Raw genomic sequence first — 55045 nt, forward strand, 5'->3', positions numbered from 1 at the left:
GTACATTTTACATGTCCACCTTTTCGTTGCTCGTTTCGCGACACAGCTTGCCGCTGGGCGACACTATCGCACCCGATTTAGGAACGGCAATACGAACCCCAGGTATGGCGCCGCCGGCGTTTGCCCTCCTCAGACACCAACGCCGCAAAAGGATGCAATCATGACATTTCGCAACGGCCTCGACTCGCTTCTTCGTCCTGAAGATTCGATCCTCGTGTTGATCGATCACCAGCCCTACCAACTGGCAAACCTGAACAGCCATGAGCCCCAGATGGTGGTCAACAACACGGTTGCCCTCGCCAAGACCGCGAAGGCCTTCAAGGTTCCCACGATCCTCACCTCGGTCATTGCCGATCGAGGCGGTTATCTGTTTCGCCAGCTCACCGAGGTGTTTCCGGGCCAGGAGGTGATCGACCGCACCTTGATCAACACCTGGCAGGACAAGAATGTGGTGGATGCGGTCAAGGCAACCGGCCGCAAGCAGCTGATCATTGCCGGCCTCTGGACCGAAGTTTGCGTGGCGATGCCGACAATTCAGGCCCTCGGCGAAGGCTGGGATGTCACGGTGGTCACCGATGCCTCGGGCGGCACCTCCACCGAAGCCCATGAGATCGCTGTCCAGCGCATGATATCGGCCGGAGCCAACATGATGACCTGGATGGCGGTTGCAGCCGAGTGGCAGCGCGACTGGGCCCGAACCGACACCGCCGGAGACATGGCGGAAATACTGATCCAGCACGCCGGCGGCAGCGGCGTGGCGTTTATGTGGGAACAGCAACTGCTCAATACGCCGGTCCCTAGCCTAGGTTGACCCGGCACGGATGGCGGGGAGACCTCCATCCCGCCATCCCTTCTCCCAATACAGGTGCGAGATGGAACTTTCGTCGTTTATTGCCTTCATCCTCGTCGCAGCCGTTCAGACCGGAACGCCTGGTCCATCGACGCTTTTTCTTGTCAACAACGCGCTGGTCGTCGGCCCAACCCGCGCGCTTGTTGCTCTAAGCGGGGACCTGGCGGCCATAGCCCTTCTTGCGACGCTTTCCGTGTTCGGAATGGGCGCCCTCCTGACTGCCTATCCCGTCGCGTTCCTCGTCCTGCGGATCCTGGGAGCTTCCTACGTCATCTGGCTCGGCTGGACCTATTTCCGGTCCCCGACACCGCAGTCCGATCGATCGGCCACGCCGCAGCAGAGTGGCAGAGCGCTGTGGATGCATTCGTTCGGCGTCGGCATCAGCAATCCGAAAGCCGTCCTCTTCTTTGCAGCGCTGTTTCCCCAATTCCTCCCAGCGGATAGCGGAGCTTCACTGATGGTGGCTCTGGTCGGCACTTTCGTGATCGTGAAATTCGTCATTCTGGGCGGCTACGCCCTGGGAGCCCGGCAGGCCGTCCGGCTGCTGCACAAGCCCGAGCACGCGCGACGCGGGCGCATGCTGACCGGCCTCATCTTTATCGTTTTCGGGACGCTGATGATCTGGGCCGCCCTGCCCACGGTGTGAGGCCCTCTCAGTCGATTTCCGAAACCTGCAACAGACGCAAGAGTGAACCAGAAAGGCAAGTTGATGGCTGAAGCAAGCCTTGGAGAAACAATCGGGCCCGCAATCGTGCTGATGGGGGCGGCCGTGGTTGCCGTTCCCCTGTTCAAGCGGCTCGGCCTCGGCTCGGTGCTCGGCTATTTCGCCGCCGGCATGTTCGTCGGCCCCTCGGTGCTCGGTTTCATCACCGATGCCGGGTCGATCCTGCATTTCTCAGAACTGGGCGTGGTGATGTTCCTGTTCGTGATCGGTCTCGAGTTGCGGCCGCAAAAGCTATGGACGATGCGCGGGCAGATTTTCGGGCTGGGCCTCGTACAGGTCGGGCTGGCGACCGGCGCACTCGCAGTGACCGGCGTGGTGCTTTTCGGCTTTTCCGTTTCAACCGCCTTCGTCGCCGGCGCGGGCTTTGTCCTGTCCTCGACGGCAGTCATCATGTCGCTGCTTCGGGATAGGGGCGAGATTGCCAGCAATGAAGGGCAAAAATCGGTTTCGATCCTGCTGTTCGAAGACCTGATGATCGTCCCGTTGCTGGCCGTCGTCGCATTTCTGTCGCCTCTCGCTCGTGGGGATGCGGGATGGGCGGATATGGTCATCGCTGTCGCTGCCCTGCTGGCGCTGCTGTCTGTGTCGCGCTTCGGGCTGAACCCGCTTTTCGCGCTGCTGGCGCGAAGCCGGGCGCGGGAGGTGTTGACGGCCGGCGCCCTCCTGGTGGTCCTGGGAGCCGCTTTGCTGATGGAAATCACCGGCCTGTCCATGGCGATGGGCGCGTTTCTGGCCGGCGTGATGTTGTCGGGATCGAGCTACAGGCATCAGATCGAAAGCGATATCGAGCCATTTCGGGGTCTGCTGATGGGCCTGTTTTTCCTGGCTGTTGGTATGTCGCTCGACCTGTCGGTGGTCGCTGCCGAATGGCCGCTCCTGCTCGCGCTACTGGCCGCTTTCACTGTCGCAAAGGGGATTGCGGTCTACGTGGTTGCGCGACTTTTCGGCGGAGATAACCATCAGGCGCTTCACCGGACGTCCATGTTTCTGCAGGGCGGTGAATTCGCCTTCGTGCTCTATGCGGCGGCAGTTTCCGCCGGCGTCATCGACGCGCGGGAAAATGCATTGTTTTCCACGATCGTGATCCTTTCCATGGCCCTTACGCCTTTCGTTCTGATCGTGGCCGGCCGCACGCTTCGCCGCAAGACATCGATGGATGGCGTCGACGCAGCGCACGATCTGAAGGGCCGGGTGCTCATCATCGGCTTTGGCCGCTTTGGCCAGATCGCCTCGCAACTGCTGCTTTCTCGAGGCATCGCCCTTTCCGTCATCGATAATGACCCGGACCGGATCCGCGATGCGGGGCGATGGGGGTTCAAGATCTTCTTCGGCGACGGCGCACGCCTCGATGTATTGCGCAATTCCGGCGCAGCGGAGGCAGATGCGATCATGATCTGCATTGACGATCGAACGGCGGCCCTCCAGATCGTAGACATGGCGCAGCATGAATTTCCGCAGGCCCGGCTTCTGGTGCGCAGTTATGATCGCGGCCATTCGATTCAGTTGATCCGCGCCGGCGTCGATTATCAGATCCGGGAGACGGCTGAGTCCGCTTATCTGATGGGCGCGCAAGGACTTCGGACCTTGGGTTTTGCCGAAGCCGAGGTCGACGGCGCGATCGAGGACATTCGAAGGCGCGACAACGAACGTTTGTCTGAGCAGGTGCAGGGGGAATGGATGTCCGGTCGCGACCATCTGCTCACGAAGCCCGTGCCGGAACCCCTTGGCGCAGGAGCCATATCGCATAGACAATCCGCGACGTGATCCTGGGAGCGGCACACCCGCTTGGCCGGGAAGTCCTGATCCAGGCCGTCGCGGCGGGTCGTCGAGACGATCGGGCAGCGCCTCGATCATCCGCATCAAAAATGTTCTGGCCACGCAGCAGCGTGCCATCGACGTCGAAGGCTGCTAACTTGAGATCGCTAATCGCCTATCTCCCGGCGCCAAGACCAACACCATCGTTGCATCCGTGCGATGACCGGTATTGGAGCAAAATCGTCTGAAGCGCGAGCCGATCCCGGGACAACCGTCAGATCATCTGGAAGGTACCCGTTGCCTCGAATCGCTGGAATGCTTCGATGCTCCGCCGCATATTCGGAAGCATGATTGGGAGGTTGTTGGGGTCTACCCAGGCAATCGCCTTTGACTCGTCATCGGCCACGACCGGAACACCTTCGTAGTCGGTCGTGTAAAACATCATGACAAAGAACTGGCAAATGTCGCCGTTCGGGAAAGTCATTGTTTCGAAACCAGGGTCATCGCCAAAGCCAAAAGGACGGAGGTTCCAGATGCGGACGCCTGTCTCCTCCATTGTTTCGCGTGTGGCTGCCGATTGCAGGTCCTCTCCCTCCTCAGCATTGCCGCCAGGAATACCCCAGACATCGAAGTCGCTTCGATGCTGCATCAGGACCCATCCGTCATGTCGCTTGATCACCACACGCGCACCTGGAACCAAAATGCGCGTTGATCCGATCCTGGCCCGCATCCGCCCCAGATAGCTTTCAGCAAAGCTCACTTTCCACTCCATCCGTTGAAGGCTGAGGTTCTGCCACGAACATCATAGTTACAGGAAAAAGTGGAGGGTTTCTACGACGTCCCACTATGCACCAGTGTGTACCGCAACCGACCTACGGCAGCTGTTGGGGGAAACGTCGAAAATCTCGAAAGCTGGCTCGACGCTTGCCCCGTCCGGTCTCCATGCGAGACGTTGGATGGACATATTGCCTGTCGCAACGCTGGTCGAGACCGTCCCGAAGGCCGCCACTCCAACCGGCGGCCCTCAAGATCGGTCAGTTCAGGAAACAGCTGACGATCACAGCGCCAGTTCATGGCGAAGTTTTTCCAGGCGTTCCATTGCGACGACGCCGTCGCGGATGGTCGGTGCAGATGTCTGGGCACCTGCAAGCGCAGGGACAACGTCAGCAAGCAACGAATGATAGCCTTTCGGATCCTCGTTGGCTGCAGCCGTAAAATTCGGCTTCCAGCTCAGCGTGTCTTCACCATCGGCGAGCGCCGCCGCCGGGTCGTCGATTTTGAACGGCGGGTTGCGGTTCCAGCGCACCTCGATGACGTTGTCGACCTCGAGACGCTGATGGTCACCCATGATCTCGATACGTTCGACCGGCGCACCGCGCGATTGTCCCGTGCCCATGGCAATCGTGCCGATCGCGCCGCACTCGAAGTCGAAGTGGACGTGGAACAGCAAAATACCCCGGCCCTTCTCGACCTTGCGCGCCGTCAGTTTCGTGACCGGTGACACCAGGAAGGACACAAGATCCATGTGATGCACGCAATGGTGCAGGAAAAATCCGGTGTAGTCGACGTTCCCGGCAAAATATCCCGGCGCCGTCATATAGTAGCCGGTGAGGCCGTGCACGTCGCCGAAGCGGCCGGACCGGAGAATGTTCGAAGCAATCTTGTTTCCTGCGGAATAGCGCTTCATGAAGCCGACGAGGAGCGGCTTTCCCGCTTTTTCCGAGGCAGCGAGCAGCTCGCGGGCACCTGCGGCGCTGCCGGATGGCGGCTTTTCCATGAACACCGGCAGGCCCCGCTCCAGCGCCATCTTTCCAAACATCAGATGCTGGTCCGGCCCGACCGCCATGCCAACTGCATCGATGTCGGTTCGACGGATCAGCTCCTGAGCATCGTTTGTGAGATGCGTCACGCCGAATTGCCGTCCGGCTGCTGCAAGACGGTTGCCATCGATATCGCAAAGTGCCGTGAGCTGAACGTCGTGGCGGACGAGTTGCGGAAGCAGCATCTGACTTGCGTGAATACCGCAGCCAATCCAACCGATCTTGAGTGTCATCGACGAAATTCCGTAAGCAGGATGTGGGACTTGATGAATTGTGCGCTGGCGGCAAGGCGGTCGCTCTCGTCCTCATGGGGCGGGCGCCACTGGGCAAAGGGAACGCCGAAGCGGTCGTCGTTGCGGCGAAACGGTTCGAGCGAAATCGGGCCCTTGTAGCCGATGTCGTGAAGGGCGCGAAATACCTCCACCCAATCGGTGGCACCGGTGCCTGGAAAGCCCCGATGGTTCTCATTGGCCTGGAAGTGTACCACGCGGCTGCCGCCCAGCCGGACCGCCTCGGCAATGGACGCTTCTTCCATGTGCATATGAAAAGTATCGAGCATCAGTTGAACTGCCGGATGATCCACGGCATCCAGCAGTTCAACTGCCTGCTGCGTGGTGCAAAGCACGTCGCTCTCGAAACGGTTCAGCGGCTCGACCGCAAGGACGATCCCGCGGCCTGCCGCGTGGTCGCCCGCTTCCTTCAGGCCGGCAACAGAGCGTGCCTTGCGGGCAAGGCGCTCCTCCTCCGTCACCGGTTGCGGCGCACGACCGGCAAAGACCAGCGGATTGCCGGTAAGCGGGCCGCCCACGATGGTTGCGCCGAGCGCGGTGGCGCAGTCGGCGGCATACTTCAGATAGTCGATTCCGGCGCGTTGGGCGTTCGGGTCGTCCGATGAGAGGTTGCGCTGCATGTTGACGCGCGCCGCAAGCACGACGGCAAGTTCTGCGGCCTCCAGCGCTTCGCGCGTCCTGGCCAGATCCAGCTCCCCCGGCTCAGGCACCAGAAGCTCGACGAAATCGTAGCCGAGACTTCGCATTTGGGAAAAGAGCGGAAAGTGCTCAGCCGTAAACGGCCGTGCAAATTGCATGGAGATCAATCCGACAGGGTTCATAGTCTGTCCTCGTTCATTTCGTTTCATCCCTTCACCGCACCCTGGGTCAGACCGCCAATCAGGCGACGTTGCACGAGAAGGAAAAGCAAGGTTGCCGGCATCGCGCCGACAACGGCACCGGCTGCCAGCAAGCCCCATTCGATCTGGTACTCGCCGATCAGCGTCTGGATTGCGACGGTCACGGGACGCACGTTCTTGCCGCCCAGCGTCAGCGCGTAGAGGAACTCGTTCCAGGCCGTGATGAAGATATAGATGCCGGTCGAGATGATGCCCGGCATGGTCAGCGGCAGAACGACCCGGCGCAGCGCCGCCAGCCGCGAGCAGCCGTCGATCATGGCTGCCTCGTCGAGACTTTTTGGAATTGCGCCGACATAGCTCGTCAGCATCCAGACGGCAAACGGAATAGCGACCGTCGCATTGGCCAGGATCAGGCCAAAATGCGTGTCAAGAATACCTGCTTTGCGCATCAGCACGAAGAGTGGCAAAATCAGCAGCACGATCGGGAACATGTTGATGAGCAGGAACTGCAGCATCAACAACTTGCGACCGACGAAGCGAAAGCGAGAGAACGCATAGGCAGCCGTCACGGCGACAGCCAGACCGATGACAACCGTGCCGCCAGCGATGATGAGACTGTCCAGCATATTGTCCAGGAATGAGGTCTGGCGGAAGAGGCGAAGATAGTTGTCCATGCTCCAGCCGGCAGGCGACACGGAAACGCCCGTGGCGTTCAGCGTTGCCGTGGGCGTCAGCGAGGTCAGCACCATCCAGGCGAAGGGCGCCATGGCGAAGAGCACAATCAGCAGGACCGGCAGGTCTGTGATGAGGATCCGTCTTACGGTGGAAGGCTTGTTCACGTCTCCACCTCCCGCATGGTTCGAGCGAGATAGACGGCAACGACTGCGCCCAGCAGGATCGTGAAGGTGACGGCGATCGTCGTGCCATAGCCAAAATCGAGGTTCTGGCGTGCGCGAACGAAGGCGTAGAGTGGCAGCGTATAGGTCGAGTAGCCCGGTCCGCCGCCGGTCATGATGAAGATCACGTCCATCGAGTTGGCAACCCAGATCACCCGAAGAAGCCCCGCTGTTGCCAGGACCGGCGCGATACCTGGCAGAGTAATGTGGACGAACTGCCGCCAGGACGATGCGCCGTCAATGGACGCGGCCTCGTAGTGGCTGCGCGGGATCCCCTGGAGACCGGCGAGGATCATCACGGCGAAGAAGGGAAAACCCTGCCAGGTGAGCGTCGCGATGATGGCATAAAGCGCAAGGTCCGGGTCGGCGAGCCACGGCACAGCTGACCGCACGACGGAGAGGTAGAGCAGGAGATCGTTGAGCACGCCGGTATTGGGATCATAGATCCAGCGCCACATCAATGCGATCACCACGCTGGGAAGGGCCCAGGGGATGATGATGAGCGCCCGCGCCAGACCACGCCATGGAAATTCCCGATTGAGCAGCAGCGCCGTGACGAGACCGAGCCCCATCTGCAGCGGCACCGTCAGGCCGATCCAGATGGCCGTATTGCCGAGTGCGGTCCAAAACAGCGGGTCTGCGAACAGCTTTGCATAGTTGCCGAAGCCGACAAATCGGCTGGCGTTCGGCTTCCACAGAACAAGGTCGTAGAGGCTGGTGATGAGCGCCTGCACCATCGGCACAAACACGATGAACAGTGTGACCAGCACCGCCGGCGCCAGCAGCATGTAGGGCATGAACCGCACGCTCAAGGGCGTCGGCACGGTGACAGCGGTCGGGTCTGGGACATTGGTTGGGGTCATTCCGTCGCTCCCCGACGTTGGCAAGAAGGGTCATGTTCGCCTGGTGCCTAATTTGGCGATGGAAGGCTGGAGCGGACCGCAAGATGGCCCGCTCCAGCAAGGATCACTGCTGCGCAAAGAGCGCTTCGAGCTCCTGCATCATCTCTTTCGAGCTGATCTGGCCGGTCAAGGCCCGCTGCATCGCCGTCTGCCAGGCCGTGTTGACGAACTCCGAGGTGGCCGTGCTCTGCGGCAGGACCTCAGCAAACGGCAGCGACTGAACCGTGGCGTCCACGAAGCGGCGCTCGTGCAGTGTCCAGTCTTGCGAGCCGCTCTTGGTCACCGTCATCTGACCCGTGGCCTTGTTGAACTCGACGTTGTTTTGCCCCTCTGCCAGGAAAGAAATCCATTTCCAGGCCGCGTCCTTGACATCCGATGAGGAGAAGATCGCAAGCGACTCGTCGCCGTAGGAGGTCCAGCGACCTCCGCCGCATTCGGGCACCGGCACCGCCGACACCTTGTCCCCCAGCGCCTCCACCATGTCATTGGACGAACCGATATGATGGATTGTCATTGCCGTCGTACCATTCTTGAAGGCACCGATGATCTCCTGAAAGCCGTCGTTCGGCGCCGACGGCGGTATCACCTTGTCCTTCTGGAAGAGGTCGACCAGCCACTGGTTGGCGGCAATCGCTTCCGGCGTCGTCAGGCCACCCGCCTCCAGCTTCGCACCCTGCGACAGCACGAACGCACCCCACTGGTCCCAGCCGCCCTTACCGCCGCGCAGGCCAAAGCCATAGGTCTCCGGCGCCTTCGTGAGCTTGATGGCTGCGTCCCTGAAGTCTTCGCAGGTCGTTGGCGGCTCCAGGCCTGCCTGTTGGAAGAGATCGGCGCGATAATAGAGATAGAGAACCACATACTGGATCGGCAGATAGTACTGCTGCCCGTCCGGCCCCTTGTTGATCTCCAGCAGATTGTCCAGCAGGTCGGCTTTGCCGGCCCAGGCATCGAGACGCGCTCCCAGGGGCTCCAGGACACCCATTTCCACCAACCGTGGCTGCGCAAACAGCTTGACCATGGCGGCATCCGGCGCATTGCCGCCGACGAGGGCGGTGTAGAGATTGTCGTAGTAGCTGTTCCAGGGGACATTCTCGGCTTCGACCTCGATCCCGGGATTGGCCGCCTCGAACTTGGCCACCAGATCGTCCATCGGGTTTTCCGGATTGTCGAAGTGATACCAGAAGCGCACCGTCTCCGCCGAAGCGGTACTTGCCAGAAGCGATGTCGCCAGTGCGGCACCCAATGCCATTGTTTTCCAGATTTTCATTGTCTTCTCCTCCTCCTTAAAGAATCGAATTCAGTCCGGGCTGGCCATCCTTCTGGCCTCGGCCCCTGCTTGCGCCAGCGCCTCCCGCGCGGCGGCCAGATCAAGCGTGTGCTGCAGAAAACCATGGATGACACCCGGCACGACCGTCAGCGTCTCCCTGCGCCCCAAACGCTGCAGGCGCTCGTGCAGCGTGATGCTGTCGGACAGCAGCGGATCAACGCCCGCTGCCATCAGGTAAAGCGGCGGAAGAGCCTTGAGGGCTTCATCCGATGCCAGAAGCGGACAAGCGAGCAGATCGCCCGACACAGCATGGTCGCCGGCATACCAGTGCCAGTAGCGCTGCATCTTCGATGTCGTCAGGCCAGGGCCGTCTCTAAAGATGCGGTAGGACACGGTCGCAAAATCGACGGCATAGGTACCGTAGAAGAGAAGAGCACCGGCGATGGCTGGATACTCACTTGCCTCCCCGTGCAGCAAGGCGGCAAGTGCGAGGTTTGCGCCCGCCGAGTCCCCCGAGAGAACAACAGGTCCGGGTCTAACCCCATGAGGCTGTGATACCGCAAGCGCCTGCTTGATGGATGCCATGACATCCCGAAGGCCAGCCGGATACGGATGTTCAGGGGCAAGACGATAGTCCGGCAAGATTACAGGCAGACCGGATTCCAGCGCCAGTACGCGGGCGCAGCGTTCATGACTTTCGGGGCTGCAAAACGCAAAGCCGCCGCCGTGCACGAACAGGATTGCGCCCTTGCCAGGGTCAGGCGGCACAAGAATCTTGAGGCGCACACGCTCAGAACCGAGCCTGACATCCGCTTCGACGAAGGCTTCGGCGACGGCCGCCATCGGTGGCAGGTCAGCGTTCCAGCGTCGGTTGCCCTCCTCTGTCTGGGCCCGCCCCTCGGCCGCAGGCATGGTCGTCGGGTCCGGTTGCGACCCCGTTTCGGCTGCCATCCGCGCCATCAGCGCCGCCATTTCCGGCGTCAGCCGCCCCATGCCGGGCCGCGCGCTCATTGGCTGGCTTCCGGAAAGACATCGGGGCCGAGATCGACGATCGTCGCGATATGGTGGCGGAGCGCTTCGCTTGCTCGCCCCACATCGCCGCCTTCGATCGCCTCGATGATGACGCTGTGACGCTGTGCCGTGGCGGTGAGGTCGCGCGGCGTCGTGCTTCGCGAAATCTTGAACCGATGGTTGTGAACCAGACAGCGATGCAGGATTGGATCCAGTGCAGGAAGCTGTGCGTCCAGGAAGATGCGACGATGAAAATCACGATCGAAAGAGGCCAGCTCCAGCTCATCTCCGGCGCTTGCTGCTTCAAGCATTTTGGCAAACAGGACCTTCAGGTCGCCGACAAGCATTCGGCTGGGGGTCTGAAGGGCCCGGATGATGCCGTTGCATTCAATTTGCTGGCGCACCCGAAACATCTCGACCGCTTCGGCTTCCGTGCAGACCGAAACCTGCGTCCCACGATGCCCTTGCCGGCGCACCAATCCCTCTTCCTGCAGCTGCAGCAGCGCCTCGCGTACCGTGCCTTGGCTGCAGGAGAATTGCGCCGCCAGATCCAGTTCCGTCAGAGCGGCGCCAGCCGGCAGAACGCCCAGCATGATGTCGCGCTTGAGAGCATCGAATGTGGCCGCGGACCGAGCGGGCCTGCCGACGATACGGGCGCTGGGTGGGGTAAGTGATTCCGTCATCACGCACTCTTGGAGTTGCCAATCATCATCTCTGCGATTATCAATATTGATATCGATAATGGAGGTCAAGGCCTCATCGCCTTGAGGAGGAAACGTTCGTGACGGCAATCGCCTTAAAGCAGATCCGCAAGACCTATGGCGCACTTCAGGTCATTCATGATCTCGACATCGACATCGAAAGTGGAGAGTTCCTGGTGCTTGTCGGGCCATCCGGCTGCGGCAAGTCCACCCTTCTACGCATGATCGCCGGGCTTGAAGACATCTCCGGCGGCATCCTGGAGATCGGTGGAACAGTGGTGAATGCCCTTCCTCCATCACAGCGCGATATCGCCATGGTTTTTCAGGACTACGCGCTGTATCCGCATATGAGTGTGCGCGAGAACATGGCCTTCGGCCTCAAGATGCGCGGCACTGACGAGGCTACGATCGACAGCCGCGTCGACCGGGTTGCCGGCACCCTCCAGATCCAGCCGTTCCTTGACCGCCGCCCCGCTCATCTCTCCGGGGGCCAGCGTCAGCGCGTCGCCATGGGCCGTGCGATCGTACGCGAGCCGTCTGCATTCCTCTTCGACGAACCGCTCTCCAATCTGGATGCGGCGCTGCGCGTTGAAATGCGTCTCGAAATCGCCAAGCTGCACGGACGTATGAAGGCGACGACGGTCTACGTCACACATGATCAGGTCGAGGCGATGACGCTGGCCGATCGGATCGTGGTGCTCAACGCCGGGCGGATCGAGCAGATCGGCGCCCCGCTCGACCTCTACCATCGTCCTGCAAGCCTTTTCGTGGCGCGCTTCATCGGCAGTCCAACGATGAACACCATGCCGGCAGAGGTGGTTTCCGGTCCGGGCGGCGCGGCGATACGCCTAGGCGAGAAACTCCTGCCACTGACCGGATTGTCCGGCGGCGCGGTAACCCAAGGGGCTGCCACCTTCGGCATCCGCCCGGAGGATCTCATCACCTGCTCGAAGGAAGAGGCCTGGTTCAGCGGCGAACTTGCCGTCGCCGAGCGCCTCGGAGGGCAGACCTATGGCTATGTCGAGATCGGCGAGCCGCGTATGCTGAGTGTAGAGTTTGCGCGATCGATGGCTATCCAGGTCGCTGACCCGATCCATGTCCGCCCGAACATGGACGCAATCCACCTCTTTGACACGACTTCCGGCAGGAGGATCAACTGACAGAACGGGCAAGGGCCAGGTGCATAGCTGCCAACCATGATCGTCTGCCGGGCCGGCGCCCTCACCTTTCCCCTTCGCTATCCAATGCGCGGGCCTGCGGGCCGCTCTTTTCGTGCGACACTGGTCCCTGAGGGTGGCGAGACCAAATACCCGGATCTGGCCTATGGAGGGGAGACGTTCCTGAACGCTATCCGACAGACCTCCGTGCGACGGTCGGCTCTGCCGATACCCTTGGTTCCAGGTGCTGTGCGTTTATCAAGCTGAATGACGGACATTCGGCTTCTGCGACAGATCCTCCCGCAGACGGAGGAGATCGCTGCATACAGTCTCCAGATCGCCCACCTCGAAGCCTGCAGCGTGAACAGACCCCTCTTCCTCCAGGAGCTCTCGCAAGCGGCCGTGGTAACGCGCGGCAGTGCCGTCGACTGTCAGTCCGTTGCGCGCCTCGAACGCCGCATTCCAGGCGATCGCATCCGTCAGGCTGCGCCCTTTTGGCAGATCGACCTGCAATTGGCCATCGACCAGTTTCACGGGGTAGCCGCCGGGCAGCCCGTTCGGGCCAGGCGCATGGCCCTCCCAAGCCCGCCCCGAGGCCAGAGCCAGTATCAGCGTCACACCCGATGCGCCGGAAATTTCGATGGCAGGTTCCGGCGTCAGCTGGCAGCCCTCAAAAACCTGGAACGGATCGGCGATCTCTTCGTCGCCGATGAACACCCGCGGCGCCAGCGTGCCGACCCGCTGTTGCGGGGGCAACCGCCAGGGAGCAAGGCACTGATAGTGCGCGAGAACCCGAAGCTTGCCGTCGCCAGCAGCCGGCCGCTCCCCGGCAAAGATATTCGACAGGATGGCCACGTTGCCGGTGCCGCACAGCACATTGTGCCCCATCGCCACCAACATCCCATTGACGACGTCGGGGAACGAGCAGTTGATCAGTTGGATGTCGGGCTGGAGCGCACTGATCGCCGCAGCCATGCGGGCCGAGATCAGCGCCTGGAAGACGGCGGTGGCACTCAGCCCCCCCTGCGCGACCAGGTCGGTCCAGCGAGAGCCACTGTCGGAGATCACCGCCGAGGTCTGGATCGAGGCTGCCTGGACCACCAGCCGCGGACGATGCTCGCCGATGAGCGCCTCACTGGCTCCCGCCTCGAGCAGGTCGATTGGATGAGTGGCAAAATGCGCAGGCGTGCCGAACATCGCGGCGCGCGCATTGCCCGCCGTTCGCAGCCAGTCCAGCCGCATTCGGTTTCGTCCTGCAATCAGGACCCTCACCGGATCCTTGGCGGTGGCGGCAATGTCGAGCGCGATCCGGCCGGCAAACATGCCCGTTCCGGTGATCAGGATATCGCAGGTCATTGTGCGGCCACTCCCCTTGCTGCATGCGTGCGGCTCGACGGCGCTTCCCACCGGCCATTGGCGTCCCGCGGCAGCAGATGTTTTTGGATCCTCTGGCTGGGCGTGCGCGGAAAATCGGCTAACAGGACGATATAGCGCGGGCGTTGATGGGGAGCCAGATGGTCCACCATCCAGCGCCAGATCTCGGCGGGATCCGGATCAGAACCCGGCCGCGGCTGAATAAAAAGCTGGATGTCCTGCTCACCGATCTCCGCCGGGACGCCGATCATGGCCACATCGAAGACGTCGGGATGTCGGCTCGCGACACTCTCGACCTCATAGGCCGAGACATTCTCGCCCTTGCAGCGCACCGAATCGGTCATGCGGCCGTGGAAAAACAGCATGCCATCGTCGTTCCAGGAGCCAAGGTCGCCGGTGTGGAAACCGTCGCTGCGCACGGCTTTCGCGGTCGCCTCCTGATTGCGGTAGTAGCCCTCGGTGATGGCTCCCGGCAGAGAGGTCCGCACGACGATCTCGCCACGCCCCTCGCCTGGTCCCAGAACCCGACCGTCCTCGTCGATGAGGTCGATCTCGAACCAGGGCATCGGCCGCCCAACCGAACCGAGGACGCCCTCGTCGTTCAAGCTGGTGATGCTGGAGCATTCCGTCATGCCGTAGCACTCGCGGATTTGTACCCCGAACCGCTCCTCGAAAGGCGCCCAGGCTTCCGGGGCACAGCCGCCGCCCCAGGCGATCCGGACGCCATGGCGTCGCTCCCACTCGCTCTCGGGTTGCTTGAGAAGGATCTGGATGATGCCGCCCAGGTGATGGATGTGGGTGCAGCCGCTTTCGGTCAGCTGCTGCCAGAAGCGAGAGGCGCTGAAGCGATCGGAGATCGTCAGCCGCACGTCGCGCACCAACGGCAGGAGCAGCACCTGCGCGCCGCCAATGTGGTAGAAGGGTTCCCACATGAACAGGTTGTCGCCAGGCACCAGGGCGGCGCACAGCGACACCGCTTCGGCGGCCAGCTCCAGCATCATATGGCTGACCATGACGCCCTTGGCAGGCCCCGTCGTGCCGGAGGTAAACATGATCGCGGCGAGATCACGGGGCTTGGGAAACGCGCCGTCAAAGGGGCCGCTGGAGGGTGGCAGTCCCCGATCAGAGATAACCTCGACGGGGATGTTCTTTGCCTCCTGGCAGGCGGCCAGAGAGGCCTCCAACCCGGCATCGCAGATCAGCAGGCCCGGCTCGGTCGTGCGGATCACATGCGAAAGCGCCTCACCGACCAGAGCCGGGTTGACAGGCACCCATACGATGCCGGCACACAACAGCCCGTGAATGAGTGCGAGCGAGGCCGGGCTGTTGGCCATCATCACCACGACTCGATCGCCGCGACGAAGTCCCCGGCGGTGTAGGCGATCGGCGACTGCGGATGCGGCGTTGGCAAGTGCACGGAATGTCAGGGGCTGTCCGTCGATCGTGGCGAAGAGACGCTCCGGATTCTCGCTGCCGAGGTCTTGCAGGCGATTTGCCAATCCTTGGATTTGCATGGGTAGAAGAACCTTGATTTTCGCAGACGACCCAGCAGGGGGTCTTTCGCGGTTACTTTTGAAATTTTTGGGCGACAAGCAGGATCAACGTCACGACCAGGAGAACGACGACCGATACCGCCGCCAGGGTCGGGTTGAGTTGCAGGAACATGTCGTCCCACATCTGCTTGGGCAACGTTGTCTTGAGCCCGCCGGAGATGAAGATGGCCAAGGTCAGTTCGTCGAAGGATGTGACGAAGGCAAACAGAGCCGCCGAAATCACGCCGCCGCGCAGGAGGGGCAAGGTGATGCGTCGCATGACCGTCAGACGTCCCGCCCCCAATGTCTCGGCAGCCTCATTGAGCCTCCAGTCGTAGCTCTTCAACACGGCGCCGATGGTGATGAAGCAGTACGGGATCGCAAGCAGTGTGTGACCGATGACCAGTCCCGCATCCGTCGCCACCAGGCCGATTTCGGCCATCAGGTAGAAGAGCCCGACGGCAATCACGATCCGAGGTACGATCATCGGTGCCAGCATCAGCGCAAAGATCGGGCCGTTCCACGCCGAGCGCGAGCGCGCCAGAGCCAAGGCCGCCAGACCGCCGATCACGGTGGCGAAAAACGCCGTTGCAAAACCCACGCCGAAGGACCGGATCGTCGCCGAGATCCAGACCGGCGAGCTCAGATACTGCTCGAACCAACGCAGCGAGTAGCCCGGCGGCGGGAATTGCAGGGAACTTGCAGACGTGAAGGCAATCGGGAAGACGACAAATATCGGCGCGACGAGGAAGGCCAGGGCCAAGATCGGGTAGAGGCTGAATGTCCTGTTGCCGGTTCCGCCAGGTGCGCGCAGCCGATCGAAGGGGCGCGATATCCAGACCATGGCACGCAGCAGCCGTTGACCGGTGGCGCGCAACCACCCACTGCGCCCTGGTCGGTCATCACTGACATCGCCGCCGGAGATCACCGAGAGGCCGAACAGCCTGTTGTAGATCCAGATCGAGATGAGCGCCGTCACCACCAGGAGGCTTGCCAGCACCGCCGCAAACGACCAGTTCACCAGTTCCTGGACCTGGGTGATGATGGCCTGCGCCAGCATCGTCTGCCCACGTCCGCCCAGAAAGGCGGGCACGATGAAAAAGCCAAGCGAGGTGATGAAGGTCAAAAGCCCTGCCGCTGCAGCTCCGGGAACCGACAGGGGAAAGTAGATCAGCCAGAAGTTCTGCGACCGGCTGGCGCCCATCGTGCTGGCCGCCAGCGTCAGGCGCTGGTCGATCCCGTTCATGACCGGGAGCATGGTCAAGACCGCCAGCGGCATCATCGCATGCACCATGCCGATGATGACCCCAAGCTCGTTGTACATCAGCCGGAACGGCTGATCGATCACCCCAGTGTTCATGAGCACGCTGTTGATGACGCCCCGGTGGCCCAGCAGGATCATCCACGCGAAGGTCTTGACAAGGTATGAGGTCCAGAACGGCAAGAGCACCAGAAGCACCAGCATCGCCTGCCGCCGGTTCTGCATCCGCGACAGCCATAGAGCCAGCGGATAGCCAAGCAGCACCGAGAACAGCGCCGTGACGATCGCGATCCGGAAGGTGATGGCCAGGATCTGCCAGTAAACCGGGGTGTCGATGACGCGAGAATAATGCTCTCCCGTCAACGAGCCCGTGGCCGGGTCCTGAATTCCCAAGAGGAACAGGCGCCCCATGGGAAACACGAAGAAGACAGCCAGCAGAGCAACAGCCGGCAAGACCAGCCACAGCGGCCCAAACTGGAACCCGCGCCGCGCGGAAACAGCCTCGCCCACGCTCATGCCACCACCCTCGCCAGCGCTTTTGGCCAATGGGTTGCGACCTCGTCGCCAATCGACGGCAAGCTGCCGGCCGACGGATCGTGGCGCAGCATGATCGTCTCGCCATCGCCAAGCGTGATCAGAAGGCGCCTTTCCGATCCGAGATAGACGAGGTCGGTCAACCGGCCGCGAACCCCCTCGAACTCGCTGGAGGGTGCCTGTCCCAGGCGCATCTGTTCCGGCCGGATCACCAGAGCCACCTCTGTGGTCGCCTGATCGCGTGCGGTATAACGGCCGGTGAAGGTGCCGTTGGCCGTGGTGATCACGGCACTTGCCCCCTCGACGGCCTGTCGCGTGCCTTTCAAGACGTTGGAATGGCCGATGAAGCCGGCAGCGAAAACGGTCTCGGGATCGGAATAGATCTGGTGGGGGGCGCCGAGCTGTTCGATGCGGGCGTGATTCATCACGCAGATCCGGTCGGACATCACCAGCGCTTCCTCCTGGTCGTGGGTCACATAGATGACGGTGGTTCCATATTCCTTGTGCAAGCGCCGGATCTCGAGCTGCATGTGCTCGCGAAGCGCCTTGTCGAGCGCGCCAAGCGGCTCGTCCATCAAGATCACCTTGGGGCGGAACACGAAGCAGCGCGCGAGGGCGACGCGCTGCTGCTGACCACCCGATAGCTCCCTGGGAAAGCGGTGGGCGAAGCTGTCGAGCTGGACCTTTCGCAGCGTCTCTTCGACCTGCGCAGACACGTCCCTGGCGGGCAGCTTGCGCATTTCGAGCGGGAAGGACACGTTTTCTGCGACCGTCATATGCGGAAACAGCGCATAGTGCTGGAACACCATTCCCATGCCGCGCTGATTGACGGGGCGGTGCGTCCAGTCCTCGCCATTGACCAGCAGGCGGCCCGCGGTTGGATCGACGAGCCCGGAGATCATCTGCAGCAAGGTTGTCTTGCCCGATCCCGACGGTCCCAGCAGCGTGAGGAATTCGCCCTCCTCTACTGTGAGACTGATGGGCTCCAGAGCCGTGAAGGTGCCGTAACGTTTGGACAGCCCTTCGAGCACGATCTTGCTCTCACCGGTTCCCGCTTTCATCGTCACTCCTGAAAAACCAAATTGCAGTGCGCCGGCCCATCGGCTGCTTCGGCATGCCATCCCTATGATCTTGCACGCCGCCGGAGGCACGAGGCCCCCGGCGAGCGCAATGGCTCAGCTCAGCAGCCAACCGTTGAAGCGTTCCGTCAACTGCGAACGGTTGGCTTTCCAGAATGGCTCGGACGCCAGCGACATCATGCTCAGGTTCTGGGGCGCGGTCGGCAGGATCGCTGCACGCTCGGGCGAGATATGGTCATAGGCCTTGAGATTGGTGGGACCATAGGCCAGATCGTCGGTGAACTTTGCCTGCATTTCGGGCTGGGCGCAGAAGGCGACAAACTCGCGCGCCAGGTCGGCTTTGGGATTGCCCTTTGGAATACCCCAGCCTTCGATCGAGTAGAGACCACCCGACCAGACAATGCTTGCCGGGGCGCCATTGTCGATTGCCGCCTGAAAACGCGCGTTCCAGCCGGCGATCAGGTCAACTTCACCGCTTTCGAGAAGCTGCGTCGACTGCGCGCCGCCGGTCCACCATACGTCGATGCGGTTCTTGATTTCATCCAGTTTGCGAAACGCCCGGTCGACGTCGAGCGGATACAGATCGGCTGGCGCGACACCATCTGCCATCAGGGCAATCTCCAGGGTGTCGATCGGGTTCTTGCGAAGCGACCGGCGGCCCGGGAAGCGATCGGAGTCCCAGAAGGCGTCCCAGCCGGTGGGAGCTTGCGCGATCGTGTCGGTGTTATAGGCAAGGACGGTCGAATAGACATCCGTGCCCAGCATGTTGGGATGCACGGCTTCCGGCATGACATTGGCGACCTTTGCCGGATCCAGGTTCAGGGGCTCCAGCAGATCCTCTTCCTCCAGGATCAAGCGCGCCGAGAGCGTCAGCGTGCAAACGTCCCAGATATATGAGCCCGTCTCGACGATAGACTTGAACTGAGCGGTGGGTTCGGCGTCGCGGGCGACGCCATTGATGCGGATGCCGGTCGCCGCCTCGAACGGCTCGTAGAAGGCTTTACGATACCCTTCGGTGAAAGGACCACCGGGATCGGCAACCACGAGCGAATCATTGGCCCATGCGCGCCGAGAGACCATCGGCATGGCCAAAGTGACGGCCCCGGCAGCCAGCAGGCTGCGGCGCGACATGGTCATGAATTTGGACTTGCTCATATTCATTCTCCTCTGTTGATTTTTTCATCCGGCGCCGTTGATCGGCGCTCGATAATTGGCGCTGTGGCGAAGCCGCCAAAGCGCAAGTTCTCAGCCTTTGCGTGCCGCGCGCACCGCCAGAAATTTCTCCATCATTGCTTGCGGCTCACCGGAAGCGTAGGCCTCGCGCTGGATCCTGACGCCTGCGGTCATGGCGTCCTCAAAGCCTGCCTGCGTCAGTTCGGCGAAGCGTTGGCGGTTGAGCCGCATGGCAACGGGAGGCTTTTCCGCCAGAAACTCGGCAAGCTTCAAAGCTTCCGACTGAACCTGATCCTGATCGACGAGGCGTGAAATCAGGCCAAAGGAGAAGGCTTCTTGCGCATCCAGCATCCGTCCGGTCAAGGTGAGATCAATGGTCCGGGCCAGGCCGAGAAACTCGCGCATGATCCAGCTGCCGGTCACCGTCGCAATGCCCGAGTTGATCTCCGGCTGCCCCATCTTGACGCCCGCATGGGCAACCCGAAGGTCGCAAAGCAGCGACACCTGGAAGGCAGAGCCCGCCGCCAGGCCGTTCAATGCCGCAACAATCGGCTTGGATCCCAATCGGAAGAGGTTGTAGAGGCGCTTCCACTCCGCCATCCAGCTTTCCGCCCGATCGGCGTCAAAGCCCTTGCTTTCCGACAAATCCTGCCCGGCTCCGAATGCACGGTCGCCGGCGCCCGTCAGCAGGATCGCCCGTACGGAGGCATCGGCTTCTGCAGCTTCCAGCGCAGTGATCAGCTGATCGCGCATGGGCGTGTTCCATGCGTTCAGCTTCTCCGGTCGGTTCAAGGTCAACTTCCGAACCGAGCCAATCGTCTCCACAAGCACAAACTCAGACATATCCACCCTCACACTATTGCATTGCGATAACTATTATTGAATGATGGTGCCCGATTGTGCTTCAGGTCAAGCTGAAATTTGTGTTGGCGATGATTTGCGCCAATCGCAGCGCAAACCTGACACCCCCTGTGCAATCTTGCAGAGGCGGCGGAACTGGTTACAGGTGGCCAAAGAGCCTCGGCCTGAAGGCGACGAAGCGCAGACAGGAACGTTAGTGGTTGAGAAGATGGAAAACGAAAAGCCCCCCGCCAAGCGTGCGGAGCCTTTGATGGTCAATTCTGTCGCGAAGGCCTTCAAGGTCTTGAATGTCTTCGACAAGGGTCGCGGCGCGCTGACGCTGTCACAGATCGCGCAATTGACCGGTATGGACGTGAGTACGGCGCAGCGCTTCACCCATACCCTGACGCAGTTGGGGTACCTGAACAAGGACCCGGTGACGCGCCAGTTCGAGCTTGCGATCAAGACACTGGATCTGGCCTATCACTATACCCGCGGCTCGCGACTGGTCGATCGTGCCATGCCGGTGCTGCAGCATCTGAGCAAGGAAACCGAAGAAGCGGTCAGCCTCACCGTACTCGACGGGACCGAAATCGTCTTCGTGTGCCGCTTTCTCAGCCGGCAGTCCCTCAACACCGACGTGATCACCGGCTCGCGGCTGCCCGCCTACTGCACGTCGCCAGGCCGAGCGATTCTGTCGCGGCTTCCCGAGGGGGACGCGCGCGAAATCCTCGCGCGCTCTGACCTGCGCAGTCACACACCCGCAACGCCCACCGATATCGACGATATCCTCAACCGGCTGAGCCAGGCGCGCGCCTCAGGCTATGCGGCTGCGTTCGAGGAAATCTACCATGGCGATGCGTCTGTGGCGGCCCCGATCCTGGGCCCTGACGGCAAAGTCGCAGCGGCTGTCAGCATTGCCGTGCCGCTGGCCCGGCAGACACGCGATGAGGTGCTGGAAACCTTCCCCAAGCTGATTATCGCCGCTGCGCGGGGAATTTCGTTCAGCTAGCGCCAAGGCGCGCTGGGAGCGCCAAGATTGACAATCCTCCGGATTGCCCTCCTAATATGCAATAGTGATTATTGCATAACGGTAACCCATTGATGCGATCTGATGCTCCGCTGTTTTATCCCGCCGCTGCCCGAAGGCCCGACACGACGATTCACCTCGACGGGATCGCCGTTCCCGCCTGCACTGGCGAGACAGTGATTGCAGCACTGCTTTTGGCGGGGCACATGACCGGACGCTCAGAGTTCGACGGATCCGACCGCTCGGGCTTTTGCCTCATGGGCGCCTGCCAGGACTGCACCCTCTGGACCACCTCGGGACAGAGACTGCGCGCCTGCATGGCGCAGGTTCGCCCGGGCCTCACCCTTTGTCGCCGCGCCCCGATCGAGGACGAAAGCACGTGACCTGCATCCTGCCCCCCGTGATCATCGGCACCGGACCTGCAGGCCTGGCTTGCGCGGCAGCGCTCCTGGAGGCCGGGCTCCGCCCGATCGTTCTCGACGAGAGCTTGCGGCCCGGCGGTCAGGGCACGCGCCGTCTGTCGGCGGCAATGGCGCCGCATGTCCGAACGTTCATGGGCAGGCGCGCAGCCCGTCACACCGTCGCCCGTGAAGCGGTTGAAGACGGCGTCCTTGCCGCCTGCGACTGGCGACCCGGCAGTCTCGTCTGGGGCGTCTTCGCAAACCAGCTGGAGATCCTGCGTGAGGGGGCTCACGAGAGCCTCCGCTATGACCAGTTGATGATCGCGACCGGCGCAACCGACAGCATCCTGGCGATCCCAGGCTGGGAGCTGCCCGGCGTCTTCTCCCTGGGTGGAGCACAGGTGGCGCTCAAGCAGCACTCGTCCTTCATCGGCAGACGTGTTGTCCTGGCAGGCGCGTCGCCGCTTCTTTATCTGGCGGCCGCGCAATATCTGCGCATGGGTGCCCGCGACGTGACGATCGTCGATACGGCACCCCCCGCAGCCAAATGGCGCGCCGCAATCGGAATGGCTCTCTCGTCACCTGCGACCTCGCTCGAGGGGTTGGGGCTCCTGCTGGAGCTTGCACGCCACAAGGTCCGCCGCATCAAGGGGGCAAGGCTCGTTCGCGCCGTCGGCCTCAACCGGCTGGAAGCGATCGAGATCCGTCACCGAGGCGGAAACCTGGAAACGATCGACTGCGACGCGCTGGCCTTCGGCTACGGCCTTCGGCCCGAAACTCAGCTTGCGGAACTGGCCGGCGCCCGCTTCCGGTTCGATGCCGCTTTGCGCAATTGGTTTCCGGTCATCGACAGGGATGGATGCGCCGGTGACGGTCTGTGGCTTGCAGGCGACGGTGCGCTCACGGGCGGACGGCTGGCCGCCGCCCTCAGCGGGCGACTGGCAGCGCTCTCGATGATCGAAAAGCGCCAGAACCACGTCGCCAGGCAACCGTCTTCAGGCCGCGAGGCCGCAAGGCTGCGCCGCAAGGTCGGACGCCTGCGCCAGTTTCAGGCGCACCTGGCGATTGCCTTTCCCATGCCGGAAGATGCCGCCTCGACCCTTCCCGACGATGCGATCGTGTGCCGCTGCGAGCGGATCACTGCAGGAGAGGTTCGCGCCGCCGTTGCAGCTGTTGCCGGTCCGGTCGAGATCAACCGGGTCAAGGCCGTCACGCGCTGCGGCATGGGCCGCTGCCAGGGACGTTTTTGCGGGCCAACGCTGCAGGAGTTGACGGCCGCAACCTGCGGCGCGTCGCTTGCCGATGTCGGCAGGCTGCGCGCCCAGGCGCCCGTGCGTCCCATTCCGGTTGCGAGCGCCGTTGTCGACGGGACCGAAGGATGAGCAGAGGTTTTGACGCGATCATCATCGGCGCCGGCTTATTCGGCAGCTTCACCGCACTCTTTCTGTCCCGCCTGGGCAAGCGTGTCGCCCTGGTGGAACGGGGGCTGGTCGGAGCGCAGTCGAGCGGCGCCAATTTCGGGGGCCTGCGCCTCCAGGGCCGCTCGCGCGAGCAGTATCCGCTTTCGCTGATGGCGCAGCATCATTGGGAGACCTTCGATACGCTGATCGGAGAAACATGCGAATATGATCGCAACGGCATGGTCTATTTCGCCCATAGCGAAGGCGGTCGCGAGCGGCTCCTGAAATATGCGGCCAGTTCGCGCGCCGGCGGCCTTGAGATCGAGGTCTGGCAGGGTGAGGAGATCGGCCTCCATCTGCCTTGGCTCTCGGGCGGGAGTTTGATCGCCTCTTATTCGCCGCGATGCGCCGTGGCCAATCCGAGGATTGCGACCCCAGCCGTGGTGCGCGCCATGATCCGAAGCGGCGGGGTGCTGTTTGAGCGCAGCGAAATCACGGACATCAACCGGAGCCAGACGCACTTCACCGTCAGCGGTCCCTCCCTGCCCCCCATCTCGGCCCCGGTTCTCGTCAACGCGGCAGGTGGCTGGGCAGGCGCCATCAGCGCCCAGTTCGGTGAACCGGTTCCCTTGATGTCCGCCGGGCCCCCGCAGTTTGTCACAGAACCCCTACCCTATGTTTTGCGTCCCTCGGTCTATGCGATCGAGGGTGACATGATCCTGCGCCAGGTCCCGCGGGGAAATTTCATCTTCGCAGGATACCCACGCACGCACGCAAACCAGGATGGGCGGCATACCTTCGTCCCGCCCCACAAGATCCTCAACGGCATGCGGGCCGTGGCAAAGCACGTTCCAGCCTTGCGCAACGCCGAGATCATCAGGGTCTGGTCCGGCGTTGAGGGCTATCTGCCCGACATGCTGCCGGCCGTTGGCGCAAGCCAGACGACAACCGGATTGTTTCATGCCTTCGGCGGCAGCGGCGGTGGCTTCCAGATTGCGCCGGCGGTCGGAGAATGCCTGGCGCTGCAGATCCACGGCCAGGAGGTGCCCGTCGATATGGCGCCTTTCTCGATCGCGCGTTTTACTTCATCCGTCGAAGACAGCGAGAAACTGGCCAGGGAGTTCGACCAGCCCTCAGCCACATCGACCTGATCTCACAGGCACCTGAACAGCCACCTCGGCCTTTTCCAAAGCGCAGCCGTGGCCCAAGGAGCCTGTGCCGCCAACGACAAGATAGCCGGGAGATCAGAAGGCGGAAGCTGGGAAGCGCCGACCGCAGGTCGGGAACGGGAATTGTCGACACGGGCCATCACAGAAAAGAGGACAGTGGCATCGCGGCGGCCATCGGTCGCAACCGGGACCGACCGTCGCTGTGACTGCCCGTCCGCCTCACCGGCTGCACGACTGGCCAGCGTAGCGGCCCTGCATGCTGATGGCACAGATCCATGGGGCCAGGAATGACGACGTTCGATGAAGGTGTGCGACGGCTTCTGCCTCAGAAATAGCACTGCGGGCTGCGTCCCCCTGGCCGGTCATAGGCGGAGCGACCGCCGCAGCGGCGTCCATTCCGCATCAAATCGTAGGGGCAGTCGCAGGTCCCGATATAGGGATCCCGCAGTGGCGACCCTGACGGTCGCGCCGGGACCTGCCGCACGAATGGTGCCGCAGGCGCGTATCGCACCGCAGGCTCTTCCTGGATGGCAGGTCGGCTCCTGCTCAAGAAATCTCCACGGATCCAGCCGTCGTGGGAAAGCGCGCTGACTTCGTGCCATTCTCCATCGCGCCCACGCGATAGCACCGCCTCGCCTTTCGGCACGGTCCAGACGATTGCTGCGCTCGTTGACGGGCCGGCTCTGAGGCGAACGTTGGCGGTGGCGTAGAGGCGTTCTGGCTGCTGCGACGGGAAAGCGGGAACCCGCGGTGTGGGGTCGTGGGCGGGAAGCCGAGCAGGTGGCGGCGCAGGTGGGAAAATTCCTGGCACAGGCTCGGCCGGGTGGCTCATCAATGAAGCTGGAGGAGGCTGAACCTCCGGCACATCGCGTTCCACTCGCGAGCCGAGCCATGCAACAGCCAAGACACCGGCAACAATCCAGCCCAGTCGACCCTGCTTTGACATCCCCCGCTCCCCAAATCATCATGCCACAGCCGATGATGGAGTCGAGATACAACCAGACGTATGGGCAGCCTTTGAATGAGTACCACCACAGACTTTATTACCGAACTGGTCCGCGCGGCAAATGAGGTGGATCGTCTGCATGACCGGGAAAAACGCGGGTTGCTGGAACGCGCAGTCGTCACCATCCGGGACATGCGGGAGGCCGTCGGCATCCCCAGCAGCAGGACGGCGGCCGACGGCCTGGTCGATCTGCAGGCGGTGCAGGGAAGCCTTTGTCGAGGCGAAGCGACAGCCATGCGAGCAAAGGCTGCGCTTCTTGACGCCGCCGACATGATCCGAACACTGCATATCGTGCTCGACAGCGAAACCGAGATCACCATCCGCAAGGAATTTTTTGGTCAACCTGCACCATACGGCCAAGGCTCCCCCATCCCAAAGTAGCCCCGTTTATCTGCCTCTCACAGGCCTTCCAGGAGCAAGGCGTTCCCGAGATGGAGCCGGAATGGACACCTTAGGTGCGGCGGCTTGGCCGCGGTGCCTTGACCAGAGATCCCTCACGCCGTCCGGTCAAAACCACGCGCGCATTGCGGCATCGCGGCAGGAGAAGGCGGCAGCTACGCCCCCCCTTGTCTCGCAATACGTCCAGGATTGGCCGATGGCCTTGCCCCTTCAGCCGTGGCCGCAGGGCTTTTCACGGCGGATCTGGCGCACTGGCCGGCTGTTGCGCCGCATGCGCATCTGCGACGCTTGACTCCGGAAAATAGCCATGGTTGATTGTCGACAATCGATCACCGGCAAAGAGTTTGACGTGGCCGCCCCTGTTTCGCAAAATGTTTTCCGGGTGCCGAAAGCGACCTTTCGGGCACATATTGTCGACGGCTTACGCGGCGCCATCCTCAGCGGTGATATCGCTCCCGGCGCGCAGGTGACCGAATCGAGTCTCGCGGAGCAGTTCGGCGTCAGCCGAGGGCCGCTGCGGGAGGCTATGCGCCAGCTGATCGATGAAGGATTGCTGGTCACCGTGCCCTATACCGGGACCCATGTGGTGGACCTGTCGGTAGATGATATTCGCGAAATCTATTCGATGCGCGTCAACCTCGAGATCTTTGCCTTCGAACTGATCTGGGACCGGCGTGACGCTGCTTTTCACGATGGTCTTCATGTCCGCCATGCCGAACTGACCCGCTGCATCGATCATCAGGATGATGTCGCCAGCATCGAAGCCGAGCTGCAATTGCATGGCTTCGTCTACGAGGCATCCGGTCACAAACTCCTCCTGAAGACCTGGGAAAGCATCCGCGGGCGCCTGCAGCTTTACTGGGCGGCCCACCACCGCGCGCACGGTATTCGCGGCCCCCGCAGAGAGGGGCACGACAGCTATGTGAAGAATGCCCTCGGCGCTGACTTCGAGGCAATGCGCAGCGAGATCCGCAACCACATGGCACGTGGCGGTCAGCAGACGGAAGATTTTCTGCTTGGCCAGGCTTTGACGTCGCGGCAGCCAATGGCCGCGGAGAAGGCACCCGCGCAATGACGCAGGCGGACAATTGCAAACTCTCCGTTCTGATGATCGGGTGCGGCAACATGGGCGCAGCCATTGCAGCCGGCGCCGTCGCACAGATGCCGGATGTCGACATCACGGCTGTCGATCCGAACCTCGATCGGGCACGGGAACTGCTTGGGCCGCAATCACGGGTGCGCGTGGTCGCCGATCTTGCGCAGCTGGGAGCGCGGTCGTTCGACGTCGGCATCCTTGCGGTCAAGCCACAGCACGTCACTGCCGCACTTCGTTCGGCCGAACGCCACCTCGCGGAAGCCCTCATCATCTCGATTGCCGCCGGCATCCCGATCGCCGCCTTGCGCGTCGCAGCGACGTCTGCCGCACGGCTCGTACGCGTCATGCCCAACCTGCCGGCGCTGGCCGCAGCGGCCATGAGTGTCGGCTATGGCGAGCCTGAAACGCTTGCGAGCGAGGACCGGCGGACAGTCCAGCGCATATTCGGCGCCGTCGGGCATTTCTGCTGGCTCGCCAACGAGGCAGAAATCGACATTGCCACCGGCGTGACCGGCAGCGGCCCCGGCTATGTTTTTGCTTTCGCGCAACACCTTCAACGCGCGGGCGAGGCGATGGGCTTTACCAGCGATACCGCAGCGCAATTTGCACGCCAGACCATAATCGGCGCCGCCCGTCTGCTCGAGACGGACCCACGCTCTGCCGAGGAACTGAAGAATGCCGTCACCAGCCCCGGAGGCACGACGGCTGCCGGACTTGCCGTGCTCGACGCCCCCGATGCCCTTCCCCATCTCCTGATCCAAACCACAGCGGCAGCAGCCAACCGCGCCGCGCAACTTGCAAAGTTCCAACAACAATAAGAGCCGCACAGGCCTTGCAATCGGTCCAAGAACCCAGAGGATTAAGACATGACAATCACACGCAGAACCCTTCTCGCCCTGACCGGCCTCGCCTTCGGCGCCGGCGCGATGCCGGTTTTCGCCCAGGATGCGTCCTCGCTCGAGCGCATCAAGCAGAGCAATGAACTTCGTATCGGGGTAACCTCGGCCGAACCCTGGTTCTTCAAGGACCCGATGACGGAAGTCTGGACGGGTGTCGGCGTTGCCATGGGCGAGAAGCTTGCAGAAAGGCTTGGTGTCACCCTGGTGCCCGTCGAGACCACCTGGGCCAATGCCGTGGCTGCGATCCAGGCGAACCAGATCGACCTCATGTTCGTCCTCGACCCGACCGAAGAGCGCAGGAAGGCGATCGATTTCCCCGAGGCGCCTTTGTTCTACTACGCCATGGGCGCACTCGTCTCCGAGGACTCCGACGTCAAGACCTGGGACGATCTCGACAAGAGCGGGACCCGCATCGGCGTAACGCTTGGCACGTCGCTGGACAAGAACATCACCGAGATGGCGAAGAATGCCGAAATCAGCCGCTTCTCCAACAATGACGAGGCGATCGCTGCCTTTGCGGCAAGGCGCGTTGATGCGGTCGTGCAGTTCCACCCTGCGCTGGTGGTCCAGTTTTCGCGCCTGAAGCTCGGCAAGGTCATTCTACCGACACCGGTCAATCCCGTTCCGACCAGCGCTGGCATGCGCAAGGAAGCGGACTCCTCGTTCCGGGACTTTGTCAGCGAACAGTTCGCCGCACTCTACAAGGACGGCGTTCCCAACCAGGTGTTCGAGGCCTATCTGAAGACGAAGACCATCGACCCGACCGGGATTCCGGGCCTCATCAAGGAAGCCTGGCAGTAGGTCTTGCCCTGCGGCCGGAGGCTCATCTGTTTCTCCGGTCGCATCCCTTCGCTGACGAAGTCGAAGGCCATCGGCCAAGGCGTTGCGATCACCCGGTACCGATCGAAGGTATTTCTTTACGATGAATTATCAGTGGGATTTTTCCGGCGTCTGGTCCCGGTGGGATATTCTAGCAGTCGGCCTCGTCAACACCATCAAGATCGCCTGTATCTCAATTGTCCTGGGCGTGGTGATCGGCTTGCTGCTCGCATTCCTGAAACTGTCGCCGCGACGCCTTCTGTCTGTGCCAGCCACCGTCTTCATCGAGTTCTACCGCAACACGCCGCCCATCATCCATTTCTTCTGGTTCTATTATGCCTTGCCTGTACTGGCGAATGTGAGCCTTGATCCTTTCGTCGCCGCAGTCCTTGCCTTGTCCACCCAATCAGGTGCGTTCTATGCGGAAGTGTTTCGCGGCGGCATCGTCTCGATCGAGAAGGGACAGTGGGAAGGTGCCCGCTCGCTTGGCATGCGGCACTCCAAAATGATGCGCCGGATCATCCTGCCCCAGGCGCTGACGCGCATGTTTGCACCTTTCGTGGAGCGTTCCTTCGAGTTGACGAAGACAACGGCGCTCGCCTCGACACTCGCCTATGCCGACCTGTTGTATCAGGCCATGCTGGTCAACAGCGAGACATTCCGCCCGCTCGAGGTCTATACGACAATCGCACTCATGTATGTCGTCCTGCTTGTCACCGCGAGCACGCTGGCGCGGATCGCCGAAGCGCGCCTGACCGCCTATCGCTGACCGTGGAGCTTTGGATCCCGAGCATCCTCATCGGCCTGGCGGCAGGCTTCCTTCTGGCGCTTGCCCGATTGGCGAAGAACCCAATACTGCGCATTGTAAGCCTCACCTACATTGAACTCTTTCGCGACACGCCGGTGCTAATCCAGCTGATCTGGTTTTTCTATGCCTTCCCGATCATCATCGGCCTGCAACTGTCGCCTTTCGCCGCCGCCCTTCTTGGCCTCACGCTCAACACCTCTGCATATTCGGCGGAAATTTTCCGTGGCGGCATTCAGTCGATCGCACCGGGTCAATGGGAAGGTGCGCGTGCTCTGGGCATGCGCCACTCGCGCATTCTGCGTCGCATCATTCTGCCCCAGGTGTTCAAGCGGATGCTGCCAGCCTTTACCAATCGCGCCATCGAGGTGGCAAAGATGTCGTCGCTTGCCTCCGTCCTGTCCGTGCATGAACTCATGTATCAGGGACGTCTGCTGAGCTCGACCTATTATCGCCCGCTCGAAATCCTGACGACAGTCGCCGTCATTTATTTCGTTCTCATCTACCCCGGTACCTGGTTTTCCGCGCGCCTGGAACGGCGCCTTGCGGCGAAAGCTTGAGCCGAACAAAGGAGCTCCCGCAATGAGTGATGCCATCCTTCGCGTCTCGAACCTGCATAAATGGTTCGGTGATCACCATGTCCTCAAGGGCATCGATTTTGCCGTCGAGCCGGGCGAGCGCATCGCCATCATCGGCGGCAGTGGCTCGGGAAAGAGCACATTCCTGCGCTGCATCAATTTCATGGAAATGCCGACTGCGGGCACGGTTTCACTCGACGGCAGGGAAATCGGCAAGCCACGCGCAAAAGAGGGTGAGCGCCGCTATCCCGAGGCCGAGCTCTGCACCGTGCGCGAACGTGTCGGCATGGTGTTCCAGCAGTTCAATCTGTTTCCGCACATGACTGTCCTGGAAAATGTCATGGAAGGGCTGGTCACCGTCAAGGGCATGAAACGCGACATTGCCCGGGTCAGGGCGCAGAAGGAACTCGAAAAGGTCGGCCTGTCGGACAAGCTCGGTGCTTACCCGGGCCATCTTTCCGGTGGACAGCAACAGCGTGTCGCGATCGCGCGTTCGCTTGCCATGGAGCCGGAAATCCTGCTCTTCGATGAGCCCACCTCATCGCTTGATCCGGAGCTCGTGGGCGAGGTTCTGCGGGTTATCGGGCAACTGGCCGAGGAAGGCCGCACCATGTTGCTGGTCACGCACGAACTGGGCTTTGCCTATCATTTTGCGACCAAGGTGATCTTTCTCGCCGATGGCGTGTTCCACGAGGTGGGCACGCCCGACGAAGTCCTGAAGAACCCCAAGCAGCAGCGCACCCGCGCCTTTCTCGACCGGTTCACCGAATTCGCCTTCTGACACGGCGTCCCCCAACAAGTCTTTGAATAAGGAAACCAGGAAAATGAACGCAGTTTCAGCCAGTGAGACGAGCTCTCAGGGATACGTGAAGGACGATCGCAATGACAACGTCCTGATCTATGTGAACGGCGAATTCTTCAAGCGCGACGAGGCCAAGGTTTCCGTCTTCGATGCCGGCTTCGTGCTTGGTGACGGCGTCTGGGAAGGCGTGCGGCTGGTCAACGGCAAGGTGATTGCGCTCGACGAACATCTCGATCGTCTTTTCGAAGGCGCAAATTCGATCCAGCTCGACATCGGAATGAGCCGGGAGGAATTGACGGCTGCCCTCAATCTGACGTTCGAGCGCAATGGCATGACTGATGGCGCCCACGCCCGTCTGATGGTTACCCGCGGCAAGAAGAAGACCCCCAACCAGGATCCACGCTTTGCCCTTGGCACGGCGACAATCGTCATCGTCGCGGAGTTCAAGATCCCGAAGCCGGAATCGAAGACCAGCGGCTTGTCCTTGCTGACCTCGACTATCCGCTGCAGCACACCGGATGTTTTCGATCTGCGGCTCAATTCCCACAGCCGCCTCAACTTCATCCATGCCCTCATCCAGGCGATCAATGCCGGATCGGACGAGGCCCTGATGCTGGATCCCCACGGATTTGTCGCCAGCTGCAACTCCACCAATTTCTTTATCGTTCGCGGGGAAGAACTGTGGACATCGACGGGTCGCTATAATTTCAACGGGATCACCCAAAGGAAGGTCATCAAACTGTATGCCGATGCCGGGCATGTCGTCCGTCAGCTGGATTTCACACTTGCTGAAGTCTATGGCGCGTCGGAGGCCTTCGTCACCGGAACGCTCGGCGGGATCACCCCGGTTACAAGGATCGACGGCCGCCGGATCGGCAATGGCCAGCCCGGCCCCGTTACCCAAAGGGTCGCCGATCTCTACAACGCCTATCTGCTGAGCTGACAACACGACCAGTGTCAATGCAGGTGCAGGGCGGTCCTCAAGGTGCTGATGATCAAGTGGGCGAACAGGTGATGTTCAAGATCCCGCGCCGCCTGCGCGCCCTTGCCCGTGCCGACGAGATCTGGCTGGTCTTTCTGGCCGCTGTCGTCGGCATTCTTGCCGGATGTTTCGTGGCCGCGATGGTCGCAAGCGTCCAGTGGCTGCACCACGTGCTGTTTGCCATCGACGGGCATGAAGTGAGTGGTGCAGCCTTTATCGACCCCTGGCGCGCGGCATTTGTTCCTGCTGTCGGCGGCATGCTGCTCGGCCTGATCGGTTATCTCGCCACGCGTCGACAACGCATTGCCATCATCGACCCGATCGAGGCGAATGCGCTTCACGGTGGCCGCATTCCGATGCAGGGCAGTCTCCTCCTGGTGCTGTACACCATGGTGTCCGATGGTTTTGGTGCCTCCATTGGCATGGAAGCCGGCTACACTCAGATCAGTTCGGCCTTCGCCTCCCGCCTGGGGAAGCTGTTCCACGTCCGGCGTAGCGATCTTCGAACGCTTGTTGGCTGCGGCGCTGCAGGCGCGATCGCCGCCGCTTTCGACGCCCCCCTGACCGGTGCGTTCTATGCCTTCGAACTGATCATCGCCACCTACACGATCGCCACCCTGGCGCCGGTCGTCGTGGCCTCCATCGCGGCCGTCGGCACCATGCGGCTGCTCTATCCGCAGCCATCGTTCCAGGTCGGATTTTCCGGCACCTTGTCTGCCTCCGACTATGTCCTGGTCTTCGTCATGGCCATCCTGAGCGCGCTTGTCGCCATCGCCATGATGAGGACGGTGACGGTTGTTGAGGTGCTGTTCGGCAAGAGCCGGCTGCCCGTATGGCTGAGGCTCACCATCGGCGGCCTGTGCGTGGGCGCCCTGGCTCTGATTACGCCGACGGTTCTGTCTTCCGGACATTCGGCGCTGCATGTGGGTTTCGGCGCCGATTACACCGCATCTGTGCTCTTCACCTTCATTTGTCTGAAGGTGCTGGCGTCGGCGGTCTCCATCGGCTCCGGTTTTCGGGGCGGTCTCTTCTTTGCATCGCTCTTTCTCGGCGCCATGCTGGGCAAGCTGGTAGCGCTTGGCTGGATGCTGGTGTTCGGGCTGCAGATCCCGGCTCTCGTGGTTGCCATCGTCGGCATGTGCGCCATGGCCACGGCCGTTTTGGGCGCTCCGCTGACCATGGCCCTGCTTGCGCTGGAGACAACCGGCAGCCTGGCCCTGACCATTGCCGTGGTTGCGGCAGCCGTCGTCTCGTCGATCGCCGTGCGCCGGCTCTTCGGCTACTCCTTCGCCACCTGGCGCTTCCACCTTCGCGGGGAGTCGATCCGCAGCGCAGCCGATGTCGGCTGGATCCGCGACCTGAGCGTCGGCAGGATGATGCGAAAGGACGTCCGGACGGCCGAGCAGGATACCCCGCTTGGCCGCTTGCGCCGCGACTTTCCTCTAGGCGCCACGCAAAGGGTGACGATCGTCGACCGGGATGGGCGCTATGTCGGCGTCGTCCTGGTCCCCGAGATCCACCGAGACCTGCCTGACGAAACCAAGGCCAGGGATCTCGTCCATTTTGCCGATACTGCTCTGTTGCCGGAGATGAACATTCGCGACGCCATGAAAGCCTTTTCGCGCGCTGAAGCCGACGCCCTTGCCGTGCTCGACAATGCCACTGACCGCAAAGTCATCGGTTTGCTGACAGAGCAGCACGCATTGCGCCGCTACAACGAGGAACTCGATCGACGGCAGAATGACCGTAGCGCATACGCCTAGGCAACTGCCGGTGGTAGCCGCGGGCAGATCAACTACCTTCCGCCTTGGGGGGTGAACGTCTCGGCGTGCGGATGCCGGCTGTTGACACTGACGTCCGGAGGTCACTCCCCGCTCTGCAATGTGGGTGCCGACAGGCTGCCGACCGCAATTTTTCATTTCAGCACGTTGGTTAGTGCAAGGACAGCGCGCTCCGGCGAAGCTCACTCCGTCGTGGCTTCAGTCTCGCCTGAAGCCCTTGTAAAGGCGCCGGAGCGACAGAAGGGAGAAGCGGATGTCCAGATTGATGGTCACCGGGGAGCCTTGGCATTCCATCCTCCTGGCGCTGAGGTCGTTTCGCTTATGCGTTCTCAAACCGCCATCGATCCTTGCCGGCCATCTTCGCCTGATACAGGAGTTGGTCAGCCTTTGCGGTCAGCGCCTCAAGATCGCCTTTTGCTGCCGTCCACACGCCGCCGACGGTCGCTCTTGTTTCAACAGCGGCCGCCCCAATATCGATGCTGCCACGCATGACCTCGACCACCCGCAACGCCACCCCCTCGCCCGTTTTCCGATCTCCCGGAACAACAATCAGGAATTCGTCGCCGCCCGTCCGGCACACCAGATCGGTGTCGCGGACCGTCTTCCTCAGGCGGCTCGACGCCTCGACGAGCACCTTGTCACCGGCGGGATGACCATAGGTGTCGTTCACGCCCTTGAACCCGTCGAGATCCACCAACAGGATCGACCAGCTTAAAGACGACGGCATCTGCTTGAAGCGGTTCATCAGCCCACGCCGGTTGAGCAGGCCCGTCAGGAGGTCTGTTTCGGAACTTCGCTCTGATGCCTCAAGCCGCTGGTGCTCCTCCGTGAAATCAATGGCCACTCCGACGATCCGCCGCGGCGTGCCGTCGGAATTCCGCAGCAGCCGACGGTCGCAGCGCATCCAGCGCTCTCCCGCCACGGTGTCGAGCCGGTACTCTGCCACCGACTGATCGACCGCGCCCTGCAGCAGCGATGTAAGGTCGGCGGCTTCGACATCCTTCGGGTTTACCCTTCCCAGGTAGTTCTGCAGATCGAGGCGCGCCGCTGCAGGGCCGACGATGAACTGCGCCAACCCATCGGAGGTCTCGAACCTGCCGGATCGGACGTCCATGTGCCAGAAGCCGCCGCGCAGAACCTCCATGGCAAGTTCCAGCTGGGCCGCCTTCTCCGCAAGCTGGCGCTCGTGTTGCTTGTGAACGGTAATGTCTTCGATCTGCGAAAGGAACCGTACGACCTTGCCCGACGGATCGCGCATCGCCGCCACGTGAATGACCACGTGTACGATCTGCCCGTCGGGGCGCAGGTAACGTTTCTCGATCGTGTAGCCGTCGCGAACGCCCGCAAGCACGTCCCTGAAGAGCAGGAGGTCGGCCTCCAGATCCTCGGGATGGGTAAAGTCCGCAAAGGGCGTTCATAGACGATCCCGAAGTCGACAGGCTCGCCGACGAGCTTGTCGGTCTCACCAAGACCTCCAAGGTTGATGCCGTCAAGACGGCATTGAAGCGGGAGATCGCCAGCCGCAAAAAGAGCCTGACGATCCGCGACCGGCTGGCAAAGTCGCTCGCCATGGCCCGCGCCGCGGGACCATACGCACCCGGCGACCACAAGCGCGAAACCGATGAAATGTGGGACGAGGACTGATGCTTGTTCATCGACGCATCCGTCATTGTCGCCATTCTCGCTGGCGAAGAGGACCGCGGTCAGCTGCTCGATCACCTCACGCAGAAAGAACGTCCGTTCTACGTCTCCTCGGTCGTTCGCATGGAGGCCTCACTTGCCCAGACGCGGCACCGTGCCAAGGTGATCGGCCGGGACACGCCGGCAATCCCAGACATGCTGCAGGAATCGCGCCGCGTGGTCGATCAGTTCCTTGTCGACCTTCAGGCGAAAGAGGCCATGCTTTCCGGCGACGTGGGATCCAACGGCGCTCGATGCCGCGCAGGGGTTCGACAAGATCGTCAACCACCCTGCGAAGCTCAATGCGGCGGATTGTTTTTCCCACGCCTGTCCTCGGGCCTACCGGACAACGGTTGCCTACAAGGGCAATGACTTTACCTTGACCGATATCGGCTGGTGAAGCCCGAGCGCGCGAGTGCCCTATCGGGCGGTCCTCTGCCAGTCGGCGGGAAATGATGGAGATCCGTTCTTCGTCCTGGCCGAGGTGCTTGCGGGCGGAGAACTAGCAACGAACCGCAAGCGACAGGGATCGCCTCGCCAGATCCCACGTCCTTCGCCACAGGCGACCGGTTTCTGGCCGAGGGCATGGTCTCGAGGTAGACGAAGTAGTGCCGCATCTTCGGTGCCGGCTTCCTCGTCGCGGCGGGATGGGGTTGGAACGAGGGCATGGCGGGTGGTGCGACGGTTGAAAGCCCCGCCCGCTATGCCTTCCACACCGGAAAGGCGGTCATCTCCAACCGCCTTTCGAACAAGGACAGGTTTAAGACTCCCTGCTGGCGGGATTCGGCATTACGCGCGCGCTAAACGTCATTATCCAAAGCGACACAAGCGCTATGGCGTGCCTGAGGTGGATGCGCCCGTAGAAAGCCGATTTTGACGAGGCTGATATCGCATTCATGGAAGGGCTCCCAGCCATCCTCGGAGGGCGGCTCGGGGACTATTCGTGCAAGGGGCGGCAGAGCGGAGGAAAGGCTTCGGCTCAGGGTTGAAGATGAGGACGCGGCTTGCCGCCGACTTTGACCCCGCTGCAACAGGCAGACTGGGCGCCAGGCTCATCCGTCCGTTGAGCCGGCAGCTTGGCGGCGAGCCGGAGTGGACAGGGTCCAAGGATGGGACCAGGTTCTCGCTGAAGTTCCTGAACGCAAGAGAAAAAGCCCAGACGAGCCCCTACAAAACAGCTCCTTCTCGATGTCTCGGCCTTTCGCCACGACGGCTAAAGTGATCGAGAGGCCTCTGTGAGAAGCTACTTAACATTGCTCTAACGTCTTTGCCGGAAGGTAACCTGAAATGGGGAGCAACTTACGTGCGTGACGGAATAGAGCTTGAAACAGACCTGCTTCCCCGTGCGGAGGAGCCGGCCCGGCTAAGTCTTTCTGTGCACCTGGAAGACGCGGCGCGACTGCTGCGCGAAAGCGGCCCGACCCTCGCGGATCGCTACGGCTGGCTTGAGGCCATGATCAACCACGTCCCCGATTACATCTACGCCAAGGACCTTGAGGGACGCTTCCTCTTCGCGAACGAAGCCGTCGTCTCAAACAACGGCCTATCAAACGTCGAAGAGCTGATTGGACTAACGGATTTCGACCTGCACGGACAGGAACTTGCATCATCGATCGCCGAGATCGAGCAGAGGGTAATCCAGTCCGGTGTTGCCGATCTCGGCTTCGAAGAACGTGCTCTGAAGGGCGGCCCCGACCGTTGGCTTATGATGTCACGCGTCCCCTTGAAGGACGCCGACGGCAGGACCGTCGGGGTCGTCGGTGCGTCGCGCGACATCACCGCCCGGAAGAACTCCGAACGCCTGATGTCGATACAGGCGCGGCTCCTCGAGATGATCATTGGTGCAGTACCGGCGGCCGAGTTCTTCGAAAACTTCGCCGTTCTCCTCGATGAATCCTCCGATGGCGTCCAGGCCGCGCTCTTCGTCCCCGACGGAGGCCAAGAACTGAGGCTGGCGGCATGTGCTGCCAACACGTGGCCGAAGAACACAAGAGTGTGTGTCGCCGGCCCGCAAACTGCCGCCCACGAGATTGAGGCTTACGTCCGCAGCATACGGAGCGCCAGCGACTATGTCCGGAGCGTCGAGATCCGGGCCTCAAACGGCAGTATGCACGCCGTTCTAGCCCTTACCATGTTTGGCCGTCGGCCCGATCCCTCATACTGTGAATTCGTGATCTCGGCGGCGCGGCTGGCCGGTATCGCGGTCGATCGCATCCTGGCGGAGGAACGTATCACGTTCTTGGCAGAGCACGACGCCCTTACCGGCTTGCTGAAGCGCGAACGCCTCGACCATGAGCTGACGGAGATGCTGTCGCAGGCTGTTTTGGAGGGCAAGCGGGTGGCGGTGGCCTTCATCGATCTCGACAACTTCAAGCTGATCAACGACACCCTCGGCCATGATGCGGGGGACGAACTCCTGAAGGAAGTCGCCTCGTCCATAAGGGCGGCGATGGCGCCTGATGGTACAGCGGCGCGGATCGGGGGCGACGAGTTCGTGGTCGTTCTTCCCGACTCCAGAGGCGACATCCTCGATCGGGTAGAGCAATTGAGAATAGCGATAGGACAACCGCACCTGGTGAGGGGACACGTGCTGCGGCCGACGGCCAGTATCGGTGTCGCGCTCTTTCCCGACCATGCTGGGCAACCGTCGCAGCTTCTGGCGCGCGCCGATCTTGCCATGTACCGGTCAAAGCGGAACGGCCGCGACGGGACTACGGTCTTTACCTTCGACATGGCTGAGGAGGCGTCAATGAAGCTCCGACGCCTGGAAGAACTGAGGCGAGCGGTGAAGAACGGAGAGCTCATCCTCCACTATCAGCTGCAAAAGGACCTGCGGACGGGCGCATTTACCGGCGTCGAAGCCCTTGTCAGATGGGACCATCCGGTTGAAGGCATGATCTCGCCGTGCAGCTTCATTCCGATTGCGGAGGAAAGCGGCCTGATCCTCGAAGTGGGGGCGGTTGTGCTGGAGATGGCGTGCCGGCAGGGGAGAGCCTGGCAGGACGCTGGACTGGCTCCGATGAAAATTGGGGTCAACATGTCGGCCCGACAGTTCCAGGACGCGCAACTGACCGCCATGGTCGCGGGCGTGCTCGCACGAACCGGGCTTGAGCCTCGGTGGCTCGAAATCGAGATTACCGAGAGCCTGATCATGAAGGACGTCGATGCCGCCGTGCGGCGAATGGACGAACTCACGAAACTGGGGGTGGGACTGGCCCTGGACGACTTTGGGACGGGCTACTCCAGCCTCAGCATGCTGAAGCGCTTTCCATTGTCGAGACTGAAGATCGACCGGTCCTTCATCGCCGAAGCTCCACATGACCCGGACGACGGTGCAATCGTATCTGCGATCATCTCGCTTGCGAACACACTTGGACTGGAAGTGGTGGCGGAAGGTGTGGAGACCGAGGCACAGGCGCGATACCTGCTTGCAGCGGGCTGCCACGAGATCCAGGGGCACCTGCTCGGCCGCCCCGAGGCGCCCGAGGTTGTCGAGGGGCTTCTTCGCTGTGCCCAAGGTTACGTCCCTGTTGAAGGCACCTTAGGGCAGCAGCCAGGCGACCGCGCCGGCTGCGCCGGCCGAGTGGCGGCGAAATCTCGGCGTGGCCAGCGCAATGCCAAGCATCATGGCCCGGACATCGATATTGGCCATGACGACATGGATCCAAGCGAGGCTGCGGCGTGCTAAGATCAGACCGCATAAGAGAACGCTGCGGATAGCCCCATCGACACCCAATCCACCAGTTCAGGTGGGTGGGGACAAGGCCAGCCTGTGATTGCCGGACGCGGCCATGGCAAGGGTGAGCGCCACGACGTAGGGCGTGGCTGAGAGCAAGAGACAATAAGACATGCCGGGCATAGTGGCGGTCCTTTGTGGTGGTGCCCCGCCACGAAGGCGGGGCCGTGGATCAGGCGGCGTGAGCGTCAGCACCCGAGCCGACAAAGCGGATGCCGTAGCGGGCCGAGACTGCTTCCAGACCGGCAGCCCCGGCCTCTTCGACCGCGCCGAAGAAGCCCTCGAAGCCGCCCGGCGTCACGATGATCATCAGCCGGCCGATGCTGGTTCCGATGTTTTGGGACCTGTGCGCAACGCCGCGGGGCAAGAGCACACAGCCGCCCTCCCCAACCTCGGTCCGTGTGTCTCCGCAGACAAACAGGAAGCGGCCCGACAGCACCCGGAAAAACTCTTCCTCGCGCTCGTGGATGTGCAGCGGCGGGCCTTCACCGGCCGGAATGTCGGTTTCGAAGAGGCCGAAGCGGCCCTCGGTCTCCTCGGCGGATATGCGGATCAGGTGCGGACCGAAGCCAAGTGCCATCCGGCCGGCGCCGGGTGGGGAGATGATGGGGTTCTTGAAGGTGTTCATGGGCGTTTCTCCATTTGGACTAATGGACGATCATTTACGATGGGAGAGGACAGGTGATAATCTCACGCATCTGCCCACACTGTTCGGATCCCTTGACGAATGAAGACCTCTGATCCTCTGAATGGTCTCGCCGCGTTCCTGGCGGTCGCCGAACATCTGAGCTTCACAAAGGCGGCAGAGATGCTCGCCATGTCTCGACCGACCGTCAGTGCGCAGGTGGATCAACTCGAGCGCCGATTGGGCGTGCGCCTGCTGCACAGGTCGACCAGGCATCTCTTCTTGACCGAAGCGGGTGCGGCCTTTCATGAACGGCTCAGGGACGTCACCACCATGGTGCATGATGCCGAACGCGCCGCGATCCATCATCAGGAGGCACCCGTCGGCAGGTTGAGGATATCCGCACCGCCGGACCTGGGGTCCAGCCATCTCACGCCGATGATCGCCGGTTTCCTCGCCGATCATCCGGAGATCGAAATTGAGCTCGAGCTGTCGAACACCGCCGTGAACCTCATCGAGCGGAAGTTCGATCTTGCGGTACGCGGGACGATCCGGATCGACGAGACGCTGATCACCCGAAAACTGGGCGAGTCAGCGGTGCTGATCTGTGCTTCACCCGACTATCTGTCGCGCCGTGGCGTTCCCGAGAAGCCCGAGGACCTGGCGGATCACCATTGCCTGCATTTCTCAGGCCTCAGATGGGGCCGGATCTGGAAATGCGGCAAGGCGAGGATGTTCGCCGTATCCCGATCACCCCGAGTTTTGAGGTGAATGACGGGGGCAACCTCTGCACGGCGGCGCTCTGCGGCTTGGGCATCACCCTCTTGCCCACCTTCGTTGTCGGCCCTTCCATCAGGGAAGGACGTCTCGTCCGGATTCTTGCCGACTGGCACATACCGGAAGTGCCAGTTCACGCCGTCTATCCCGACAACCGTCTCATCGCGGCCAAGGTGAAGTCATTCGTCGCCTATCTCGCGGCGGAGTTCCGGCGCGATCCAGATCTCTCGGGAGAGCCCGGCCTCGCGCCCGACCGCCATTCCACTCGCGTCGCTCTCACTTGAGACTTATATCTCGGAGAGAACCGACGGATCGCCCGTCCGCCAGACGTTGTCCACCGTATTGCGTGTGATGACCCAGACATCGTCTGACCGGATCAACTCGACATCGTAACGGTTCTTCATCAGATAACAACGCGAAGGATCGCTGCGGGGAACGTGCTGGGCCTCCACGAGCACATCCATGCGTGCCGTGTCGCCGTTGATGGTTACCCGCGGATTGCTGACGGAATGGCTCGTATCCAGCGCCCGGAGCGACGTCGACAGGGCGGCGACGATGACATCGCGGCCTTCAATAACCGGATATTCGAACCCGGCTTTTGCGGCAGCTGGCCGGAAGTCCGAGACTGCGTTTTCGGCGAGCGACGACGAGAGAAGCTCCTCGTCGCGGAGGTCGATACCAGCCGCGAAGCGGTAAAGCGCTTCGACGACGGCGAGCTTATCAACGACCTCATGGGTGAGAGACCTGGTGGTTGTCATGAACCTACTCCTTCTTGTGCCGGAAGCTTGCGGACGCACGCCTTCCCGGGATCCGCGCCTCAGGCGCAGATGTTCGTTTTGGTGAAGTTGTTTGTGGATTTGCTATGCGAGGTCGGCGTCGATACGCCCGATCAAGCCATCCGAACGGGCTGCAATCTTCAGGATGCCGATCTCGTGGCCGAAATCGCCCCTGAAATCGAGGCGGACGTCTAGGTTGAAGTCGTCCAGCGTCTCAATGGACAGCAGCCTGCTTGCGGTGTTGTAACCAACGAAGAACCGCTGGAGATAGATGCGGATGCCGGCCCTGCCGACGAAGACGTCGCCGACCGAAACATCGTCGATGACCGCATCGGGAGAAAACAGAGACAGCGCGCCCTCGACGTCGAAGGTATTTGCGGTCGCGATGAAGGATTCGACGAGCTTCTGCATGGTGCGTTCCTCACACGTCGACGATCGTGGTATCGGCGATGGTCTGAGCGAAGCCGCTTCCGAACAGACCAGCGGGCGTCTGAAAGCCGGGGCGGACTTCGCCTGCGAGCACACGGCGGCCAGCCTCGGCCGCAGCCATCGCGGTGAAGGTGTAACCATTGACCGTATCGAGCAGCGAGCGGGTCACCTGGCCTTCCGCGTCGGTGACTTCGACGGCCGCCTGATATCGGTTCGCGAGACGATCCTCTTCCCCCGGCCCATCCGCAAGCAGGCAGAGATCACCCTGCGGAAACCCGTCGCCCGGCACATGCACAAAGGTTTCGACATCAGGGACGCCCGTCGACCGCCAGATCGTGATGAGATCGGGAAGCGTCACCGGGAAGCAGTCGACCGTACCCTGGCCGAAGTCGAATTTCCAAATGCCGTCGGCAGCGACGCCCACGAGTCTGCCGCCGATACGAGCCAGAACCTCGGTGGTGACGTTTTCCATCGCACTGATCGCCGACCCCCGCGAGAAAGCACCTGCGACATGCAGCGCAATCCTGATTTTGCGGGGCGCGCGGACCTTTGCGACAGCGTGTCCGGCAAGGCTGCCGAGCATGGCAACGCTGCCACCACCGCCCGGCATCAGCATGATCCCTGCTGCCTTGGCCTGGTCATCCAGGCTTTCGGCGAGACGGTAGCTCACGAGTTCGGCTGCGGTGTCGAGATAGTGTACGCCGCTGCGGATCGACGCTTTCATCAGTGCTTCGGCGGTCCTCGTGAACGGTCCGGCACAGTTGATGAGGACCAAAACTCCGGCAAGGCTGTCGTGGATTGCCGCAGGGTCGTCGAGGCTGAACACCCGGTACTCGACGCCGAGCTCGGCGGCCAACCTGGAGAGGGATTCCCGGCTGCGGCCGGCGAGCACCAGCGGCGTGCCGGCCGCCTTCGCATGCTCTGCCGCCATGCGGCCGGTGTAGCCGGTTGCGCCATAGATCATCAGTTTTGTCATGTCAGTGCTGCCATTCCTTATAGACGAATTCGAGGCTGTAGCCGTCGGGATCGCGAACCTGCGCGGCGTAATAGCGTGGGTCGTAGTGAAGCTGTGGGCCGGGCGGATGGATCTCGGTTGCACCCGCGGTGATCGCAGCGTTGTAGGCGACATCGACCCGGGCGACACCTCCGGCGACGAAACCGATATGGGCCGAGCGCCCCTCGACAACCCCTTCGCGAAGCCAGAAGAACACCCTGCCTTTCGCCCCGAAGCCTTTCAGGTCCGGATGGCCGGGTGGACCGTCCTTTCCGTCGTAGTCATGGGCACGGACGATTTCGAGCGGTGCCAGCGCCGCGGCGTAAAAGGCGATTGAGCGGGTGATGTCGCTGACTGAGATGAAGACATGATCGAGCACGCTGCTTTCCTTTGGCCAGATGGTTTTACGCCCGCGAGTTCACTGTTTGGACGTTGCGTCTTGGTCTGACCTGAAGCTAAACCTGCACGGTCGGTCGTGCTCGCCCATATCTCTCCGAAACTTGCCTATTTCTGCTCCACACTTGCTGTGCCTTGCGCCGTCTGTCACGGTCGCCTTATGGCAAACCAACTTCACGAACTGCGCAGGCTAACCACGTCAGCCGAGAACCGGCGCACGGAAACCGGCATTCCCCGTGTCGCCATGGTCCAGGGGGAGATACCGGAACACCGGCTGTCGGCTGTCTACGAGCCGATGATCAACCTGATCCTGACCGGCTCCAAAACGATGACGGTCGGAGAACGGACCTTCGCCTATGATCCAGCCACCTATTTCGTAATGTCGGTTGATCTTCCTGCCGTCGGCTCGGTCCATCCGTCGGCCGCCGGGGAACCCTATCTCGCGGTCAGCCTGACGCTTCATCCTCCGACGGTCGCGTCGCTGATTGCGGACCTTCCCGTTCAGGTCTGCAGCAAGCTGTTTGGCTCGGGCTTCTCGGTGGCACCCGTCAGCGACGAGTTTCTCGACGCCTGGGTGCGGATGCTCAGGCTGATGGACCGACCGGACGAGGTCGCCGTACTTGCCCCTGCTTACGAACGGGAAATCCTTTTCCGGGTGCTGCAGGGCCCCCTGGGCTGGATGCTTCGCGATATCGCGGCGCCCGACGCGGCGCTCTCACGAATTGGCGTTGCAATTCAATGGATCCGGGAAAACTTCGCCAAGCCCCTGCGGGTGGAGACTCTTGCCGAAATGGCAGCCCTGAGCGTTTCGGCCTTCCATCGCCATTTCAAGGCCGTCACGGCACTCAGCCCGATCCAGTATCAGAAGCAGGTTCGGCTGCTTCATGCCCGGAGGCTTCTGCTGGCAGGAGAAGGGAACGCAACAGCGGTCGCGTATGGAGTCGGGTACGAAAGCCCGAACCAATTCAGCAGGGAATATGCCCGTCACTTCGGGTTGCCGCCGTCCAAGGATGTCGTGCGGCTTCGGGGGCAGGCAGCCAGCCGCCGCTTCGAGATCTAGACGTCGCCGTCGGCGCTCATACAGCGCTGGATCGCAAGCGATTTCGCAAGATTTCTTTGGCCGGACCAATATGCCTTGACCGATTGCGCATCAGAATTCAGTGGCCGAGGCGGCTGCTTAAGGAGATATGCGCCAGCTTGTCCGGATTTCGGGTCTTGTAGATCGCCAGTATTCGGCCGTCCTCGATCTCGAACGATGTCGTCTGCAGGGTGCCGTTGTACAGGCTGATGTATCCCGGAAGACCGTCGATCCAGACTGTGCGCACAAGGATTTCGGCGTCGCCGTACTTCCGGAACAGGCCCCGGTAGAGCCGCAGGGCCTTGTCGATGCCGGCAATGGCGTTCGGGAAGGCCAAAACCTTGCCGCCTCCGTCAGACACGATCCGGACGCCCTCGGCAAGGAGTGTCTGAAGACCTCCGATATTGCCGGTTCGCGTCGCGTCGAGGAAGGCCGTGGCGATCCGCTCGCCTTCGTCGCGCGCCACGGGATAGCGAGGGGTGTCGGCCTGCACGTTGCGCCGGGCACGGGAGGCCAGCTGCCGGACCGCCGCGACGTCACGTTCGAGGATCGAGGCGATCTCGTCCATCGGTGTATCGAAGACATCGTGCAGCAGGAACGCTGCCCGCTCAAGGGGCGAAAGGCGCTCGAGCGCGAGCATCAGTGTCAGCGTGAGGTTGTCGGCCCGCAGGTCGTCGTCAGGTTCTGGAAGGGGATCTGGCAGCCAGCTCCCGATATAGGTCTCGCGACGGACCCGCGCCGATTTCATCGCGTCAAGGCAAAGACGGGTGACGATCCGGCTGAGAAAAGAGGGTGCGTTCTGCACGTCCGACAGGTCGACGCGCCGCCAGCGCAGCCAGGCATCCTGCACGACGTCCTGGGCCTCGGAAACCGAACTCAGCATCCGGTAGGCGAGACGCAGCAACCGTGGCCGCTGCGCCTCGAATATGCGGGTCGCCTCAGGTAGCGTGTCCATTGCTTTCCTCTTGCGGATGGACGGCCCGAAGGCCGATCTGGAGCCTGTTCCACAGGTTGATCGCACCGATCGCGAGCGTCAGGTTCACGCGCTCTGACGCGTCATAGGCAGCCTCCACCAGGGCGTAATCCTCGTCCGGTGCGCCGGTGCGGGCGACGTTGGTGAGGGCCTCGGTCCACGCAAGGGCTGCGCGTTCGCGGGCAGAATAGAGCGAGGATTCACGCCATCCGTCGAGCAGATAGATGCGCATCTCCGTTTCGCCGTCGGCACGGGCGGCCTTGGCGTGCATGTGGAGGCAAAAGGCGCAGCCATTGATCTGCGAGGCGCGCAGCTTCACGAGGTGCAATGTGGTTTTGTCGAGGCTCGCCGCGATGGCGGCTTCGACGGCATACATGGCCTTGATGCCGGCGGCGGCCAATGAGAAGGGTTCGGCGATGCGGGGTATCATGACGGATCTCCTTTGGCAGGTGTATCAGACTTCGGTTCGAACTGGAGCTTCGGCTTGCAGCGCTGCGCGCACGGCGGGGCGTTCAAGCATCTGCCGTTTCAGCTCGACCATCTGTTGCGGGACCTCGACGTTGAAGCGTTCTGCCCAGACCAGCATGACGAACAGGTAGAAGTCGGCACCCGTCGGTTCCTTTCCAAATAGGAACGGGCCCTTCATGGCGTCGCACATCAGCCGAAGGTGCCCTGTTACTGTTTCAGCCGCGTGTGCGCGCTCGCGCTCCGAGCCGCCATGCCACATCGGCTTGAATGCGCGGTGCAACTCGGTCGATATGAAGGCAAGCGCCTCGATCAGCCGGCTGCGACCGAGCGGTCCCGCCGGCGCCAACTGCGGGTAGAGCGACGCCAGATGATCGAGCACCGCGATATTCTCGGTGAGAAGCTGGCCGTCGGGCAGAACGAGAGCGGGGACATAACCCTTGGCGCTCACGGTTCTGAAGTCTATGCCGTGCTCCGTCATGTGCGTGCGGATGTCGACGCGCTCGATGTCGAACGCTTGTCCCGCCTCATGCAGCGCGGTGTGGTCGGCCAGGCTGCAGGCGCCCGGCGCGTAGTAGAGCTTCATCCGGTTCATGTCCTCAGCTCGCCGCGATGGAGGAATGTCTCGAAGGAGGTGGCAGCGATCCTGGCTGGCCCGGATGGCACCAGGGACGTTTCATCGAGCAGGACACCGAAATAGGTCGATGCCGGATCCGTCACGACGACGCGCGGATCATGGGCTGCGGAGAGGAAGCGCGCGACCATGCGGTCGAGCGGCTGACGATCCGGGCCGGCGATTTCGACCAGACCGTTCACGGGCGCCGCCAGGGCGATGTCGGCCACTGCCTCGGCCACATCGTCGGAGATAATCGGCTGGATCAGAGACGACGAGAGCCGCACCTCGTTTCCCTGTGTTGCCCCGCGGGCGATGGCGCCCATGAACTCGAAGAATTGCGTCGAGTGGATGATCGTGTAGGGAATGCCGGAGGCCGCAATCAGATCTTCCTGCGCCTGCTTGGCACGGAAATAGCCGCTGGCCTGCAGTTTCGCCGTCCCGACCACGGACAATGCAACGTGGTGCCCGACGCCGGCCTCCTTCTCGGCAGCCAGCAGGTTGCGGCCCGAGGTCTGGAAGAACTCCATCGCAGCAATGTCCTCGAAGGAGGGCGAGTTGGTGAGATCGATGACGATCGACGCCCCCGCAAGTGCAGCCTCGAGCCCGGCGCCCGTGATTGTGTCGACCCCGGTTGATGGTGCGGCGGCAATGGCCTCATGGCCGCGTTCCCTGAGTTTTGCAACGGTCTTGGATCCGATCAGGCCGGTTCCGCCGATGATGACGATTTTCATGTTCGTGGCTCCTTTGGGATGCTTCACGAACAGGACGAAGCGGAGCGTGCCAATGTGACATCGACCGGAGATTTTCCCGCGATCGAATATTGATCTGCTTTGTTGGGCAGTCCGCGACCATTCCTGCCAGTGTCTGCAACTTGCACGGTGCCACTGCCAAGCCTTACGTTTCGTACCCACCCCACGCGGACGATATCGTTCTGCGATTTTATCTGCTGGCCCCTTGATGCCGATCTCGCGGAAAACAACCGTTAAGAGCCTTTGCCGCCCCTCCTGAGAAGTTGCTGTGACCCCGCTCCTGCTGGCTTCATCACCTTCCCTGCCTTGTTGATTTCCGCGCTCCCGGCAGAGAGGAGGTCCATAAGCATCTGCAACAGCGCGCTGCGAAATCAAAAATGGGCATTCAGAAACGCGCCTTGGATCGTTTTTGTCGCGTTTCATACCACCGATCCGGCGCGAGACCAGATTCTGGCTCTCATCACTGGCCCAATGAGACCGAAAGATGTGCTATCATGGCAGAACTCAACAGGGCGAGGCACAAGATGGTTTCCAGGCGAGACGTCTCCTACACAGAGTGGAACAACCTCGTGGCGCTCTACAGACACGAGAGCGCCAGCTTGTCGCGGGACATCGAAGGAAGGTGTCGGGGGCTTGGCCTCACTGACGGGAACGGCATTACCGACGCTGGGAAGCAGCTTGTCGAGCACGAGCTTCTCATGGAACGAAGGACGAGGCTTCAGGACTGATGATACCCATCCGCCCGGCATGGCGGCTATCAGTGGGCGCGGGGGGATGTTGCTGCTCAAGAACAACCGCCGCCTAGCCGCCTTGATGACCCGAAAAAATCTGACGTCGAACAGCCTCAGACGTTTTCTACACGGCCGCGAATTCGGGGGGCGTAGGGAAGGTCAACTCCGTATTGCGAGAGGGTTTGCTTTTCAATCCTAGGTGCTGCAAATCCACCTGTCGGGAGGCGAGCCGACATTGCGGCCGGACTTGGAGGTTCTCGTCAAGCGCTTGGCCGATCGCGGGATCTATACCAATCTGATCACAGCCGGCGTGGGTGTTGCCGAGGGACGCATGGAAGCCTTGGCGAGAGCCGGGCTCGACCACGTCCAGATCAGCTTCCAGGGTGCCTTTGCGTCGACCACCGAGAAGATAGGCAACCAGCGCGGTGCGCACGAGAAGAAGATCGAGACGGCGAGGCGCGCGCGCTCCGCTGGACTGCCGCTGACGATCAATGCACCCATCCACCGACACAACATCGAAGAAGTGCCGCACTTCATTGAACTGGCGCTTGCTCTCGATGCCGAGCGCCTGGAGATTGCCAACGTCCAGTATGCCGGTTGGGCACTCGTCAACCGCAACGCCCTGATGCCGGATCGCGCCGCCGTGGAACGGCAGGTCGACATCGTCCACCAGGCGCAGGAGGATCTGCTTGGTGTGCTCGCCATCGATTTCGTCACGCCTGATTATTTCGCCATGTATCCAAAGCCTTGCATGGGCGGATGGGCGCGCGACGCCTTCATGGCCGCTCCCGACGGCAGCATTCTTCCCTGCCACGCGGCCGGAACCATCCCAGGCTTCCTCTTCGACCGCTTCGGCGACAAGAGCCTTGCTGAAATCTGGCATCAGTCCACGGCGTTCAACGCCTTTCGCGGGACCGACTGGATGAGCGAGCCCTGCCGCAATTGCGACAGGAAGGAGATCGACTGGGGCGGATGCCGCTGCCAGGCAATGGCCATTGCCGGTAGTGCAGCAGCGACGGACCCAGCCTGCAGCAAATCGCCGTTTCATGCCCGGATGGCGACGCTGATCGATGAGGCAATGGCAGCGAACCATGACGAGTTCCAGTACCGGCGTATCGGTGCTCGGAAGTTCGAGCGCCAGGAATCCCCGTGACCGTGCAGTCATACTTCGAAGTTTCATGCGAAACAGCTTCGCCCGGGGCCAGGAAACCGGCAGCAGGCCGGGTCTGAAACTCCTTGCACATTGCGGATCGCGACACGCCAATTCCCGCCAATCTCACAGACCGGGCCAGCAACCGCAGCCCATCGTCAAATGAGGCGTCGTCAATGATGGTTCTCACACCGAGATCGATTTTAGCCCCTGTTCGCGTGGAGTACTCACCACGAAGCCACCTCAAGGCGTTGTCCTGAAGCGTGGTGTCCCATCCTCATAGCCACGGGCGTCTCCATCCTGCTTTGCGTGGCGCGATTGAAGCGCCTTACCCCAGCATCACGCTAATTAAGATGATGAGCGGCAGGATGGCTCCGATAGCCCGGCATGACGTTATCAAGTTTCAGACAAATGTCGCTCACCGCTTTCTCGGGGATTGACAGCGGCTGTTGCCGTAATGTTATTACGTCTTCAACCGCTGAGGTTACGGTATAACATATTGCGTGCGTGCGCCGATGCGCCGTTTGGGAGACGTCCATGTCACAGCAGAAGAATGCACCGACCCCGGTCACCGTTCTGACCGGGTACCTCGGGGCCGGAAAAACGACGCTTCTCAACCGTATTCTGATGGAGCCGCATGGGAAGAAGTTCGCCGTGATCGTCAATGAGTTCGGCGAGGTCGGCATCGACAACGACCTCATCGTCGAGTCCGACGAGGACGTATTCGAGATGAACAACGGCTGCATCTGCTGCACGGTGCGCGGCGACCTGATCCGCATCATCGACGGCCTGATGCGTCGCCGCGACCGCTTCGACGGCATACTCATCGAGACGACGGGGCTGGCCGATCCGGCGCCGGTGGCACAAACCTTCTTCGTCGACGAGGACCTCCGCGCGAAGACCCGGCTGGACTCCATTATCACGGTCGTCGATGCCAAGCATCTTCTCGGCGAGATCGATCAAGCTCATGAGGCACAGGAACAACTGGCCTTCGCCGACACCATTCTCCTCAACAAGACCGATCTGGTGGACGATGTCGCGCTTGCGGCCGTCACGGACAGAATCCGGCGCATCAACCCGGCCGCCAGCATCATCAGGTCCGAGCGCTGCAACGTCGATATTGCCAGCCTGCTCGACCGCAAGGCCTTCGATCTCGATCGCATTCTGGACGTGGAGCCGGACTTCCTGGATGAAGCCCACGATCACGAACATGACGATCACGTCACGAGCTTTTCGCTCGTCGAGCGTCAGCCCATGGATCCCGAGCGGTTCCTGAACTGGCTGCAGGACACGGTTCGGGTCTTCGGCCTGGATATGTTGCGGATGAAGGGGATCGTCTCCTTCTCCGGAGACGACGAACAGTTCGTCGTCCAGGCCGTCCACATGCTTCTGGAAGGCGACCACCAACGCGCCTGGAAGAAGAGCGAGGAACGCGTCACGCGGCTCGTCTTCATCGGACGCAACCTGCCCAAGGACATCATCAGCGACGGATTCCGCAAATGCCGCGCTGCTCGACAGGCCGCAGAGTAAAGCCACCCGCCGTTCTCAAGTTCCAACATGAAGGAAAGTACCCCATGAGATTGTTTCTCATCCGAAACCGCCTGCTCGCCGCAGTCACCGTTGCCATGGTTTTCGCCGCACCCGGCGCTTTTGCCGATGACGATCTCGAGAGCAACGAAGCATGGCGCCTGTTTGTCGCCGATCATACCAATCCGGTTGTCCACGCCATCGATTTCGAAACCGGCGAAGAACTCGGCCGCTACGACGTCAAGGGCGCCGCGGCCTTGACCGCCAGCGCCTCAGGCCAGACCGTGTTCGCCACCCAGTCGGACGACGACATCGTCCACATCCTCAAGACCGGCATCAACTTCTCCGACCACGGGGAACATCGCGATCTCGATGTTTCAGACGTCGAACTGTTGCCAGTGACCTTCGAAGGCAAGCGCCCGTTCCACGTCGTCCCGCACGACGACCATGCCATCCTCTTCTACGATCGTGGCGGCAAGGCAGACATCATCGATGAGGCGGCATTACTCGAAGGCAAGGCCGAAGTGAAGACGATCGGCACGACCAAGCCGCACCACGGCGTCGCGGTCACGATGGGCCGCCATGTGCTGGTCTCGGTTCCAAACACGGAAATCGTGACGAAGCCGGACGAACTGCCGCCCCGTATCGGACTGCGTGTCATCGACGAGACCGGCGAGCAGGTCGGGGATATGGCGACCTGCACCGACCTGCACGGTGAGGCCACCTCGGCGCGTCTCGTCGCCTTCGGCTGCAAGGAAGGCGTTCTGATCGCTCGCCCCGGCGGGACCGAGGGACCAAAGCTGGAGATGCTTACCTACCCCTCCGACCTGCCGAAAGGATACACGGGGACGCTGCTCGGCGGCAAGGCCATGCAGTTCTTCCTCGGCAACTACGGCGAGGACAAGGTCGTCCTGATCGATCCGGACAGCGACGAACATTTCAAGCTCGTCGCGCTTCCGACCCGCCGCGTCGATTTTGTGCTCGACCCGGCGACACCGCGCAACGCCTATATCCTGACCGAGGACGGCGACCTGCACGTGCTCGACATCATCAAGGGCGAGATTGGTCGCAAGGCGACCGTGACAGAGCCTTACAGCAAGGACGGTCACTGGCGTGATCCTCGCCCGCGTCTGGCCGTAGCTGACGGTCATATCGCCATCACCGATCCCCGGCACTCGCTGGTCCGGATCTTCGATGCCGACAGCCTTGCAGAAGTCCGCACCATCGCCGTCGAAGGCCAGCCCTTCTCGATCGTGGCTGTTGGCGGCTCCGGCGCCTCGCATTGATATGACCGCGGGTCCGGAACCGTTGCGGCGGCTCCGGACCCGCGATCGGCCTGCCGGGAGACGATGATGCAGCATTTCGCCCGTGCGGATAGCCTGAAGCTGCCGACGGACCAGAGCCTGGTGCTGTCCGTGCTGCGGTCGTCTGGCCAGTCGCTCAGTGCCTGTACCATCCTCGACCGATCGCGCGACGAGGATCTCAAGGCACGCTCTAGGTCTACCGGGCGCTGGAAAAGCTGCTGGAGGCAGGGCGGGTGTTTCTCGAACCAAAGCCGATGCGACGGCCCGACGGCGCGCTACCTCACCGGCACCTGATGGCGGATATTGCGCACCTCCATCAGTGCCGAGACGAACGCCCTCACAAGCCTTGCCTTCTGCATGTCCGGCCGAAACAGCAGATAGCTCTTGAAGTAGACGGCCGGCTCGAACGGCCGCAGGATGAGGCCCCGTTCGCCAAAACCGTCCACCGCGAGCGGATTGACGATCCCGACGCCCACCCCCTCCAGCGCCAGCGCACAAGCGGTGATGGCAAACGGCGTCTCGATGACCAGGTTCGGCCTGGCGCCCGCATCCAGACACAGTCGATCCAGTTGCAATCTCGCCCGGTCTTCCGGCGAGAGGGCGACGTAATCAACGCCGTGGAGATCCTCTGGCCGGATCACCTTCTTTGCCGCGAGCGGATGTCCGGGCGGAATGGCGCACAGCGCCGGAAAGCTTCCGAACACCTGGTGCTCGACGCCGGAGAGATCGACCTCGTCCGCGGCAAGGCCGAGATCGAATTCCCCGTCGACGACGTGGTTTCGGACCGAAGCTGAACTCATGATGCTCAGCGTCACAATGGCGGACGGGAACGTTTCCCTGAACCTGCGCACGGCGCGCGGAACGATGGTCGAGCCTGTCGCGGCGAGACTCGCGACCCGAATATGACCGGAGCCAAAGTCGCGGATACGCGCAGCCGACGAACGCAGCCTGTCGAGACCGCGAAAGCTCGTTTCCACGTCGCGGTAAAAGATGTCAGCCTCGGGCGTTGGCACCAGCCTGCCCTTGATTCGGTCGAACAGCGGGAAGCCCACCGTGGCTTCCAGCTCCCCGATCAGCCGACTGACGGCGGGCTGCGTGACGCCCATGAGCTCTGCTGCTCTCGACGCCGTCCCCGTGATGATGACGGCCCGGAAGGCCTCGATCTGCCGGAAGTTCATCTCCCCCTCCCATAAGGTTTACGCATAGATCTAGACGTTCTCGTCAATTGTCCTTCTACCACCCCTATGGCACGTTTTCCGTCGAAATCGAACGAGGACATACGATGCACGACCGGACGCTCTGCGTTAAACGCCCCGAAGTCTCCCATGAAGGCTTCGCCAGCCTCGCCACCCCCACCTACCGGGCTTCCACCATCGTCTTCGACAGTGCCGAAGCCTATGCCAACCGGTCCAAGCGCGGTCCCGACGGCTACACCTATGGCCTCCACGGCACGCCGACGTCGCGGACGCTCGAGGCGTCGATCACCGCTCTGGAACAGGGCCTTCGAACGGTCCTGGTGCCGTCGGGCCAGGCCGCCATCACCGTCGTCTTTCTGTCGGTGCTGATGCCGGGCGATACCGTCCTCGTTCCCGACAGCGCCTACCCGCCGGTGGCGGGCTTTTGCGAGAACTACCTTAAACCCCGCGGCATCTCCTACCGCATCTATGACCCCATGATCGGCTTGGGCATCGCGACCCTCATCGACGAGACCGTCAAGTTGATCTGGACGGAGTCGCCCGGTTCAACGACGATGGAGATCCAGGACATTCCCGCCATCGTCGCGGCCGCGAAATCCCACGGCGTCCTGACCGGCTGCGACAACACCTGGGCGACACCCCTCTATTTCAAGCCGCTTGCCCACGCCATGGACTTCTCGTCGATGGCGCTGACGAAATATGTCGGCGGTCATTCCGATCTCTTGATGGGATCGATCGCCGTCAAGGACATCGCGCTGCACAAGCAGCTGAAGGACACCATGCGGATGATCGGCATGGGGGTTTCGCCGGACGACTGCGCGCTGGCACTGCGCGGGTTGGAAACCATGGGCGTGCGCCTGGCCCATTCCGGGCGGGTTGCCTTGGACTTTGCCAGGAAAATCGCACACCGCGTTGCGCCGGAACTGGTACTGCATCCCGCCCTCCCCGGAGCCGCCGGACATGCATTCTTCCAGCGCGATTTCACCGGTGCGAGCGGCGTGTTCAGTCTCGTCATTCCCCCTCACGCCGAGGCAGCCCTTCCCGACCTTTTGACGGCGGCGCAGACCTTTGCGATCGGTGCCTCCTGGGGCGGAACCCATAGCCTGCTTGCGCCGATGACCATCACCCGCGCGACCGGCGCCGACGCCCATTCAGGCACGATTCTGAGGATCAACATCGGCCTTGAGGACGAAAACGACCTCTGGGCGGACCTCGAGCCGATCGTGGCGGCCATCGCGACAACGCCTGCTGTGGCAAAGACGGCCTGAACGACACCACCAACCAATCAATAACAAAGGGAACAACGGACATGATGAACTGGAAACTCGGTATCGCGGCGCTCGCCACCGCACTCTCCGCTACGGCTGCCACCGCGGGCCCGACGCTCGACAAGGTGAAGGAGAGAGGCCGTATCGTCTGCGGCGCCAGTCAGGGCACCGTCGGCTTTGGCTCGCCGGACGACAAGGGCTATTGGACCGGCCTCGATGTCGAGACCTGCCGTGCCGTTGCCGTCGCCATCTTCGGTGACAAGGACAAGGTCGAGTTTGTCCCCTTGAGCGGTCAGCAGCGCATTCCCGCGCTGCAGACCGGCGAGATCGACATCCTGCCGCGGACCCTCACATGGACGCTGCAGCGTGACGCGAACGGCATCAATTTCACCACCCCGACCTACTACGAGTTCACGGGCTTCATGGTCGCCAAGGCATCCGGCGTGACCAAGGTGGAGGACATGACGGGGGCGTCCGTCTGCGTACAGACAGGGTCCACCACAGAGGTCGTCGTCAACGACGTTTCCACCAAGCTCAACCTCCAGCTGAACCCGGTCGTGTTCGACAACGTCGCGGCCACCCGGCAGGCGTTCTTCTCCGGCCGATGCGACGCCCTCATCACCGATGCGGCCGCCCTTGCGTCCGTTCGCGCCACGCAGTCCGACAACCCCGACGACTACGTGATCTTCCCGGCGACGAAATACATGGATGCCCTGACGCCGGCGGTACGCCACGGCGACGACAACTGGATGGACATCGTCAACTGGTCGATCCAGGCGCTGCTCAATGCCGAACTCTACGGCATCACCCAGGCCAACATCGACGAGATGATGACCTCGGACGACCCGCGGGTGAAGCGCTTCCTCGGCGTCGAACCCGGCAACGGCAAGGCGCTCGGACTTGGTGACAAGTTCGCCTACAATATCGTCAAGCAGCTCGGCAACTACGGCGAAATGTTCGACCGCAACCTGGGTGCCGGCAGTGCGCTCAAGATCGAACGCGGCCCCAACAGACTGTTTTCCGATGGCGGACTGATGTTCCCGATGGCCTTCCAGTAGCCCCTGGAGCCCATCATGTTTTCCGCTGTTCTCGATAACAGACGGTTCAGGAGCTGGAGCGGGCAGATCCTTCTGCTGGGCGGTTTTGCCGCCCTCCTCCTCTGGCTTGTGAACAACACCGTCACGAACCTCGATGCCCGCGGGATCAGGGTGGGTTTCGACTTCCTGTGGCGCCCGGCCAATTTCCCGATCTCCGAAAGCGTCCTGCCCTACAATCCTTCTGACAATTTTCTCTGGGCCTATGTCACGGGCGTCGGCAACACGCTGGCGATATCGGTGCTCGCGATATTTCTGTCGACGGCGCTCGGACTGCTCGTCGGACTGGCGCGGCGGTCGAAGCACCCT

General features: G+C 62.0%; 57 protein-coding genes and 2 pseudogenes (1 of these 59 running past the window's edge). 31 read left to right on the forward strand and 28 right to left on the reverse strand.

All coding sequences use genetic code 11. From position 1 onward, the window contains the following. The first annotated feature begins 160 nt into the window (after positions 1-160). The 3 genes from EO99_RS0116065 to EO99_RS0116075 all read left to right on the forward strand — a co-directional run bounded on the left by EO99_RS0116065 (position 161) and on the right by EO99_RS0116075 (position 3338). Positions 161-811, forward strand: a complete 651-nt coding sequence (locus EO99_RS0116065) for a hydrolase (protein ID WP_029619643.1) — start codon at positions 161-163, stop codon at positions 809-811. 61 nt (positions 812-872) lie between these two features. After that, the gene (locus EO99_RS0116070; protein ID WP_029619644.1) at positions 873-1496 is read left to right on the forward strand and encodes a LysE family translocator; all 624 of its coding nucleotides are present in this window, start codon (positions 873-875) and stop codon (positions 1494-1496) included. Between the two features lie 63 nt (positions 1497-1559). Then, positions 1560-3338, forward strand: coding sequence for a monovalent cation:proton antiporter-2 (CPA2) family protein (locus EO99_RS0116075; RefSeq protein ID WP_029619645.1), 1779 nt, complete (start codon positions 1560-1562; stop codon positions 3336-3338). Between the two features lie 265 nt (positions 3339-3603). Here EO99_RS0116075 and EO99_RS26350 read toward each other — a convergent pair whose 3' ends face one another. The 8 genes from EO99_RS26350 to EO99_RS0116115 form a co-directional block, all read right to left on the reverse strand. Next, positions 3604-4089, reverse strand: coding sequence for an NUDIX domain-containing protein (locus EO99_RS26350; RefSeq protein ID WP_162179315.1), 486 nt, complete (start codon positions 4087-4089; stop codon positions 3604-3606). A 297-nt stretch (positions 4090-4386) separates the two neighbouring features. Next, positions 4387-5382 carry a Gfo/Idh/MocA family protein gene (locus tag EO99_RS0116085; protein WP_029619647.1) on the reverse strand — a complete coding sequence of 332 codons (996 nt, stop codon included), beginning with the start codon at positions 5380-5382 and terminating at the stop codon, positions 4387-4389. Further along, on the reverse strand, positions 5379-6260 hold the full coding sequence (locus EO99_RS0116090; protein WP_029619648.1) for a sugar phosphate isomerase/epimerase family protein: 882 nt from the start codon (positions 6258-6260) through the stop codon (positions 5379-5381). Before EO99_RS0116090 ends, EO99_RS0116085 begins: the two co-directional genes overlap by 4 nt. A 23-nt stretch (positions 6261-6283) precedes the next feature. Then, positions 6284-7117 (reverse strand): carbohydrate ABC transporter permease, encoded by an 834-nt coding sequence (locus EO99_RS0116095; RefSeq protein WP_029619649.1) that lies wholly within the window; start codon positions 7115-7117, stop codon positions 6284-6286. Continuing rightward, the gene (locus tag EO99_RS0116100) at positions 7114-8037 is read right to left on the reverse strand and encodes a carbohydrate ABC transporter permease (protein WP_029619650.1); all 924 of its coding nucleotides are present in this window, start codon (positions 8035-8037) and stop codon (positions 7114-7116) included. The genes EO99_RS0116095 and EO99_RS0116100 overlap by 4 nt, the downstream gene beginning before the upstream one ends. A gap of 103 nt (positions 8038-8140) precedes the next feature. After that, positions 8141-9343 (reverse strand): ABC transporter substrate-binding protein, encoded by a 1203-nt coding sequence (locus EO99_RS0116105; RefSeq protein ID WP_029619651.1) that lies wholly within the window; start codon positions 9341-9343, stop codon positions 8141-8143. 30 nt (positions 9344-9373) lie between these two features. Beyond that, complete coding sequence (locus EO99_RS0116110) at positions 9374-10354, reverse strand: alpha/beta hydrolase fold domain-containing protein (protein ID WP_051679905.1); 981 nt, start codon at positions 10352-10354, stop codon at positions 9374-9376. Then, the gene (locus EO99_RS0116115) at positions 10351-11037 is read right to left on the reverse strand and encodes a GntR family transcriptional regulator (RefSeq protein ID WP_029619653.1); all 687 of its coding nucleotides are present in this window, start codon (positions 11035-11037) and stop codon (positions 10351-10353) included. Before EO99_RS0116115 ends, EO99_RS0116110 begins: the two co-directional genes overlap by 4 nt. 98 nt (positions 11038-11135) lie before the next feature. Here EO99_RS0116115 and EO99_RS0116120 point away from each other — a divergent pair, with 98 nt between their 5' ends. Further along, positions 11136-12215: an ABC transporter ATP-binding protein gene (locus EO99_RS0116120; protein WP_029619654.1), complete on the forward strand. Its 1080-nt coding sequence runs from the start codon at positions 11136-11138 to the stop codon at positions 12213-12215. A gap of 255 nt (positions 12216-12470) precedes the next feature. Here EO99_RS0116120 and EO99_RS0116125 read toward each other — a convergent pair whose 3' ends face one another. The 6 genes from EO99_RS0116125 to EO99_RS0116150 form a co-directional block, all read right to left on the reverse strand. Next, complete coding sequence (locus tag EO99_RS0116125; protein WP_235776842.1) at positions 12471-13535, reverse strand: hypothetical protein; 1065 nt, start codon at positions 13533-13535, stop codon at positions 12471-12473. 29 nt (positions 13536-13564) lie between these two features. Continuing rightward, complete coding sequence (locus EO99_RS0116130) at positions 13565-15085, reverse strand: AMP-binding protein (protein WP_235776843.1); 1521 nt, start codon at positions 15083-15085, stop codon at positions 13565-13567. A 67-nt stretch (positions 15086-15152) separates the two neighbouring features. After that, positions 15153-16895 (reverse strand): ABC transporter permease subunit, encoded by a 1743-nt coding sequence (locus tag EO99_RS0116135; RefSeq protein WP_029619657.1) that lies wholly within the window; start codon positions 16893-16895, stop codon positions 15153-15155. After that, positions 16892-17974: an ABC transporter ATP-binding protein gene (locus EO99_RS0116140; RefSeq protein WP_029619658.1), complete on the reverse strand. Its 1083-nt coding sequence runs from the start codon at positions 17972-17974 to the stop codon at positions 16892-16894. Before EO99_RS0116140 ends, EO99_RS0116135 begins: the two co-directional genes overlap by 4 nt. Before the next feature lie 114 nt (positions 17975-18088). Further along, on the reverse strand, positions 18089-19147 hold the full coding sequence (locus EO99_RS0116145; RefSeq protein ID WP_029619659.1) for an ABC transporter substrate-binding protein: 1059 nt from the start codon (positions 19145-19147) through the stop codon (positions 18089-18091). A gap of 90 nt (positions 19148-19237) precedes the next feature. Continuing rightward, entirely contained in the window at positions 19238-20008 is a 771-nt protein-coding gene (locus EO99_RS0116150; RefSeq protein WP_029619660.1) for an enoyl-CoA hydratase/isomerase family protein, read from the reverse strand. Between the two features lie 226 nt (positions 20009-20234). Here EO99_RS0116150 and EO99_RS0116155 point away from each other — a divergent pair, with 226 nt between their 5' ends. The 4 genes from EO99_RS0116155 to EO99_RS0116170 all read left to right on the forward strand — a co-directional run bounded on the left by EO99_RS0116155 (position 20235) and on the right by EO99_RS0116170 (position 23987). Further along, positions 20235-21017, forward strand: coding sequence for an IclR family transcriptional regulator (locus EO99_RS0116155; RefSeq protein ID WP_029619661.1), 783 nt, complete (start codon positions 20235-20237; stop codon positions 21015-21017). Positions 21018-21109: 92 nt separating this feature from the next. Continuing rightward, positions 21110-21418 carry a (2Fe-2S)-binding protein gene (locus tag EO99_RS0116160; RefSeq protein WP_051679906.1) on the forward strand — a complete coding sequence of 103 codons (309 nt, stop codon included), beginning with the start codon at positions 21110-21112 and terminating at the stop codon, positions 21416-21418. Then, the gene (locus EO99_RS0116165) at positions 21415-22818 is read left to right on the forward strand and encodes an NAD(P)/FAD-dependent oxidoreductase (protein WP_029619663.1); all 1404 of its coding nucleotides are present in this window, start codon (positions 21415-21417) and stop codon (positions 22816-22818) included. The genes EO99_RS0116160 and EO99_RS0116165 overlap by 4 nt, the downstream gene beginning before the upstream one ends. After that, positions 22815-23987, forward strand: a complete 1173-nt coding sequence (locus EO99_RS0116170; protein ID WP_029619664.1) for an NAD(P)/FAD-dependent oxidoreductase — start codon at positions 22815-22817, stop codon at positions 23985-23987. Before EO99_RS0116165 ends, EO99_RS0116170 begins: the two co-directional genes overlap by 4 nt. Positions 23988-24330: 343 nt before the next feature. On the opposite strand, the gene EO99_RS28465 is transcribed toward EO99_RS0116170, so the two are convergent. After that, entirely contained in the window at positions 24331-24951 is a 621-nt protein-coding gene (locus tag EO99_RS28465) for an SH3 domain-containing protein (protein ID WP_210165084.1), read from the reverse strand. Between the two features lie 75 nt (positions 24952-25026). Here EO99_RS28465 and EO99_RS0116175 point away from each other — a divergent pair, with 75 nt between their 5' ends. The 9 genes from EO99_RS0116175 (at position 25027) to EO99_RS0116220 (ending at position 33154) form a co-directional block, all read left to right on the forward strand. Further along, the gene (locus EO99_RS0116175; RefSeq protein ID WP_029619665.1) at positions 25027-25392 is read left to right on the forward strand and encodes a hypothetical protein; all 366 of its coding nucleotides are present in this window, start codon (positions 25027-25029) and stop codon (positions 25390-25392) included. Positions 25393-25717: 325 nt separating this feature from the next. Then, on the forward strand, positions 25718-26485 hold the full coding sequence (locus tag EO99_RS0116185; RefSeq protein ID WP_081852090.1) for a GntR family transcriptional regulator: 768 nt from the start codon (positions 25718-25720) through the stop codon (positions 26483-26485). Between the two features lie 32 nt (positions 26486-26517). Next, complete coding sequence (proC, locus tag EO99_RS0116190; RefSeq protein ID WP_268871305.1) at positions 26518-27324, forward strand: pyrroline-5-carboxylate reductase; 807 nt, start codon at positions 26518-26520, stop codon at positions 27322-27324. Between the two features lie 48 nt (positions 27325-27372). Then, positions 27373-28206 carry a transporter substrate-binding domain-containing protein gene (locus EO99_RS0116195; RefSeq protein WP_029619669.1) on the forward strand — a complete coding sequence of 278 codons (834 nt, stop codon included), beginning with the start codon at positions 27373-27375 and terminating at the stop codon, positions 28204-28206. A gap of 121 nt (positions 28207-28327) precedes the next feature. Next, positions 28328-28993 carry an amino acid ABC transporter permease gene (locus tag EO99_RS0116200; protein ID WP_029619670.1) on the forward strand — a complete coding sequence of 222 codons (666 nt, stop codon included), beginning with the start codon at positions 28328-28330 and terminating at the stop codon, positions 28991-28993. Between the two features lie 2 nt (positions 28994-28995). Further along, entirely contained in the window at positions 28996-29589 is a 594-nt protein-coding gene (locus EO99_RS0116205) for an amino acid ABC transporter permease (protein ID WP_235776844.1), read from the forward strand. Positions 29590-29611: 22 nt separating this feature from the next. Beyond that, positions 29612-30388 carry an amino acid ABC transporter ATP-binding protein gene (locus tag EO99_RS0116210; RefSeq protein ID WP_029619671.1) on the forward strand — a complete coding sequence of 259 codons (777 nt, stop codon included), beginning with the start codon at positions 29612-29614 and terminating at the stop codon, positions 30386-30388. Between the two features lie 43 nt (positions 30389-30431). Further along, positions 30432-31352 (forward strand): aminotransferase class IV, encoded by a 921-nt coding sequence (locus tag EO99_RS0116215; protein ID WP_029619672.1) that lies wholly within the window; start codon positions 30432-30434, stop codon positions 31350-31352. 71 nt (positions 31353-31423) lie between these two features. Continuing rightward, complete coding sequence (locus tag EO99_RS0116220; protein ID WP_029619673.1) at positions 31424-33154, forward strand: chloride channel protein; 1731 nt, start codon at positions 31424-31426, stop codon at positions 33152-33154. A gap of 337 nt (positions 33155-33491) precedes the next feature. On the opposite strand, the gene EO99_RS26355 is transcribed toward EO99_RS0116220, so the two are convergent. Together EO99_RS26355 and EO99_RS28660 are read right to left on the reverse strand one after the other, a co-directional pair. Continuing rightward, the gene (locus EO99_RS26355; RefSeq protein WP_162179317.1) at positions 33492-34247 is read right to left on the reverse strand and encodes a GGDEF domain-containing protein; all 756 of its coding nucleotides are present in this window, start codon (positions 34245-34247) and stop codon (positions 33492-33494) included. 159 nt (positions 34248-34406) lie between these two features. Further along, positions 34407-34523 (reverse strand): annotated as a pseudogene (locus EO99_RS28660) (helix-turn-helix transcriptional regulator); the annotation flags it as partial. A gap of 65 nt (positions 34524-34588) precedes the next feature. Between EO99_RS28660 and EO99_RS0116235 the strand changes: the two are divergent. From EO99_RS0116235 to EO99_RS0116245, 3 genes are all read left to right on the forward strand, one after another. Next, positions 34589-34816: a type II toxin-antitoxin system VapB family antitoxin gene (locus EO99_RS0116235; protein WP_029619675.1), complete on the forward strand. Its 228-nt coding sequence runs from the start codon at positions 34589-34591 to the stop codon at positions 34814-34816. Between the two features lie 3 nt (positions 34817-34819). After that, positions 34820-35224 carry a type II toxin-antitoxin system VapC family toxin gene (locus EO99_RS26705; RefSeq protein ID WP_235776846.1) on the forward strand — a complete coding sequence of 135 codons (405 nt, stop codon included), beginning with the start codon at positions 34820-34822 and terminating at the stop codon, positions 35222-35224. Between the two features lie 931 nt (positions 35225-36155). Further along, complete coding sequence (locus tag EO99_RS0116245) at positions 36156-38540, forward strand: putative bifunctional diguanylate cyclase/phosphodiesterase (protein ID WP_077067095.1); 2385 nt, start codon at positions 36156-36158, stop codon at positions 38538-38540. A gap of 220 nt (positions 38541-38760) precedes the next feature. Here EO99_RS0116245 and EO99_RS0116250 read toward each other — a convergent pair whose 3' ends face one another. Continuing rightward, positions 38761-39216 carry a cupin domain-containing protein gene (locus EO99_RS0116250; protein WP_029619678.1) on the reverse strand — a complete coding sequence of 152 codons (456 nt, stop codon included), beginning with the start codon at positions 39214-39216 and terminating at the stop codon, positions 38761-38763. Between the two features lie 99 nt (positions 39217-39315). Here EO99_RS0116250 and EO99_RS28470 point away from each other — a divergent pair, with 99 nt between their 5' ends. Together EO99_RS28470 and EO99_RS28475 are read left to right on the forward strand one after the other, a co-directional pair. After that, positions 39316-39984: a LysR family transcriptional regulator gene (locus EO99_RS28470; RefSeq protein WP_077067096.1), complete on the forward strand. Its 669-nt coding sequence runs from the start codon at positions 39316-39318 to the stop codon at positions 39982-39984. Further along, complete coding sequence (locus EO99_RS28475; RefSeq protein WP_268871304.1) at positions 39981-40274, forward strand: LysR substrate-binding domain-containing protein; 294 nt, start codon at positions 39981-39983, stop codon at positions 40272-40274. Before EO99_RS28470 ends, EO99_RS28475 begins: the two co-directional genes overlap by 4 nt. Positions 40275-40277: 3 nt before the next feature. Here the strand turns inward: EO99_RS28475 and EO99_RS0116260 are convergent, their stop codons facing one another. From EO99_RS0116260 to EO99_RS0116275, 4 genes are all read right to left on the reverse strand, one after another. Further along, positions 40278-40748 carry a nuclear transport factor 2 family protein gene (locus tag EO99_RS0116260; RefSeq protein ID WP_029619679.1) on the reverse strand — a complete coding sequence of 157 codons (471 nt, stop codon included), beginning with the start codon at positions 40746-40748 and terminating at the stop codon, positions 40278-40280. 102 nt (positions 40749-40850) lie between these two features. Continuing rightward, positions 40851-41177, reverse strand: a complete 327-nt coding sequence (locus EO99_RS0116265; RefSeq protein ID WP_051679908.1) for a nuclear transport factor 2 family protein — start codon at positions 41175-41177, stop codon at positions 40851-40853. Positions 41178-41187: 10 nt separating this feature from the next. Continuing rightward, positions 41188-42171, reverse strand: a complete 984-nt coding sequence (locus EO99_RS0116270) for a saccharopine dehydrogenase family protein (RefSeq protein WP_029619681.1) — start codon at positions 42169-42171, stop codon at positions 41188-41190. A gap of 1 nt (position 42172) precedes the next feature. Beyond that, positions 42173-42568, reverse strand: coding sequence for a VOC family protein (locus tag EO99_RS0116275; RefSeq protein ID WP_029619682.1), 396 nt, complete (start codon positions 42566-42568; stop codon positions 42173-42175). Positions 42569-42745: 177 nt separating this feature from the next. On the opposite strand from EO99_RS0116275, the gene EO99_RS0116280 reads away from it, so the two are divergent. Continuing rightward, the gene (locus EO99_RS0116280) at positions 42746-43645 is read left to right on the forward strand and encodes an AraC family transcriptional regulator (protein WP_029619683.1); all 900 of its coding nucleotides are present in this window, start codon (positions 42746-42748) and stop codon (positions 43643-43645) included. Between the two features lie 97 nt (positions 43646-43742). Here the strand turns inward: EO99_RS0116280 and EO99_RS0116285 are convergent, their stop codons facing one another. Genes EO99_RS0116285 through EO99_RS0116300 form a run of 4 tightly spaced genes read right to left on the reverse strand, consistent with a single transcriptional unit; the run spans position 43743 to position 46448 of the window. After that, positions 43743-44618, reverse strand: coding sequence for a sigma-70 family RNA polymerase sigma factor (locus tag EO99_RS0116285; RefSeq protein WP_037112191.1), 876 nt, complete (start codon positions 44616-44618; stop codon positions 43743-43745). Further along, positions 44602-45066 (reverse strand): carboxymuconolactone decarboxylase family protein, encoded by a 465-nt coding sequence (locus EO99_RS0116290; protein WP_029619685.1) that lies wholly within the window; start codon positions 45064-45066, stop codon positions 44602-44604. Before EO99_RS0116290 ends, EO99_RS0116285 begins: the two co-directional genes overlap by 17 nt. A 24-nt stretch (positions 45067-45090) precedes the next feature. Then, a complete protein-coding gene (locus EO99_RS0116295; protein ID WP_235776847.1) occupies positions 45091-45696 on the reverse strand; it encodes a glutathione S-transferase C-terminal domain-containing protein in 606 nt (201 codons plus the stop codon). Next, positions 45693-46448 (reverse strand): SDR family oxidoreductase, encoded by a 756-nt coding sequence (locus EO99_RS0116300; RefSeq protein ID WP_029619687.1) that lies wholly within the window; start codon positions 46446-46448, stop codon positions 45693-45695. Before EO99_RS0116300 ends, EO99_RS0116295 begins: the two co-directional genes overlap by 4 nt. A gap of 512 nt (positions 46449-46960) precedes the next feature. Between EO99_RS0116300 and EO99_RS0116310 the strand changes: the two genes are divergently transcribed. Both EO99_RS0116310 and pqqE read left to right on the forward strand, forming a co-directional pair. Next, positions 46961-47194, forward strand: a complete 234-nt coding sequence (locus tag EO99_RS0116310; RefSeq protein ID WP_235776848.1) for a hypothetical protein — start codon at positions 46961-46963, stop codon at positions 47192-47194. 202 nt (positions 47195-47396) lie between these two features. Then, positions 47397-48350: a pyrroloquinoline quinone biosynthesis protein PqqE gene (pqqE, locus tag EO99_RS0116315; protein ID WP_077067097.1), complete on the forward strand. Its 954-nt coding sequence runs from the start codon at positions 47397-47399 to the stop codon at positions 48348-48350. Between the two features lie 172 nt (positions 48351-48522). On the opposite strand, the pseudogene EO99_RS28665 reads toward pqqE, so the two are convergent. Beyond that, positions 48523-48594: pseudogene (locus EO99_RS28665) on the reverse strand (hypothetical protein); the annotation flags it as partial. A gap of 290 nt (positions 48595-48884) precedes the next feature. Between EO99_RS28665 and EO99_RS0116320 the strand changes: the two are divergent. The 3 genes from EO99_RS0116320 (at position 48885) to EO99_RS0116330 (ending at position 51472) form a co-directional block, all read left to right on the forward strand. Continuing rightward, complete coding sequence (locus EO99_RS0116320) at positions 48885-49877, forward strand: CobW family GTP-binding protein (RefSeq protein ID WP_029619690.1); 993 nt, start codon at positions 48885-48887, stop codon at positions 49875-49877. A gap of 44 nt (positions 49878-49921) precedes the next feature. Next, positions 49922-51160 (forward strand): zinc metallochaperone AztD, encoded by a 1239-nt coding sequence (aztD, locus tag EO99_RS0116325; protein ID WP_029619691.1) that lies wholly within the window; start codon positions 49922-49924, stop codon positions 51158-51160. A gap of 66 nt (positions 51161-51226) precedes the next feature. Further along, positions 51227-51472, forward strand: a complete 246-nt coding sequence (locus EO99_RS0116330) for a hypothetical protein (RefSeq protein WP_029619692.1) — start codon at positions 51227-51229, stop codon at positions 51470-51472. Here the strand turns inward: EO99_RS0116330 and EO99_RS0116335 are convergent. Then, positions 51454-52356 carry a LysR substrate-binding domain-containing protein gene (locus tag EO99_RS0116335; protein ID WP_029619693.1) on the reverse strand — a complete coding sequence of 301 codons (903 nt, stop codon included), beginning with the start codon at positions 52354-52356 and terminating at the stop codon, positions 51454-51456. The genes EO99_RS0116330 and EO99_RS0116335 overlap by 19 nt on opposite strands. A 104-nt stretch (positions 52357-52460) precedes the next feature. Here EO99_RS0116335 and EO99_RS0116340 point away from each other — a divergent pair, with 104 nt between their 5' ends. The 3 genes in view from EO99_RS0116340 to EO99_RS0116350 are tightly spaced (at most 44 nt apart) and all read left to right on the forward strand, a layout consistent with a single transcriptional unit that may run on beyond the window. Continuing rightward, positions 52461-53642, forward strand: coding sequence for a PLP-dependent transferase (locus EO99_RS0116340; RefSeq protein ID WP_029619694.1), 1182 nt, complete (start codon positions 52461-52463; stop codon positions 53640-53642). Between the two features lie 44 nt (positions 53643-53686). Continuing rightward, entirely contained in the window at positions 53687-54700 is a 1014-nt protein-coding gene (locus EO99_RS0116345; protein ID WP_029619695.1) for an amino acid ABC transporter substrate-binding protein, read from the forward strand. Positions 54701-54715: 15 nt separating this feature from the next. Then, positions 54716-55045, forward strand: partial view of an amino acid ABC transporter permease gene (locus EO99_RS0116350; RefSeq protein ID WP_029619696.1) — the 5' end (the start) only. It continues 822 nt past the right edge of the window; 330 of the gene's 1152 nt are visible here — the first part of the coding sequence; it begins with the start codon at positions 54716-54718; its stop codon lies beyond the right edge, outside the window.

Source organism: Pseudorhizobium marinum (assembly GCF_000705355.1).
Lineage (GTDB): Bacteria > Pseudomonadota > Alphaproteobacteria > Rhizobiales > Rhizobiaceae > Neorhizobium > Neorhizobium pelagicum.

What these genes read in the sequence shown, in the direction of transcription:
- EO99_RS0116065 (WP_029619643.1), top strand. Translation starts at nt 161, where the DNA reads ATGACATTTCGCAACGGCCTCGACTCGCTTCTTCGTCCTGAAGATTCG.
- EO99_RS0116070 (WP_029619644.1), top strand. Translation starts at nt 873, where the DNA reads ATGGAACTTTCGTCGTTTATTGCCTTCATCCTCGTCGCAGCCGTTCAG.
- EO99_RS0116075 (WP_029619645.1), top strand. Translation starts at nt 1,560, where the DNA reads ATGGCTGAAGCAAGCCTTGGAGAAACAATCGGGCCCGCAATCGTGCTG.
- EO99_RS0116085 (WP_029619647.1), bottom strand. Translation starts at nt 5,382, where the DNA reads ATGACACTCAAGATCGGTTGGATTGGCTGCGGTATTCACGCAAGTCAG.
- EO99_RS0116090 (WP_029619648.1), bottom strand. Translation starts at nt 6,260, where the DNA reads ATGAACCCTGTCGGATTGATCTCCATGCAATTTGCACGGCCGTTTACG.
- EO99_RS0116100 (WP_029619650.1), bottom strand. Translation starts at nt 8,037, where the DNA reads ATGACCCCAACCAATGTCCCAGACCCGACCGCTGTCACCGTGCCGACG.
- EO99_RS0116105 (WP_029619651.1), bottom strand. Translation starts at nt 9,343, where the DNA reads ATGAAAATCTGGAAAACAATGGCATTGGGTGCCGCACTGGCGACATCG.
- EO99_RS0116110 (WP_051679905.1), bottom strand. Translation starts at nt 10,354, where the DNA reads ATGAGCGCGCGGCCCGGCATGGGGCGGCTGACGCCGGAAATGGCGGCG.
- EO99_RS0116115 (WP_029619653.1), bottom strand. Translation starts at nt 11,037, where the DNA reads ATGACGGAATCACTTACCCCACCCAGCGCCCGTATCGTCGGCAGGCCC.
- EO99_RS0116125 (WP_235776842.1), bottom strand. Translation starts at nt 13,535, where the DNA reads ATGTTTGCCGGCCGGATCGCGCTCGACATTGCCGCCACCGCCAAGGAT.
- EO99_RS0116135 (WP_029619657.1), bottom strand. Translation starts at nt 16,895, where the DNA reads ATGAGCGTGGGCGAGGCTGTTTCCGCGCGGCGCGGGTTCCAGTTTGGG.
- EO99_RS0116140 (WP_029619658.1), bottom strand. Translation starts at nt 17,974, where the DNA reads ATGAAAGCGGGAACCGGTGAGAGCAAGATCGTGCTCGAAGGGCTGTCC.
- EO99_RS0116145 (WP_029619659.1), bottom strand. Translation starts at nt 19,147, where the DNA reads ATGAGCAAGTCCAAATTCATGACCATGTCGCGCCGCAGCCTGCTGGCT.
- EO99_RS0116150 (WP_029619660.1), bottom strand. Translation starts at nt 20,008, where the DNA reads ATGTCTGAGTTTGTGCTTGTGGAGACGATTGGCTCGGTTCGGAAGTTG.
- EO99_RS0116155 (WP_029619661.1), top strand. Translation starts at nt 20,235, where the DNA reads ATGGAAAACGAAAAGCCCCCCGCCAAGCGTGCGGAGCCTTTGATGGTC.
- EO99_RS0116160 (WP_051679906.1), top strand. Translation starts at nt 21,110, where the DNA reads ATGCGATCTGATGCTCCGCTGTTTTATCCCGCCGCTGCCCGAAGGCCC.
- EO99_RS0116170 (WP_029619664.1), top strand. Translation starts at nt 22,815, where the DNA reads ATGAGCAGAGGTTTTGACGCGATCATCATCGGCGCCGGCTTATTCGGC.
- EO99_RS28465 (WP_210165084.1), bottom strand. Translation starts at nt 24,951, where the DNA reads ATGTCAAAGCAGGGTCGACTGGGCTGGATTGTTGCCGGTGTCTTGGCT.
- EO99_RS0116175 (WP_029619665.1), top strand. Translation starts at nt 25,027, where the DNA reads ATGAGTACCACCACAGACTTTATTACCGAACTGGTCCGCGCGGCAAAT.
- EO99_RS0116185 (WP_081852090.1), top strand. Translation starts at nt 25,718, where the DNA reads ATGGTTGATTGTCGACAATCGATCACCGGCAAAGAGTTTGACGTGGCC.
- proC (WP_268871305.1), top strand. Translation starts at nt 26,518, where the DNA reads ATGATCGGGTGCGGCAACATGGGCGCAGCCATTGCAGCCGGCGCCGTC.
- EO99_RS0116195 (WP_029619669.1), top strand. Translation starts at nt 27,373, where the DNA reads ATGACAATCACACGCAGAACCCTTCTCGCCCTGACCGGCCTCGCCTTC.
- EO99_RS0116200 (WP_029619670.1), top strand. Translation starts at nt 28,328, where the DNA reads ATGAATTATCAGTGGGATTTTTCCGGCGTCTGGTCCCGGTGGGATATT.
- EO99_RS0116210 (WP_029619671.1), top strand. Translation starts at nt 29,612, where the DNA reads ATGAGTGATGCCATCCTTCGCGTCTCGAACCTGCATAAATGGTTCGGT.
- EO99_RS0116215 (WP_029619672.1), top strand. Translation starts at nt 30,432, where the DNA reads ATGAACGCAGTTTCAGCCAGTGAGACGAGCTCTCAGGGATACGTGAAG.
- EO99_RS0116220 (WP_029619673.1), top strand. Translation starts at nt 31,424, where the DNA reads ATGTTCAAGATCCCGCGCCGCCTGCGCGCCCTTGCCCGTGCCGACGAG.
- EO99_RS0116250 (WP_029619678.1), bottom strand. Translation starts at nt 39,216, where the DNA reads ATGAACACCTTCAAGAACCCCATCATCTCCCCACCCGGCGCCGGCCGG.
- EO99_RS28470 (WP_077067096.1), top strand. Translation starts at nt 39,316, where the DNA reads ATGAAGACCTCTGATCCTCTGAATGGTCTCGCCGCGTTCCTGGCGGTC.
- EO99_RS0116260 (WP_029619679.1), bottom strand. Translation starts at nt 40,748, where the DNA reads ATGACAACCACCAGGTCTCTCACCCATGAGGTCGTTGATAAGCTCGCC.
- EO99_RS0116265 (WP_051679908.1), bottom strand. Translation starts at nt 41,177, where the DNA reads ATGCAGAAGCTCGTCGAATCCTTCATCGCGACCGCAAATACCTTCGAC.
- EO99_RS0116270 (WP_029619681.1), bottom strand. Translation starts at nt 42,171, where the DNA reads ATGACAAAACTGATGATCTATGGCGCAACCGGCTACACCGGCCGCATG.
- EO99_RS0116280 (WP_029619683.1), top strand. Translation starts at nt 42,746, where the DNA reads ATGGCAAACCAACTTCACGAACTGCGCAGGCTAACCACGTCAGCCGAG.
- EO99_RS0116285 (WP_037112191.1), bottom strand. Translation starts at nt 44,618, where the DNA reads ATGGACACGCTACCTGAGGCGACCCGCATATTCGAGGCGCAGCGGCCA.
- EO99_RS0116290 (WP_029619685.1), bottom strand. Translation starts at nt 45,066, where the DNA reads ATGATACCCCGCATCGCCGAACCCTTCTCATTGGCCGCCGCCGGCATC.
- EO99_RS0116295 (WP_235776847.1), bottom strand. Translation starts at nt 45,696, where the DNA reads ATGAACCGGATGAAGCTCTACTACGCGCCGGGCGCCTGCAGCCTGGCC.
- EO99_RS0116300 (WP_029619687.1), bottom strand. Translation starts at nt 46,448, where the DNA reads ATGAAAATCGTCATCATCGGCGGAACCGGCCTGATCGGATCCAAGACC.
- EO99_RS0116310 (WP_235776848.1), top strand. Translation starts at nt 46,961, where the DNA reads ATGGCAGAACTCAACAGGGCGAGGCACAAGATGGTTTCCAGGCGAGAC.
- EO99_RS0116320 (WP_029619690.1), top strand. Translation starts at nt 48,885, where the DNA reads ATGTCACAGCAGAAGAATGCACCGACCCCGGTCACCGTTCTGACCGGG.
- aztD (WP_029619691.1), top strand. Translation starts at nt 49,922, where the DNA reads ATGAGATTGTTTCTCATCCGAAACCGCCTGCTCGCCGCAGTCACCGTT.
- EO99_RS0116330 (WP_029619692.1), top strand. Translation starts at nt 51,227, where the DNA reads ATGCAGCATTTCGCCCGTGCGGATAGCCTGAAGCTGCCGACGGACCAG.
- EO99_RS0116335 (WP_029619693.1), bottom strand. Translation starts at nt 52,356, where the DNA reads ATGAACTTCCGGCAGATCGAGGCCTTCCGGGCCGTCATCATCACGGGG.
- EO99_RS0116340 (WP_029619694.1), top strand. Translation starts at nt 52,461, where the DNA reads ATGCACGACCGGACGCTCTGCGTTAAACGCCCCGAAGTCTCCCATGAA.
- EO99_RS0116345 (WP_029619695.1), top strand. Translation starts at nt 53,687, where the DNA reads ATGAACTGGAAACTCGGTATCGCGGCGCTCGCCACCGCACTCTCCGCT.